The sequence below is a fragment of the Streptomyces sp. NPDC014864 genome, from assembly GCF_043081525.1.
GTDB lineage: Bacteria > Actinomycetota > Actinomycetes > Streptomycetales > Streptomycetaceae > Streptomyces.
This window is the reverse complement of sequence record NZ_JBIBWT010000019.1, coordinates 1-56,229: the sequence shown is the minus strand read 5'-3', so window position 1 is coordinate 56,229 and position 56,229 is coordinate 1. Positions and strand designations below refer to the sequence as shown.

48 protein-coding genes and 2 pseudogenes (1 of these 50 only partly in view) are annotated in these 56,229 nt (G+C 74.4%); 21 read left to right on the top strand and 29 right to left on the bottom strand.

Annotated elements, in window-relative coordinates:
- Positions 1-891: the 3' portion of a cryptochrome/photolyase family protein gene (locus ACF1A5_RS28290; RefSeq protein ID WP_392195698.1), read on the top strand. 615 nt of this gene lie to the left of the window's left edge; 891 of the gene's 1,506 nt are visible here — the last part of the coding sequence; the start codon falls outside the window, past its left edge; the stop codon is at positions 889-891.
- Between the two features lie 141 nt (positions 892-1,032).
- On the opposite strand, the gene ACF1A5_RS28285 is transcribed toward ACF1A5_RS28290, so the two are convergent.
- Together ACF1A5_RS28285 and ACF1A5_RS28280 are read right to left on the bottom strand one after the other, a co-directional pair.
- Complete coding sequence (locus ACF1A5_RS28285; RefSeq protein WP_392195697.1) at positions 1,033-2,274, bottom strand: NAD(P)/FAD-dependent oxidoreductase; 1,242 nt, start codon at positions 2,272-2,274, stop codon at positions 1,033-1,035.
- 170 nt (positions 2,275-2,444) lie between these two features.
- Positions 2,445-3,518, bottom strand: coding sequence for a MerR family transcriptional regulator (locus ACF1A5_RS28280; protein ID WP_392195696.1), 1,074 nt, complete (start codon positions 3,516-3,518; stop codon positions 2,445-2,447).
- A gap of 211 nt (positions 3,519-3,729) precedes the next feature.
- On the opposite strand from ACF1A5_RS28280, the gene ACF1A5_RS28275 reads away from it, so the two are divergent.
- The 4 genes from ACF1A5_RS28275 to ACF1A5_RS28260 all read left to right on the top strand — a co-directional run bounded on the left by ACF1A5_RS28275 (position 3,730) and on the right by ACF1A5_RS28260 (position 6,780).
- Complete coding sequence (locus tag ACF1A5_RS28275) at positions 3,730-4,425, top strand: sigma-70 family RNA polymerase sigma factor (protein ID WP_392195790.1); 696 nt, start codon at positions 3,730-3,732, stop codon at positions 4,423-4,425.
- A gap of 128 nt (positions 4,426-4,553) precedes the next feature.
- Positions 4,554-5,183, top strand: a complete 630-nt coding sequence (locus tag ACF1A5_RS28270; protein WP_392195695.1) for a hypothetical protein — start codon at positions 4,554-4,556, stop codon at positions 5,181-5,183.
- A gap of 263 nt (positions 5,184-5,446) precedes the next feature.
- Positions 5,447-6,031 (top strand): ECF RNA polymerase sigma factor SigK, encoded by a 585-nt coding sequence (gene sigK, locus ACF1A5_RS28265; RefSeq protein WP_392195694.1) that lies wholly within the window; start codon positions 5,447-5,449, stop codon positions 6,029-6,031.
- Positions 6,028-6,780 (top strand): anti-sigma factor domain-containing protein, encoded by a 753-nt coding sequence (locus ACF1A5_RS28260; RefSeq protein WP_392195693.1) that lies wholly within the window; start codon positions 6,028-6,030, stop codon positions 6,778-6,780. Before sigK ends, ACF1A5_RS28260 begins: the two co-directional genes overlap by 4 nt.
- Positions 6,781-6,840: 60 nt before the next feature.
- Here the strand turns inward: ACF1A5_RS28260 and ACF1A5_RS28255 are convergent.
- Positions 6,841-7,193 (bottom strand): annotated as a pseudogene (locus ACF1A5_RS28255) (DUF1295 domain-containing protein); the annotation flags it as partial.
- A gap of 64 nt (positions 7,194-7,257) precedes the next feature.
- Positions 7,258-8,001: pseudogene (locus ACF1A5_RS28250) on the bottom strand (NAD(P)-binding protein); the annotation flags it as partial.
- 238 nt (positions 8,002-8,239) lie between these two features.
- On the opposite strand from ACF1A5_RS28250, the gene ACF1A5_RS28245 reads away from it, so the two are divergent.
- The gene (locus ACF1A5_RS28245) at positions 8,240-8,680 is read left to right on the top strand and encodes an SPW repeat protein (RefSeq protein ID WP_392195692.1); all 441 of its coding nucleotides are present in this window, start codon (positions 8,240-8,242) and stop codon (positions 8,678-8,680) included.
- A gap of 189 nt (positions 8,681-8,869) precedes the next feature.
- Here the strand turns inward: ACF1A5_RS28245 and ACF1A5_RS28240 are convergent, their stop codons facing one another.
- From ACF1A5_RS28240 to ACF1A5_RS28190, 11 genes are all read right to left on the bottom strand, one after another.
- Positions 8,870-9,163 (bottom strand): gas vesicle protein K, encoded by a 294-nt coding sequence (locus ACF1A5_RS28240; protein WP_392195691.1) that lies wholly within the window; start codon positions 9,161-9,163, stop codon positions 8,870-8,872.
- Positions 9,160-9,408: a gas vesicle protein gene (locus tag ACF1A5_RS28235; RefSeq protein ID WP_392195690.1), complete on the bottom strand. Its 249-nt coding sequence runs from the start codon at positions 9,406-9,408 to the stop codon at positions 9,160-9,162. Before ACF1A5_RS28235 ends, ACF1A5_RS28240 begins: the two co-directional genes overlap by 4 nt.
- On the bottom strand, positions 9,405-10,235 hold the full coding sequence (locus tag ACF1A5_RS28230) for a GvpL/GvpF family gas vesicle protein (protein WP_392195689.1): 831 nt from the start codon (positions 10,233-10,235) through the stop codon (positions 9,405-9,407). The genes ACF1A5_RS28235 and ACF1A5_RS28230 overlap by 4 nt, the downstream gene beginning before the upstream one ends.
- Positions 10,232-10,585, bottom strand: a complete 354-nt coding sequence (locus ACF1A5_RS28225) for a gas vesicle protein (protein WP_392195688.1) — start codon at positions 10,583-10,585, stop codon at positions 10,232-10,234. Before ACF1A5_RS28225 ends, ACF1A5_RS28230 begins: the two co-directional genes overlap by 4 nt.
- 17 nt (positions 10,586-10,602) lie before the next feature.
- Positions 10,603-11,589: an SRPBCC family protein gene (locus ACF1A5_RS28220; RefSeq protein WP_392195687.1), complete on the bottom strand. Its 987-nt coding sequence runs from the start codon at positions 11,587-11,589 to the stop codon at positions 10,603-10,605.
- A gap of 6 nt (positions 11,590-11,595) precedes the next feature.
- Positions 11,596-12,015: a hypothetical protein gene (locus ACF1A5_RS28215; protein WP_392195686.1), complete on the bottom strand. Its 420-nt coding sequence runs from the start codon at positions 12,013-12,015 to the stop codon at positions 11,596-11,598.
- Entirely contained in the window at positions 12,012-12,329 is a 318-nt protein-coding gene (locus tag ACF1A5_RS28210) for a gas vesicle protein GvpG (RefSeq protein ID WP_392195685.1), read from the bottom strand. Before ACF1A5_RS28210 ends, ACF1A5_RS28215 begins: the two co-directional genes overlap by 4 nt.
- A 4-nt stretch (positions 12,330-12,333) precedes the next feature.
- Positions 12,334-13,080: a GvpL/GvpF family gas vesicle protein gene (locus ACF1A5_RS28205; protein WP_392195684.1), complete on the bottom strand. Its 747-nt coding sequence runs from the start codon at positions 13,078-13,080 to the stop codon at positions 12,334-12,336.
- Positions 13,081-13,082: 2 nt separating this feature from the next.
- A complete protein-coding gene (gvpJ, locus tag ACF1A5_RS28200; protein WP_392195683.1) occupies positions 13,083-13,619 on the bottom strand; it encodes a gas vesicle protein GvpJ in 537 nt (178 codons plus the stop codon).
- A 39-nt stretch (positions 13,620-13,658) separates the two neighbouring features.
- Positions 13,659-13,973, bottom strand: a complete 315-nt coding sequence (locus ACF1A5_RS28195) for a gas vesicle protein (protein WP_392195682.1) — start codon at positions 13,971-13,973, stop codon at positions 13,659-13,661.
- Between the two features lie 116 nt (positions 13,974-14,089).
- Positions 14,090-15,538 (bottom strand): hydrolase, encoded by a 1,449-nt coding sequence (locus ACF1A5_RS28190; RefSeq protein ID WP_392195681.1) that lies wholly within the window; start codon positions 15,536-15,538, stop codon positions 14,090-14,092.
- Between the two features lie 211 nt (positions 15,539-15,749).
- Here ACF1A5_RS28190 and ACF1A5_RS28185 point away from each other — a divergent pair, with 211 nt between their 5' ends.
- Positions 15,750-16,016, top strand: coding sequence for a GlsB/YeaQ/YmgE family stress response membrane protein (locus tag ACF1A5_RS28185; protein WP_392195680.1), 267 nt, complete (start codon positions 15,750-15,752; stop codon positions 16,014-16,016).
- 114 nt (positions 16,017-16,130) lie between these two features.
- Here the strand turns inward: ACF1A5_RS28185 and ACF1A5_RS28180 are convergent, their stop codons facing one another.
- The 3 genes from ACF1A5_RS28180 to ACF1A5_RS28170 all read right to left on the bottom strand — a co-directional run bounded on the left by ACF1A5_RS28180 (position 16,131) and on the right by ACF1A5_RS28170 (position 18,819).
- Positions 16,131-16,937, bottom strand: a complete 807-nt coding sequence (locus ACF1A5_RS28180) for a GNAT family N-acetyltransferase (RefSeq protein ID WP_392195679.1) — start codon at positions 16,935-16,937, stop codon at positions 16,131-16,133.
- Between the two features lie 72 nt (positions 16,938-17,009).
- Positions 17,010-17,864: a GNAT family N-acetyltransferase gene (locus ACF1A5_RS28175; protein ID WP_392195678.1), complete on the bottom strand. Its 855-nt coding sequence runs from the start codon at positions 17,862-17,864 to the stop codon at positions 17,010-17,012.
- Between the two features lie 205 nt (positions 17,865-18,069).
- Positions 18,070-18,819: a chaplin gene (locus tag ACF1A5_RS28170; protein WP_392195677.1), complete on the bottom strand. Its 750-nt coding sequence runs from the start codon at positions 18,817-18,819 to the stop codon at positions 18,070-18,072.
- A 389-nt stretch (positions 18,820-19,208) separates the two neighbouring features.
- Here ACF1A5_RS28170 and ACF1A5_RS28165 point away from each other — a divergent pair, with 389 nt between their 5' ends.
- Positions 19,209-20,801, top strand: coding sequence for an alpha/beta hydrolase (locus tag ACF1A5_RS28165; RefSeq protein WP_392195676.1), 1,593 nt, complete (start codon positions 19,209-19,211; stop codon positions 20,799-20,801).
- Between the two features lie 15 nt (positions 20,802-20,816).
- Here the strand turns inward: ACF1A5_RS28165 and asnB are convergent, their stop codons facing one another.
- Complete coding sequence (gene asnB / locus ACF1A5_RS28160; RefSeq protein WP_392195675.1) at positions 20,817-22,658, bottom strand: asparagine synthase (glutamine-hydrolyzing); 1,842 nt, start codon at positions 22,656-22,658, stop codon at positions 20,817-20,819.
- Positions 22,659-23,103: 445 nt separating this feature from the next.
- Between asnB and ACF1A5_RS28155 the strand changes: the two genes are divergently transcribed.
- Both ACF1A5_RS28155 and ACF1A5_RS28150 read left to right on the top strand, forming a co-directional pair.
- Positions 23,104-24,204: a chemotaxis protein gene (locus tag ACF1A5_RS28155; RefSeq protein WP_392195674.1), complete on the top strand. Its 1,101-nt coding sequence runs from the start codon at positions 23,104-23,106 to the stop codon at positions 24,202-24,204.
- A 73-nt stretch (positions 24,205-24,277) separates the two neighbouring features.
- On the top strand, positions 24,278-25,303 hold the full coding sequence (locus ACF1A5_RS28150) for a Gfo/Idh/MocA family protein (RefSeq protein ID WP_392195673.1): 1,026 nt from the start codon (positions 24,278-24,280) through the stop codon (positions 25,301-25,303).
- 102 nt (positions 25,304-25,405) lie between these two features.
- Here ACF1A5_RS28150 and ACF1A5_RS28145 read toward each other — a convergent pair whose 3' ends face one another.
- Positions 25,406-25,819, bottom strand: a complete 414-nt coding sequence (locus ACF1A5_RS28145; RefSeq protein ID WP_392195672.1) for an SsgA family sporulation/cell division regulator — start codon at positions 25,817-25,819, stop codon at positions 25,406-25,408.
- A 414-nt stretch (positions 25,820-26,233) separates the two neighbouring features.
- Between ACF1A5_RS28145 and ACF1A5_RS28140 the strand changes: the two genes are divergently transcribed.
- Positions 26,234-27,661 carry a PP2C family protein-serine/threonine phosphatase gene (locus ACF1A5_RS28140; RefSeq protein WP_392195671.1) on the top strand — a complete coding sequence of 476 codons (1,428 nt, stop codon included), beginning with the start codon at positions 26,234-26,236 and terminating at the stop codon, positions 27,659-27,661.
- Between the two features lie 77 nt (positions 27,662-27,738).
- Here ACF1A5_RS28140 and ACF1A5_RS28135 read toward each other — a convergent pair whose 3' ends face one another.
- Positions 27,739-29,229 (bottom strand): hypothetical protein, encoded by a 1,491-nt coding sequence (locus ACF1A5_RS28135; RefSeq protein WP_392195670.1) that lies wholly within the window; start codon positions 29,227-29,229, stop codon positions 27,739-27,741.
- Positions 29,230-29,463: 234 nt separating this feature from the next.
- Here ACF1A5_RS28135 and ACF1A5_RS28130 point away from each other — a divergent pair, with 234 nt between their 5' ends.
- Complete coding sequence (locus tag ACF1A5_RS28130; protein WP_392195669.1) at positions 29,464-30,606, top strand: aminoglycoside phosphotransferase family protein; 1,143 nt, start codon at positions 29,464-29,466, stop codon at positions 30,604-30,606.
- A 273-nt stretch (positions 30,607-30,879) separates the two neighbouring features.
- Entirely contained in the window at positions 30,880-32,868 is a 1,989-nt protein-coding gene (locus tag ACF1A5_RS28125; RefSeq protein ID WP_392195668.1) for an N-acetylmuramoyl-L-alanine amidase, read from the top strand.
- A gap of 74 nt (positions 32,869-32,942) precedes the next feature.
- On the opposite strand, the gene ACF1A5_RS28120 is transcribed toward ACF1A5_RS28125, so the two are convergent.
- The 3 genes from ACF1A5_RS28120 to ACF1A5_RS28110 form a co-directional block, all read right to left on the bottom strand.
- Complete coding sequence (locus ACF1A5_RS28120; RefSeq protein ID WP_392195667.1) at positions 32,943-33,440, bottom strand: hypothetical protein; 498 nt, start codon at positions 33,438-33,440, stop codon at positions 32,943-32,945.
- 122 nt (positions 33,441-33,562) lie between these two features.
- Complete coding sequence (locus tag ACF1A5_RS28115) at positions 33,563-33,805, bottom strand: DUF397 domain-containing protein (RefSeq protein WP_392195666.1); 243 nt, start codon at positions 33,803-33,805, stop codon at positions 33,563-33,565.
- A gap of 179 nt (positions 33,806-33,984) precedes the next feature.
- Positions 33,985-34,710, bottom strand: coding sequence for an alpha/beta fold hydrolase (locus tag ACF1A5_RS28110; protein ID WP_392195665.1), 726 nt, complete (start codon positions 34,708-34,710; stop codon positions 33,985-33,987).
- Positions 34,711-34,906: 196 nt separating this feature from the next.
- On the opposite strand from ACF1A5_RS28110, the gene paaK reads away from it, so the two are divergent.
- The gene (paaK, locus tag ACF1A5_RS28105; protein ID WP_392195664.1) at positions 34,907-36,202 is read left to right on the top strand and encodes a phenylacetate--CoA ligase PaaK; all 1,296 of its coding nucleotides are present in this window, start codon (positions 34,907-34,909) and stop codon (positions 36,200-36,202) included.
- A 19-nt stretch (positions 36,203-36,221) separates the two neighbouring features.
- On the opposite strand, the gene ACF1A5_RS28100 is transcribed toward paaK, so the two are convergent.
- Entirely contained in the window at positions 36,222-37,721 is a 1,500-nt protein-coding gene (locus tag ACF1A5_RS28100) for an acyl-CoA synthetase (RefSeq protein ID WP_392195663.1), read from the bottom strand.
- A 331-nt stretch (positions 37,722-38,052) separates the two neighbouring features.
- Here ACF1A5_RS28100 and ACF1A5_RS28095 point away from each other — a divergent pair, with 331 nt between their 5' ends.
- The 6 genes from ACF1A5_RS28095 to ACF1A5_RS28070 all read left to right on the top strand — a co-directional run bounded on the left by ACF1A5_RS28095 (position 38,053) and on the right by ACF1A5_RS28070 (position 50,091).
- Positions 38,053-39,861: a serine hydrolase gene (locus tag ACF1A5_RS28095; RefSeq protein WP_392195662.1), complete on the top strand. Its 1,809-nt coding sequence runs from the start codon at positions 38,053-38,055 to the stop codon at positions 39,859-39,861.
- 370 nt (positions 39,862-40,231) lie between these two features.
- Positions 40,232-42,112, top strand: a complete 1,881-nt coding sequence (locus tag ACF1A5_RS28090; RefSeq protein WP_392195661.1) for a hypothetical protein — start codon at positions 40,232-40,234, stop codon at positions 42,110-42,112.
- A gap of 100 nt (positions 42,113-42,212) precedes the next feature.
- Positions 42,213-43,697 carry a hypothetical protein gene (locus ACF1A5_RS28085; protein WP_392195660.1) on the top strand — a complete coding sequence of 495 codons (1,485 nt, stop codon included), beginning with the start codon at positions 42,213-42,215 and terminating at the stop codon, positions 43,695-43,697.
- Positions 43,698-43,734: 37 nt separating this feature from the next.
- Positions 43,735-46,338, top strand: a complete 2,604-nt coding sequence (locus tag ACF1A5_RS28080; protein ID WP_392195659.1) for a hypothetical protein — start codon at positions 43,735-43,737, stop codon at positions 46,336-46,338.
- Between the two features lie 155 nt (positions 46,339-46,493).
- The gene (locus tag ACF1A5_RS28075) at positions 46,494-48,077 is read left to right on the top strand and encodes a vWA domain-containing protein (protein WP_392195658.1); all 1,584 of its coding nucleotides are present in this window, start codon (positions 46,494-46,496) and stop codon (positions 48,075-48,077) included.
- A 49-nt stretch (positions 48,078-48,126) separates the two neighbouring features.
- The gene (locus tag ACF1A5_RS28070; RefSeq protein WP_392195657.1) at positions 48,127-50,091 is read left to right on the top strand and encodes a protein kinase; all 1,965 of its coding nucleotides are present in this window, start codon (positions 48,127-48,129) and stop codon (positions 50,089-50,091) included.
- A gap of 99 nt (positions 50,092-50,190) precedes the next feature.
- Here ACF1A5_RS28070 and ACF1A5_RS28065 read toward each other — a convergent pair whose 3' ends face one another.
- The 4 genes from ACF1A5_RS28065 to ACF1A5_RS28050 form a co-directional block, all read right to left on the bottom strand.
- Positions 50,191-51,798, bottom strand: a complete 1,608-nt coding sequence (locus tag ACF1A5_RS28065; protein ID WP_392195789.1) for a phytoene desaturase family protein — start codon at positions 51,796-51,798, stop codon at positions 50,191-50,193.
- A 24-nt stretch (positions 51,799-51,822) separates the two neighbouring features.
- Positions 51,823-54,090, bottom strand: a complete 2,268-nt coding sequence (locus ACF1A5_RS28060; RefSeq protein WP_392195656.1) for a tetratricopeptide repeat protein — start codon at positions 54,088-54,090, stop codon at positions 51,823-51,825.
- Between the two features lie 128 nt (positions 54,091-54,218).
- The gene (locus ACF1A5_RS28055; protein ID WP_392195788.1) at positions 54,219-55,016 is read right to left on the bottom strand and encodes an oxygenase MpaB family protein; all 798 of its coding nucleotides are present in this window, start codon (positions 55,014-55,016) and stop codon (positions 54,219-54,221) included.
- Between the two features lie 247 nt (positions 55,017-55,263).
- Positions 55,264-55,647, bottom strand: coding sequence for a ferredoxin (locus ACF1A5_RS28050; protein ID WP_392195655.1), 384 nt, complete (start codon positions 55,645-55,647; stop codon positions 55,264-55,266).
- A gap of 122 nt (positions 55,648-55,769) precedes the next feature.
- On the opposite strand from ACF1A5_RS28050, the gene ACF1A5_RS28045 reads away from it, so the two are divergent.
- Positions 55,770-56,138 (top strand): DUF6479 family protein, encoded by a 369-nt coding sequence (locus tag ACF1A5_RS28045; protein WP_392195654.1) that lies wholly within the window; start codon positions 55,770-55,772, stop codon positions 56,136-56,138.
- The last annotated feature ends 91 nt before the right edge of the window (positions 56,139-56,229 follow it).

Below are 56,229 nucleotides of genomic sequence, written 5' to 3'. Positions count from 1 at the left end.
GAGGACGGCATCCGGTTCGTGGGCCGCGACGGCCCGCGCCGCTTCCCCGCCTCCCGCCGCGAGGCGCTGAGCGCGCTGCGCCGGTTCGTCGAGCACCGGCTGGCCGGGTTCGGGCCGCACGAGGACGCGATGCTGGCCGCCGACCCGGTGATGAGCCACAGCCTGCTGTCCTCCTCGCTGAACCTGGGTCTGCTCGACCCCGCCGAGTGCGTGGAACGGGCCGAGGACGCCTGGCGGACGGGGCGGGCCCCGGTGCACAGCGTCGAGGGATTCGTCCGGCAGGTCGCCGGATGGCGCGAGTACGTGTGGCAGCTGTACTGGTACTTCGGCGAGGACTACCGCCGGCGCAACGCCCTCGGGCACCGGGCGCCGCTGCCGGAGTGGTTCCTGGAGCTGGACGCCGACGCGGTGACCGCGCGGTGCCTGGCCACCGTCCTGGCGCAGGTGCACGACACCGGCTGGACGCACCACATCCCCCGGCTGATGCTGCTGGGCAGCCACGCCCTGCAGCGGGGCTGGGATCCGCGGGCGGTGACCGACTGGTTCCACCGCTGCTTCGTCGACGGCTACGACTGGGTGATGGTCCCGAACGTCGTCGGCATGTCCCAGTACGCCGACGGCGGGCGGATGACCACCAAGCCGTACACCTCGGGCGGCACGTACGTGCACCGGATGAGCGACCTGTGCGGCGGGTGCGCGTACCGGCCGACCGAACGCGTCGGCGAGCGCGCCTGCCCGCTCACCGCCGAATACTGGGCCTTCCTGCACCGGCACCGGGAGCGGCTGGCGGGCAATCCCCGGATGACGCGGGCGGTGGGGGGCCTGGACCGGCTGGCCGACCTCGACGAGCTGCTGCGAGCGGAGGAGGAGCGCGGCGACGGACCTCCGTGATCCGGTCCCCGAACTCGGCCCCCGACCGCGGCCCTTGGCCTCGGCCCCGACTTCGGACTCCGACCCCGGCCCCCGACCCGCCGCTGGGCGCCCGGCGCGGTATGACCCGCCGCCGCGCACCGCGGCCCGCTGCGGAACGTCTCAGCGGCCGAGGTCGCGCAGCACCTCGCGCGCCGCACGGGCCCCGGAGGCCAGCGCTCCCTGCACCGATCCGGTGGCCCGGTGGTCGCCGCAGACGTAGCGCCCCGGGGCCGTGCGGGAGGTGCGGAGCAGGGGCTGGGGCGGCGGCATGGCGGGCAGCGCGTCGGTGATCGTGCGGACCGTCAGCAGCTGCCAGTCCCCCGCGCCGGTGCCGTACAGGTCGGACAGGGCCGCGCGCACCGACCGTTCGCGGCCCTCGGCGTCCGGGCCGAGCACGGAGGTCGCGACGAGCGCGGAGCCGGCCGGAGCGTACTCGGGTACGACGTCGCTGAGCACGCAGGTGTTGAGCACGCGCCGCCGCTCGTCGACGAGCAGGGTCGGCTCGCCCAGCGGCGACCGCGGTGCCACGTGGTAGTACGTCGTCACGACCCGGTAGGGCGGCAGGTCGAGCCCGGGCAGCAGCGCGGCGGCAGGGCCGGGGCCGGTGGCCACCACCACGGCGCGGGCGGGGAACAGCGCTCCGGCGGCCGTCTCGGCACCGTCGGCGGTGAGGCGTTCGACCGCCGTCTCCGGCTGCACCAGACCGGCGGGCAGCGCCCCGGCGAGCGCCCGCGGCACCGCCCCGATCCCCTCGGCGGGCAGGCACTGGGTGCCGCGCAGCATGCTGCGCCAGACGAGGTGGAAGAACCGGCTGGAGGTCTCCAGTTCGTCCTCCAGGAACACACCCGACAGGAACGGGCGGAAGAACCGCTCGACGAACACGTCGGAGAAGCCGGCCGCCGCCAGCGCGGTCCTGGTGGTGCGGTCCTCGGAGCGCTTCACCCACTCCACCGGACCCAGCAGGTCGCGGCCGGACAGCACCCCGAGGGCCAGCAGGTCGCGCGGGCCGGCGAGACGGCCGGGCAGGAGGCCGGAAAGCGTCCCGGGACGGCGGGTCGGGTCGGTGAAGCGCAGCCTGCCCCGGTCGGTGTGGATCAGCACGCCCGGGGTGAACGGCCGCAGCCGCAGGTCACGCAGCGTCAGGCGCCTTCTGACCTGTGGGTAGGAGGTGTTGAACACCTGGAAGCCCCGGTCGACCACGAAGCCGTCGACGCGGTCGGAGCGCACCGGGCCGCCGACCCCGTCGGACGCCTCCAGGACCCGTACGTCGAGGCCCCCGGCGAGCAGGTCGCGGGCGCAGGCGAGCCCGGCGGCCCCCGCTCCGATCACCAGGACGTCCACGGGGGATGCGGTCGCGGGCATGGGTTCCACCCTTCGTGTCTGGGGCCGCCCGGCGAACGCGCGGGCCGGCGGCGTCTGCTGCGGGCGCCGTTCGGATGGGTTCCCGTCCCGCCGGTCCGCCGGATGCGCCGACGGAGTGGACACGGGGTGGCGATGCTTCGGCGTGGCGGCGGCCGGTCCGGCGGGCCGTCTCAGCGCGGCTCGCCGGGGGTCGCCGCGGCGTGGACGGCGGACAGGGTGTCGAGTGCCTCGTGCAGGCTGTTCGGCCGGGGCAGTCCCGGTGCGCGGCGCCCGGCCCAGCCGGGTCCGCCGAGGAGGACCAGGGGCTGCCGGCGCGCGCCCTTCACCCCCCACTGCGCCGCGGCGACGTACCGGGCCAGCGGCAGGCTCGCCGTGGAGCGGGCCTGGGCCCACAGGACCACGGCCGCCGGGCCCAGGCGCTGCACGGCCGCCGCCAGCGCCTCGGCGGGCACGGCCGCGCCGAACATGCGGGTGGGCAGCCCGCGTTCACCGAGCGCGGCGTTGAGCGCCTCCAGGGGCAGCGTGTGCTGCTCGCCGGGCACGCAGGCCAGAATCACGGGGCCGGTGACCGGGGCGTCGCCCGCGGGCGCGGCGGGCCGGGTGCACCGGCGCAGCACGGTGGACACGTGCCAGGACAGCAGGTGCTCGACCTCGACGTAACGGTCGCCCGACGAGGCCCACTTGCGTCCGACGGCGTGCAGGGTGGGCACCATCACCTCCTGCCAGGCGACGGCGACCCCGTGCTCCTCGACCGCCGCGCTCAGCTGTTCCTCGACGGCGGGCGCGTCGAGCCGTACGGCGGCCCGGGCCAGCCCCCGGCACTCCTGGCGCACATCACCGAGGGGCAGCGTGCCGCCCGCCCGGGAGCGCGGTGCCACCACGGGCTGCCGCGGCGGCGCGGCGACGCCGGCCGTGCCCGGGGCCGCCGGCGCCGCGGTCGCCGCCGTCTCCTGCGCGGTGCGCGCCGCCTCGGCGGGCGGCACCCCGGCCGAGGTGAGCCGGCACATCGTCTCCAGCATCTCCACGTCCTGGGGCGTCCAGCGCCGGTGCCTGCCGTCGGCGCGCACGGCGGGTCCGATGCCGTAGCGGCGGTCCCAGGAGCGCAGCGTGGTCGGTGAGACCCCGAGCCTGCGCGCCAGCGCGCCGGTGGTCAGACCCGCTTCGCCGGACCGGGACGCCGGGTCCACCCGCTCCTCCGGCTCCCGCCGCTCGTCCGTCTCGTCCGTCTCGTCCGTCTCGTCCATGCACCGACTATACGACGCAGAATCGATGCAAGTTGAGTCACCGAGGTCGCCGCTCACACGATTGCGGCACGGAGCGAGCCCCGGGAACGGTCCAGGGCCTCCGCGGTGACGGGCGCCCGCCACGACCGCGGTCGGCCGGCACGCGTTCCGCCCGACCTCAGGAGGCGTCGCCATGACCCCGCATCCGACCGCCGTCCGGTTCGACACCCCGATGTCCCCCTGCCCGACTTCCACGACTGCCCCGACGACGACCGCCACGGCTTCCCCGGCTTCCTCGTCCTCGGCGGCCCACCCGGCCGACGCGCCGCTGTGGGCGCCCGTCGAGGAGTCGCTCGCCGACGAGGAGCTGGCGCGCGGTCTGGTGGCCGGCGACGAGGCCTGCCTCGCCGCCGCCTACCACCGCTGGTCGGCCCTGGTGCACACGCTGGCCCGGCGTTCGCTGGGGGATCCGAGGGAGGCCGAGGACGTCACCCAGCAGGTCTTCCTCGGCGTGTGGCGCGGCCGGAGCGGCTACCGGCCCGAGCGCGGACCGCTGGCCGGCTGGATCGTCGGCATCACCCGGCGCAAGATCGCCGACGCGCTGGCCGCGCGGACCCGGCGCGGCGAACTGGTCGCGGCCGCCGGCTCGGCCCTCGGCCCGGTCGACCCCGCCGCGGGCAGGCCCGAGGCCGCCCTCGACCGCGTCCTCGTGCGGCACGAACTGGACCGGCTGCCGTCGGCCCAGCGGCGGGTGCTGTGCCTGGCCTTCTTCGAGGACCTGACCCAGACCCAGATCGCCGAGCGCACCGGCTGGCCGCTCGGCACGGTCAAGAGCCACGCCCGCCGCGGCCTGCACCAGTTGCGCCGCCGGCTCGAGCAGCAGACGCCTGAGGCGGACCCGGGCACGGGCGTGCTCGCGAGCGCCTGAGCGAGACTCGCCAGCCGTATTCGATGCACAAGCGGTGCGAGTCGACCACGTCCCGGACGGGCCCGCACCGCATCCGTCGCGGTCGCCGGACCGGAAATCAAGGGGACGGTGCGACTGCGGAGGTGGGCATGGGCGACCGAAACCATGGCGGTCATGTCCCGCCCGACGATCTGGCCGCCCTCGCCCTCGACGAGCGGCGGAACCGGCCCGACCCGCGGGAGGCCGAACTGGTCACGGCCCTCGCCCATGTCGCGCAATGCCGCCGGTGCGGCGAGGCGCTGGACGAACTGAGGCGGGTCGTCGCCGCGGGCCGCACCGTCTCCCCGGCCGACGAGGTGGTCCGGCCGCCCGCCCGGGTGTGGCACGCGATCGCCGCGGAGGTCCATGGCCCGTCAGGTGTCCTCCGTCCCCGGCCCGCCTGCGAGCCCCCCGTACCGGCCGGCGAAACCCCCAGGCCGACCCGGCCCCGCGACGCGCCCCCTTGCAGCGGCCCCCCTGGCCCTCCCGGCTCTCCCGGCTCTCCGGGCAATCCCGCTACTCTCGACTCCCCCGGCGCCCCCGCCTCCCGCGGCCGCGGCGCCCTCCGGCTCCGCCGGACGCCCGCGATCCGGAGCGCCGCCCGGCTCCTGGCGCCCTTCGCGGCGGCCGTGACCGCCGTCCTGCTCGTACGCCGCCGGCTCCGGCCGCGCGGGCGCCGGGCACGCTCGCGCATCCGTACGGGCTCCCGCTCCGGAAGGGGAGGGGTCGGCGCCGGCTGACCGTCCGCCGCCGGACGGGGAGCCGCGTCCGTACCCACCCCCCAGGGACAGAGCCACCCCGTGATTCCGCCTTGCCCCCTCGGCCCCCTCACTCCCCCGCAGCCCCGACACGGAAGCCACCTCCCGTCCAGCGGGTCTTCCCGGCACGGCCGATCTCCCCCGCACGGTGAATCTCCCGCCCTTCATTCCGTCCCGGACCAATCCGCCGCACCCGCGGCACCGGATTACGCCCGGCCATGTCTCACTCCCTAAGGACCCACCACGTGAAAGAAGCCGTGTACATCGGCAGGAACCCGGCGTCCGAGCCGGATCTGCAGGAACTGATGAGCAGCGTGGCCCTGGGTGATCAGGAGGCCTTCGCAGCCGCCTACGACGTGGTGGCGAGCCCCGTTCTCGGAGTGGTGCGCAGCGTGCTGCGCGACCAGGCGCAGTCGGAGGAGGTCACTCAGGAGGTGCTGGTGGAGGTGTGGCGCATGGCGGCCCGGTACCGCGCCGACCGCGGGTCCGCGATCAACTGGATCCTCACCCTCGCTCACCGCCGCGCGGTGGACCGGGTCCGCTCGGCAGAGGCGGCGGCCGCCCGCGAGCACAAGGCGGCCCTGCTGGACCGGACGCCCGACTACGACCAGGTGACCGAGCAGGTGGAGGCGCGCCTGGAGCGGGAGCAGGTGCGGCGCTGTCTGCGCACGCTGACGGAGATCCAGCGGCAGGCCGTCGATCTCGCCTACTACCGGGGACTGACCTACCGCGAGGTCGCAGAGGCTCTCGCGCTGCCGCTCGGCACGGCCAAGACCCGGCTGCGGGACGGCCTCATCCGACTCCGTGACTGCCTGGGAGTGAGCGCGTGACCACCGCCGACCTGCACACACTGACGGGCGCCTACGCCCTGCACGCCCTGCCCGACGACGAGCGCGAGGCCTTCGAGCGGCACCTCGCGGACTGCGAGGCCTGCGCGCAGGAGGTCGCCGAGTTCGCCGCCACCACGGCCCGGCTCGGGCTCGCCGTGTCCGTCCCGGCCCGGCCGGCGCTCAGGGAGCGGGTGCTGCACCGCGTCTCCACCGTCCGGCAGGAGGCGCCCGCCACCTCCCCCACCGCCCGGTCGGCCCGCGCCGTGCTGGGGTCCCGGCGGCTGTCCCGGTGGGCGCTGGCCGCGTGCGTGGCCGCGGCGGCCGCACTCGGGGGCACCACGGTGTGGCAGCACGACCGCGCAGAGGACGCCCGGGCCGAGGCCAGGGCGTCCGCGCAGCGGGCGGACGAGCTGGCCGCGGTGCTCGCGGCTCCCGACGCCCGTACCCGCAGCGCCACGCTCGCGGACGGCGCCCGGGGAAGCGTCGTCGTCTCCAGGAGCCGGGACCGGGCCGTGTTCGTGGCCTCGGGCATGGCCGCGCCGCCGCGGGGCAAGGTCTACCAGCTGTGGTTCGACGACGGCGGCACCATGCGGCCCGCCGGTCTGATGGACCCGCACCTGGCCAGTCAGACGGTGACGATGAAGGGCCCCGTCGACGGCGCCTCGGCCATGGGCATCACGGTGGAGCCGCGGGGCGGATCGGAGAAGCCCACGTCGGCGCCGCTCGCACTGATGAACCTGCCGGTCTGATCCGCGCCCCGGCCCCACTTGCGAAGGGGACCCGTCGCGTCGGACGGGCCCCCTTCGCGTTCAGCCTCGGCCGCACGGCGGCCACGGGAAGAAGCGGCTGGTCCGGGCCATGTACTCGGCGTATCCGGGGCGTTCGGCCGCGTGCCGTTCCAGCAGTTCCCACCACTTCCCCTGATCAGCAGGAAGCTCATCACCACGGGGGACACGAGCGGCACCGCCGCCGAGGCGCCCTCGTCGCAGGCGATCAGGAACATGCCCCACCAGACGCAGAAGTCCCCGAAGCAGTCGGGGTGCCGGGTCAGGCGCCGCAAGCCGCGGTCCATGATCCGGCCCCGGTGGGCGGGATCCGCCTTGCACCGGGCCGGCCGGGCGTCCCCCACGGCCTCGAAGAACAGCCCGGCCGCCCACAGCGCGGTGGCGGACGGGCGTGGCCGTGTGCACGGCGTCCAGGCGTTCGGCGACGCGGTCCACGTACGCGCGCGAGCCGCCGGTCACGGTGCGCCAGACCGGCGAGCCGCCGATCGAGAGCATCCCGTGGTGCTCCAGGAAGCGGAACACGTAGGCGGCCGGATGGCGGGCGGCCGTGACGGAGTCGCAGGACCAGACCGCCGACACCAGCGGGGTCATGAAGTGCGCGCGGAAGTACGGCGAGAAGCCCTCGCGGTCGAGGAACTCCCCCAGCGTGTACGTGTGCTCGGCGCCCCGGGCGAGCAGGGCGCGGGCCGCCCGGTGGAAGGCCGGGACCTCGGTGAGCATCCGCAGATGGGCCGGGCGCAGCGCGCTGCGGGGCCGGGCCCGGCAGTCCGGCCGGGCCGCGGGCGCCCGCGTACTCCAGGCCGCAGCCCTCGCACCGCACCGCACCGCACCGCACCGCACCGCACCGCACCGCACCGCACCGCACCGCACCGACATGCTCGTCTCCGACTCCTGTGTGGCGACGCCGAGTTCGGCGAAGAGCCGCAACAGGGGCGGATAGGTGCGGCGGTTGTGCACGACGAACCCGGAGTCGACGCGGTGCACCCGGCCGTCCCGCGAGGCCAGTTCGTGCGTGTGGGCGTGTCCGCCGAGCCGGTCGTCGGCCTCGTACAGGATGACGTGGTGGGTGCGCGCCAGCAGGTACGCGGCGGTCAGCCCCGCCGCTCCGCTGCCGACCACGGCGGTGCGCCGCCGTGCGCCCGGCCGTTCCCCGGATCCGTCCGGGGCCCTCCCCGACTGCGCCATTCGTCTCCTCCGCCTCGCCGCGGTCACGGCCGTCCGGCGTGATCCGTGGCTGCGGCGCGGGCGGATTGGCGGCTGGGCGATCTTCCTCCGGTCTGGGGCGAGCTGGTGGAGCAAAGCGGGCGCGGAGCGCTCCCACCTCTACACATAAAGGCGAAATAAGCGCAAAATGAGGGTGCGCGGCGCCCACCGCACACCGCACCAGACGCGGTCAGGCCTGCAAGTCAGAAGGAGACGAGACATGGCCAACGTCTCGCACGGCAGAGGTGACATCACCACCCACCCCGACGTCTCGGAGATGCGGGACCGCTACGCCCGCATGCTGGGTGGCCGCGATGTGGCGCTCGTGGACGGTCCGGTGTTCCTGCTGGGCCTCTACTGCGCCGCGTCCCCGTGGATCCTCCACTACACGACGAGCCAGCCGGCCCTCACGACCCACAACCTGATCGTGGGCATCGCCATCGGGCTGCTGGCCCTCGGGTTCACCACCGCCCCGGAGCGGATGTACGGACTGAGCTGGGCCATGTGCGCCATGGGGATCTGGATGATCGTGGCGCCCTGGATCGTCGGCACCGGCCCGGACGCCGGCGTGGTGGTGAACAACATCGTCATCGGCGCCCTGGCCCTCGTCCTGGGACTGATGTGCGCCGTGACGGCGGCGAAGAGCACCACCAGGCAGTAGGGCCGGCGAGCCGTGGTGCGCGGTACCGACGGGCCGTGACACCACCGGGCCGTGGTGCCCGGAGCCGGCGGGAAGGAGTCACGAGAGCCGGTCCGCGGAGGCGGACCGGCTCCGCCGTGCCGGCGGCCGGGCCCCCGGCCCGCCCGCTCGCCGCGCGCGCCGGCGTTGTCGCGGGGCCGGGGCGGCGCGTCACGGGTCCGGGTCGGCCAGGAGCGGGCCCAGCGGACCGAGGTCCAGGTTGAGATCGCTGCGGCGCAGCCCGTGCTGCGCGCACAGCTCGTCCATCCGCCGGTCCAGCAGCATGAGCGCGGTGCCTAGCCGGTCCTCCTGGTCGGGGCTCAGCGACCCCTCGTCGAAACGGCGCACCGCCTGGCGCTCCATCAGCTGCCGCAGCAGTTCCACCACGGCCAGGACCAGTGCGGCCAGGTCGTTCGCGACCGTCTCCGGGTCGAGGTCCAGGGCATGGGTGCGCGGCTCGGTCACAGCGGCCCGCTGTCCGACCAGGGCGCCGGGATCCGGTCGCTGACCGAGGCCAGGAGGGCGTGCAGCGAGATCCGCACCAGCGGTACGTCGGCGATGGCCAGGACCAGGTCGCCGCTGATCACCACCCCGGTCGCCAGGACCCGGTCCAGCAGGTCGACCAGGGGCACCCCGATCGGCGCGTAGGGCTCCGGGCCGTCCCAGGGGACGCTCGTCCGGCCGGGTTCGAGCGCTGTCGGCACGGTCATGCGCGGACCTCGTGTTCCCCGGTGTTCCACTCCTGGTCCAGCCTGGCGAAGGAGTACGGGATCCAGGGCCCCGACGCGGTCGTCTCCACCAGGGTGCCGACGCGTCCGGTGCCGAACCCGGCCACCGCCCGGGTGAACGCGGCCCGTTCCGCGTCGTCGACCAGATAGGCGGCGTTCAGCAGTTGCGGGGCGCTGCGGCCGGTCAGGTGCTCGCTCTGCGGCCGGTGCCGTGTCGCGGCCACGGCGTACCGCCGCAGCTCCCGGTCGACCGCGTGGGCCGCGGCGAGCGCCCGCTCCCGCGCGTCCCGCTGGGTACGCCGCCGGGCGCTGACCCGGCCGAGATAGGCCCGCCCGCCGGGGTCCCGCTCGGCGGAGGCATCGTCCTCTCCCGTGCCGTCGGTCCCGGGCGAGGAGCCGGCCGCCTCGACGGCGTGCACCTTCACCGCCCACTCCGTGCGGCCCCGCAGCCGGTCGAGCAGTTCGCAAAGCTCCGCCTCGCGGGCGGACACGGACTCCACCGCGTTGCCGTCCCCGAGGTACAGGGTGGCCATGGGGAGGGGGACGACCGGGCCGGACAGGGCGGCCGTCTCGACGCCCCGGTGATGGCTGCGGGCGCAGCGCTCCAGCTCCTCGGGCCGGTTGAGCCGCTCGCCGAGCGACGCCTCGCCGAATTCCTCCGCCGGCACGTCCTGGACGACGAGCCACAGGGCCCCGGCGCGCAGCACGCGCAGGGGGCCGCCTCCGCCGTGGCCCGCCGCGGCGGTCAGCGCGTCGCCGGGCGGCGGGGTGCGGGTCACGGCGAACGCGTAGGTGAGGGTGTCCTTCACGCTTCCTCCTCCGCCTCTTCCTCCGCGTCGTCCTCGGCGCTCTCCAGGGCGTCGAGGCGCTCGCGCAGCCGTGCGTTCTCCTCGGCCAGCGCGTCGTGCGCGGCCCGTGAGGAGAGCGCGGGGTCCGTCTCCCACCAGTCGATGCCGGCCCTTCTGGCGGTGTCGACCGAGGCGATGAACAGGCGCAGGCGGATGGTGAGCAGTTCGATGTCGAGCAGGTCGATCTTGATGTCGCCCGCGATCACGATGCCCTTGTCGAGGACCCGTTCGAGGAGGTCCGCGAGGTTGGTGGTGGCGGGCGCGTAGTTCTGCGGCACCGGGTTCGTGTGCCAGGCGGCGACGTCGGTCACGGGGTGCTCCAGGGAAGTCAGCGGCGCCGGGGGACGCGGTCGCGGTGGGCATCGTCGTCGTACTCGTCAGCGGGCTCGTCCTCCGCGTACTCGTGCTCGTCCTCTTCCTCGGCGTCCTCGTCCTCTTCCTCGGTGTCCTCGTCCTCTTCCTCGGCGTCCTCGTCCTCCTCGCCGTAGGCGCCCTCCTCCGCGTCCTCGCCCTCCTCGTCCCCCCACGCCTCCTCGTGCGACCGGACGACCTCCCCGTCGCGGATCTCGCCGCGCCAGCCCTCCGGTTCCTCGTCGCCGTGCAGGGTGACGTGACGCACGAAGTGCTTCAGGTCCAGCCGCAGTCGGCGGCCCTGGGCGCGCCAGAGGTTGCCGGTCCTCTCGACGAACCCGGCCGGGTAGTACTCGACCACGACGACGATCCGGGTGAGGCTGGGGGCCAGTTCGTGGAAGGTCACCGCCCCGCGGGTGGTGCCCTTGGCCCCCTCGGAAGTCCATACGATCCGGTCGTCGGGCAGCTGCTCGCGGACGAGGGCCTTCCAACTGCGGCTCGACGGGCCGACCTTGACGTTCCAGTCGGAGGTGACCTCGTCGGACCGGCTGACGCTGCGGACGCCCTTGGTGAAACGGCTGAAGTCCTCGAACTGCGTCCAGTGGTCGTAGGCCCTGCGGAGCGGGACCCCGACGTCGACGGCCTCCAGGATGTGCGTCGCCTTGACGCTGCCTCCCGCCGCGCCACCGCGCGAGCCGCGACCACGGCCACGGGCGAGTGACCTCACCCTGCCGAGCACCGCGTCCTTCACCCCGCGGGGCTTGCGCTGGGCCCCCGGCCCGCCGGACCGCCCCCCGTCCGCGACGTCCGCGAGCCGGTCGGTGAGGTCACCGATCCGTTCCCCCGCCCTCACGACCAGGCTGCCGCCCAGTGCGGAGAGGTAGCCGCCCAGGGCGTCCGTCAGGTCGTCAAGGGGCGAGGGGCCGCCCGGCCGCTCATCGCGCCGCGCCCGGGTGCCCGTCATCCGCGCTCACCGCCCCCGCCGCGCGCCGGAGGCCGAGTGGCCGTACTCCTCGCCGAACTCCTCGTCGTACCGCTCCGCGTACCGCTCGTCGGACCGCTCTCCGCAGGGGCGGCCGGGGGCGTCCCCGCGGACGAGCGCGTCGGTGCGGTGCCGGAGCGTGTCGGCGGCGCGGGTCAGTCTGCGGTCGACGACGGCGGTGACGGCCGCGCGGCCGGCGGTCAGCAGCTCACCGCGCACCTGGTCGACGAGTTCCTGGAGCTGCGGCATCCCCCGGGGATGGTCCGCCGACGCCCGGCCCGGTGCCACGCCGAGGCCCCGTCCGGCGAGGTAGGTGCCGACGGCGAGGGCGAGTCTGGCCTTTCTCGTACGGCCCAGGGCGTATCCCGCCGCCACCGCTGCCCCCAGGGCCACCCGGTCGCCGCTCACCGGCGCCTCCCCGGTGCGCGGCCCGCTGCCCCTCGTACTCGCCGCGGGGCCACCGGCACGTAGCCCGCGGCAGGGGCGACCAGGGGACGGGTGGGGCTGCCGAGGAGGCCGAGCAGGCGCTCCTCCTCCTTCTCGAAGGTCTCCTCGTCGATGGCGCCGTCGTCCAGGGCCCGGTTGAGCGCGGCCAGCCGGGCCTGCACCGCCCGCGGGTCGCGCATCTGGCGCTCGGCCTCCTCGAGCAGACGGTCGGCGACCCACACCGTGCCGCGCACCGGCGCGAGGGGCAGCAGCAGGAGTTCGCTCACGATGCCCACCGCGTCACCGCCCGGCCGGGGCGGGACGCGCCTCGACGAAGCTGTAGCACGGCAGGGGCCCGGTCACGCTGAGCGCCAGCCGGTCCCCGAAGCCGCGCGCCTGGGCGGCCACCGCCTCCCGGAACCGCTCCTCGTCGGCAGCGCGCAGCAGGAAGGACGCGCTCAGCACCAGATCGTCGTCGAGCGGCCCCTGCACCGTGCGCACGGCCAGCGGACTCAGCCGGGCCAGGACCTCGTGGGCGGCGTGCCGCGCCTCGCGCCGGACCCCGCGGGCGAGAGCCTCGCCCAGCCGCACGTTGGCCTCGTAGTCGGGCCTGCGCCGGGTCCGGTGGGCCAGGGCACGCAGTTTCTCGTCCCGGCGCACCAGTTCGGCGAAGTAGCCCGACACGACCGAGCCCTTGACGTTCATCTCCACACAGCCCCGGACCGTTTCGAGCTGCGCCGACAGACGGTCCTGGTCGGCGCGCAGTTGGGCCCGCAGGGTGTCCGCGTCGGGGCTGACCACCGCGAACCGCATCGGCAGGACCGGGCCCTGCGCGGCGAGTTCGCCGAGCACGGCCTGGTGGGCCGTCAGGTCGCGGCGGCGCGCACGGACCTGCCCGGGCGGGTCGGAGACGGCGGCGCACAGGCCGGACTCGGTCACCAGGCGTACCGGGGCGCCGCCCACGCCGGGCGTGCCCGGGGCCCGAACCCCGGCGTGCGTGATGCCGTAGACGTACAGGGTGCTGAGGGCGGTGGCGGTGTCCGTCACGGTCAGTCCTCCCCGTCGCTGCGGCGGGATCGGGCACGGGGCCGCTCGTCGTCACCGCTGCGGCGGCCCGAGCCGCCGCGGCCCTCCTCGGGCGGGCGGCGAGTCGGCCGTTTCCGCTCCGGCTCGCGCTCGCCGCGGCGCCTCCTGGGTTCCTCCTCTTCCTCTTCCGTCTCCTCCTCTTCCTCCCGTTCCTCCGGGATGAGCATCTCCCGGACCTTCGAGGTCAGGGAGCGGGCGCCGCGCTTGGCGCCGGCCTTGGCGACGGCCTTCTTGGCCGATCCTCCGCCGAACAGCTCGGGCACGGTCTTGGTGCGGACGTCGTGCTCCAGGTCCAGGCGGTTGCAGGCCTCGGCGAACCGCAGATAGGTGTCGACACTGGCGATCACGATCCGGGCGTCCACCTTGAGGATCTCGATGCCCACCAGGGAGACGCGCACGAAGACGTCGATCACCATGCCGCGGTCGAGGATGAGCTCGAGTACGTCGTACAGGGTCCCGGCGCGGGGCGCGCAGACGACCTCGTCGTCATAGGTGATCATGCAGCGGTCCTTCCGGAGGCGGGCCGAGGGCCCGGGTCGTCAGTCCTGGGCACCGCGCCGGTAGCGCGCGATCCGGCGGTACTGCAGCAGCTCGCCCGCCGAGTCCAGCTCGACCTCGTAGGTGGCGAGCAGGCTGGTCGTGTCGGGGATGCGGGCCAGCTCCAGCACGTCGACGTTGACGAGCCAGCCGTCGTCCTCGCTGCGGCACACCGAGGACACGCCTTCCAGGCGGTGGCTGACGAGCTGAACCAGCCCCTCGGCGGCGCACCGGGCGGCGTCCTGGGCGCCGCGCACCATGCGCCCGCGCCTCGGTGCCGATGCCGTCCCGCGCCGTCGTTCGCCAGCTTCTGTCATGCTGCCCACTCTGACCGCGGTCCCCGGCGGGCGCGTGCCGGGTTGGGCCATCCGGTCGTGCCCCGGACGCACGAAAGGGCCCGGCACCGGGTGCCGGGCCCTGCCCGTACGGGGTGTCAGCCCACGTTCAGCGCCGTGTCGTCGAGGACGAAGGACGTCTGGAGTTGGGAGCCCTCGGTGCCGGTGAACTTGACCGTCACCGTCTGGCCCGCGTAGGCGGCCAGGTTGAAGCTGCGCTGCGTGTAGCCGCTCGCCGCGTTGAGGTTCGAGTAGGTCGCGAGGGTCGACAGCACGGTGCCGCTGCTGTTGAGCACCTGCGCCTTCAGGGTGTCGTACGCCGTCGTGGTGGTCGTCTCGGCCGTGTCCACGTGGAGGTAGAAGCTCAGCGTGGCCGTGGTGCAGCCGGAGGGGATCGTCACCGTCTGCGCGAGGGTGTCGGTGTTCGCCGTGCCGTAGCCGTCGAGCCAGGCCTTGTAGGAGCCGGTGCGGGCGGCCTCGCCGGTGTCGTTGGTGATGACCCCGGTGGTGGCGCTCCAGGTGGTGTTGCCGGACTCGAAGCCGGGGTTGCCGAGCAGCTGGGCGGCGGTGCAGGAGCCGGTGCCGCCTCCCCCGCCGCTGGTGCCCGCACCGGCCAGCCAGGCGGTGGCGTTGAGGGCGAGGGGCGCGTTGGTGGCGCTCGAGTCGTTCCAGCCGTCGTAGAGGGTGTTGCCGGACTGGCCGGTGCCGTCGTCGACGGGCGAGCTGTCGCCCCAGAAGGCCACCCGGCCGCTGCCGAAGGTGCTGGTGGCGAAGAAGGCGCCGGTGTTGCCGGAGTACCCGGTGCGGTACAGCAGGCCCTTGACGCCGGCGTTGTCGGCCGGCTTGAGGGTCGCGGTGGTGCCGCTGGCGATCAGGCTCTTGGTGACGTTGCCGAAGGAGCCGTGCAGCACCGGGTCGGTGCTGTCGTTGATCGCGGCGGGGTGGTCGGAGCTGATGCTCAGCGAGTCGATGGAGAAGCCGAAGGGGTCGGTGGAGTCGACGCTGTTGTTGCTCATCAGGTCGTTCAGGATCTCGACCGCGTCGTAGCCGTCGTTGTTGCGGTCGGCGCCGGTGTGGTCGGAGATCATGAACAGGCCGCCGCCGTTCTTCACGAAGTTCATGATCGCCGTCTTCTCGGCGCTGGTGAACATCGTGTTCGGCTCGGGCAGGACCAGGGTGTCGAAGTTGGCCAGGTCGGTCGACGACGAGCCGCCGTAGGACAGGCTGGAGCCCGACGGCAGGGTCTTGAGGCTGTAACCGCCCGCCTTCTGCAGGGCCACGCCCCAGGAGGACAGCGCGCCGGTCCAGTCGGTCTCGGCGGACGGGGAGGAGTTCTGGCCGAGCGGGTCGGGCTGGCTGGTGGAGATGATCCAGTCGGCGTTGCCCGCGGTCTCCGCGTGGGCGTTGTCGAACAGGATGCGGTGCGTGGTGGCCGCGTGGGCGGGTGCGGCGGTGGCGCCGACCTGCAGGGCGGCCGAGCCGACGAGGAGTCCGAGCCCGGTCAGGGCGGTGGTGACTCTGTGGCGGAAGCTTCTGGATCCGAGCATCCGGCGTACCTCCGAGTGGGGTGAAGGGAGCGGTGCGGGCGCGAAGTCTGCGCGCGTAGAGCGAAGTTGAGGGTTCTACACGCGTCACTTTGTTGAAAGGTACATGGCATGACCACCCGGTGAACAGAAGGTCCCGGCAACGACCCGGACGGAGTGCCTCCGGAACCAGCGGGCAAAGGAAGAGCGCGGATTACCTCACTGAGGGGTGAAGATGGAGATCACGGGCATCATCAGCGCCATCGTCATCGGCATCGTCATCGGTGTCCTGGGCCGGCTCGTCGTTCCCGGCCGTCAGCACATCGGCGTCCTGTGGACGATCGTCGTCGGCATCGTGGCCGCGCTGGTCGGCGCGGCGATCGCCGCCGGACTCGGCGTCGCCGACACCAACGGCGTCGACTGGATCGAGTGGCTCATCCAGATCGGCCTCGCCGCGGTGGGCGTCGCCGCCCTGGACCGGGCGATGGCGGGACGCCGCTGAACCGGACGCCGTCGAGGGGCCGTCGAGGACGCCGGGTGCGGCACCGGGGCTGTCGACGGCGCGCGGCCGGCCACGGGTCACCACTCGCGGCCGGCTCTCCCCTGTGCGCAGTCGTCAGCTCTCGCGCTCGTGCATGTCCTGGTCCGCGCACTCGTACGTGTACGGAGTCGTCGTGGTCAGCGGTGCGAAACCCAGGCGTTCCAGGATGGGGCGGCTCTGGTGGGAGGCGTCGACCTGGAGGTAGCGGCAGCCGCGGTCCGCGGCGATGCGGGCGCGGTGGGCGACGAGGGCGCGATAGAGACCGCGGCCCCGCCAGCCCTCGACGGTGCCGCCGCCCCACAGGCCCGCGAACCGTGTGCCGGGCACCAGTTCCATTCGGGCCGCGCTCACCGGAACGTCACCGGCGAGGGCGACGACCGCGGCCGTCGTGTCCGGGGCGGCCGCGAGCCGGGCGAGGACGCGGTGGCGCAGTCGCGAGCCGTCCGCGCCGAACACCCGCTCGTGCACCTCGACCAGGAGGCCGACGCCCGTCGCGTCGGTGACGGGGTGCAGCCGCACCCCCTCGGGCGGCTCGGCGTCCAGGGCGAGGCCGGAGACCTCGCCGACCATCAGCGTCTCCTCGGGCCCGGCGGTGAATCCGGCGGCCAGGAGCCGCCGTCCGAGGTCGGCGGGCCGGTCGTGCCCGTGGAGCTTCCACTCGAAGCCGAGGCCGAGCCCGGTGAAGCGGGCGATCTCCCCCGCGATCGCCGCGTCCGCGTCGGCGGCGTCCAGCGCCGACCACAGGACTCCGTTCCAGTCCTGGCCGGTGCCGATCTGGCGCACCACGCCTCCGGCCCGCTCGACGCGCGCGCCGGGGCCGTCGGGCCGTGCGCCCCGGCGCAGGTCCCGGTCGTACAGGGCGAGGACGGCGGCGCGATCCATGCGCCCACTTGAGCACAGGCGCACCGCGGCGGCAACGGAATTCCGCGGCCGGCCCGATCCGGAGGAAAGGCCCTATCCGAGTTCGAGGGTGGTGACCCCGAAGATCCGTTCCCGGGCGTGCGGGCGGACCGGGCCCGTGTACATGCGGGCCGTCTCGAAGGACGGCGTGAGTCCCGCGTCCTCGGCCAGCGCGATACCGGCCCGGTTGGTCTCCGGCACGTCCACGGACACCTGGCGGCCCTCGACGCCGGCGGTCAGCGCGGCGAACAGGGCCCGTGCGTCCTCGGCGGTGTCGGCGAACAGGGGGCCGATCCGCAGGCCGTCGCGGGCGGGGCGCAGGACGCCGTAACCGGTGATCCCCGTGCCGGAGCCGCGGACGACGGCGCGGTGCCCGGGGGTGGTCAGCCAGTGGGCGAGGAACCGCGGGCGGGCGGCCGGGTGGCAGAGGGCGTCGTACGCGGTGACGGCCTCGAGGTCGGCGGGCCCGGCCGGCCGGACGTCCGAAGGCGCCGCGGTCCGGGATGCAGGGCCGCTGAACCGGACGGTCCGGTGGGCGAGTTCGAAGCCGGACCGGCGGTAGTTGTCCTGCTGGGCCACCACGCCGTCGAGGCCGATCGTGCGGGTCCCGGCGTGGGCCAGGGCGGTCTTCCAAGTGGCCAGTCCATGACCGCGGCCGCGCAGTTCGGGGCGGACGAGGTAGCAGCCGAGGAAGGCGTAGTCGGTGCCGTGGTGGACGACCGAGATCGCCGAGACGGGGTCGCCGTCGACGCGCCCGAGGAAGAAGCCGTCCGGATCCTGCGCGAAGAAGGCGGGGCCGTCCGAGAGCCCCGGGTTCCACCCCTCCTCGGCGGCCCACCCGCTGATCACCGGCCAGTCCTGGAGGGTGGCCCGGGTGACGACGAGGTCCTCGGGAGCCGGAGAGGCCATCGGTGCTCCATTCCGTGGGGCGGCTGCGACGCATGCATCCTCGCGGATCATGTGCGGCCGCGTCACGGCGACTTCGCGCCGGTTGCCGTCGGCCGGCCCGCCCCGGCCGGAGCCGCGGCCCGTCGGACCGCGGCAGCCGTGACGGCGCCGGCCCCACCGGTCACGGATCCGGTGGGGCCGGCTCGCCGCCGTGCTCACACGTCGGTCAGCGGCTCGCGCCGGGCCGGAAGCGCCGGTACAGGGCCGCCCCGCCGAGCACGAGCGCCGCGCCGGCGGCGACGGCGGGGAGCGTCTGGTCGGCGCCGGTGTGGGCCAGCGACCCCTCGGCCCGCGGAGCGGGCTGCGGCGCCTGGTGCACCGGGCGCGGCGCCGGCTCCGGCTTGGTGCGCGTCGGCGGCGTGGTGGTGGTCGGCGTGTTCGGGGTGGCCGGCGTGTTCGGGGTGTTCGGCGTGTTCGGGGTGTTCGGCGTGTTCGGGGTGGCCGGCGTGTTCGGCGTGTTCGGCGTGGCCGGCGTGATCGGCTGCGTCGGGTTGCCGGAGCCGTTCGTCGAACTGTTGCCGAAGACCGGGTTGGCGACTGCCACCGCGTTCGCCGAGTTGCCGGAGACGTTCACCGGCAGGTCCACGGGGAGTTGGACCCCGTTGCCGGAGACCACTCCGGGCGAGTCCTGGGTGGTGCTCTGCGCCTGCGCGCCCCCGGTCGAGGACGCCCCGGCGGACGCGTTGGCGCAGGTGTTACCGGCCGCGGGGTTCAACAGCCCCACCACGTTCACCGTGTTGCCGCAGACGTTCACCGGGACGTGCACGGGAAGCTGGATGGTGTTGCCGGAGATCAGGCCGGGCGAGCCGGCCGCGGTGCCGTCCGCCGCCGCGTCGGCATACACCGGACCCGCCACGGCCATCGCGCCGGAGGCGGCGGCGACGGCGATCACACCGTTTCGGGTAAGCCGTTTCATAGGTGTTCTGCCTTCCAGACATGGTCGCGGGCGCTCACCCGCACCGGGTAAAACGCTGGTGAACGATTCCGGTTATGGCTTGACCGCCTTTCACCCTTTTGGGGGGCATGGCGATCGAACGACGTACGAAAACCGCCCGGAGGGTGAAGACCCGCCCCGCCGGCGAGGGCCGGGACGGGCACACCGCCCCGCGCAGCCGCCCCGCTCCCCGGCCATCGGCACCGCCCGCCCGGACCGGTCGCCCGGACCGCCCGCCCGTGCCGCTCGCCGGAACCGGCCCCGGCGACGGTCGTCGACGTCGATCTCCGGGAGGCGCGGCCCAGGGGGCCCGCTTAAGGTGAGCAGGAGCGTGGATCCCGGTCCGCAGCGGAGCGTCCCTGGAGGCATCGATGCAGGCCAAGCTGTCGAGGCGAGCCACGGGCCGGCGCGGCGCGGGCGTGGGGCTCGTGGCACTGGCCCTGCTCGGGGCGGGACTTCCGGCGGCGGCCGCGGGCGACGGGCGGCCCGATCCGGCCCGGTTCTACCGGCAGCACGTGACATGGGGGGCGTGCGAGGCGGGTCTGCCGGAGGACCTGCAGTGCGGCAGGGTCACCGTCCCTCTCGACTACGCCCGGCCGCAGGGCGGCACCCTCGAGCTGGCCCTCGCCCGCTACCGCGCGACCGGGCCCTCGCGGGGCTCGGTGGTGTTGAACTTCGGCGGGCCCGGCGGCTCGGGCGTCACGGCCCTCGCGACGGACGGCAAGGAGTTCATGGACCTGACCAACGGCTACGACGTGGTCTCCTTCGACCCGCGGGGCGTGGGCCGGTCCTCCCCGGTCAGCTGCGGAGCGGGCGCCGATCCGGCCACGTCCGACGCGGAGGGCGCCCTGGACCTGCGCGATCCCCGGGCGACCCTGGAGCGTTGGCGGAAGGTCGCGGCCGCGTGCGCGCAGCACTCCGGCCCGGTCCTGCCCCACATAGGCACCGTGGACGCCGCGCGGGACCTGGACGTCATACGGCAGGCGCTCGGCGACAGGAAGCTGAACTACCTGGGTTTCTCCTACGGCAGCAGGCTCGGCGCGGTGTACGCGGCCGAGTACCCGGGCAAGGTGGGACGGCTGGCGCTGGACGGGGTGGACACCCTGACCGAGCCACTCGCCGAGCAGGGCAGGGTGGCCGCCGAGGGGCAGCAGACGGCGCTGGACGACTTCCTCGGCTGGTGCGTGCAGGACGTCGCCTGTCCCTTCGGGCAGGACCGGCGGCGGGCGGGCGGCCTGGTACTGCAGCTCGTCCGCTCGCTCGACGAGAACCCCGTGCTGACGGGTTCCGGCGGCCGGCTGTCCGGCCAGGAACTCGTCGCCGCGATCGGACAGGCGCTCTACAGCAGGCAGATGTGGCCGTCGCTGGAGCGGGCCGTGGCCTCGCTGATCGAGGACGGTGACACCCGCGCGATCGAGGCGTTCTCCCCCGGCGGTGTCGCCCTGCCGAGGGGGCGGCGGACGCAGCGGCACGACGGCGGACTGGCCGATCCGGCCGAGGTCCCGCTGGACAACCTCGCGGCCGCGATGATGGCGATCAACTGCGCCGACGACCCCGACCGGCCGAGTGCCGGGCAGATCACCGCGGACCTCGGCAGGCTGCGCGCCGAGTACCAGGAGGCCTCGCCGGTCTTCGGCACGTACCGGCTCACGGAACTGCTCATGTGCTTCGGCCGTCCCCGGGGCACCGACTACATCCGCGAGAAGGTGAAGGACGTCGACACCGCGAAGATGCTCCTGGTCGGCACGCGGGGCGACCCGGCCACGCCGTACCGCTGGACCGTGGAGACCGCGAAGCGGCTCGGCCCGTCGGCCGTGGTCCTCGACAACAAGGGCGACGGGCACACCGGATACGGGTCCTCCAAGTGCGTGCACCGCAAGGTGAACGACTTCCTGCTGTACGGCTCCCTGCCGCCCAGCGGCAGCTCCTGCCCGGCAAATCGGGCGACGGGGACGGGCGGGTGAGGCAGGGGGCGGGGGTCAGCCGGCGACGATCTCCGGCCGGTACAGGTCCAGCCAGAGGGCCAGGTCGAGGGTCTTCTCCAGGCCGCGTCGCGCCGCCTGGGTGCTCACCGGGGCGTCGTGGTGCGCGGCCCGGCGCACCCGCTCCCGGTCGACGAGGTCGAAGACCGGATGGCCGGGCCGGGCGAGCAGGTCCTTGACGTGGTCCTGGAGGGCGACCGCGTACTTGGGGTCCTGGGTGGACGGATAGGGGCTCTTGACCCTGTCGTACACGGACTTCGGCAGCAGGTCCGCCGTCGCCTCCCTTAGCAGGCTCTTCTCCCGGCCGTCGAACGACTTCAGGGACCAGGGGGCGTTGTAGACGTACTCGACCAGCCGGTGGTCGCAGAAGGGCACCCTGACCTCCAGGCCGACCGCCATGCTCATGCGGTCCTTGCGGTCCAGCAGGGCGCGTACGAAGCGGGTGAGGTGGAGGTGGCAGATCCGCCGCATCCGGTACTCGAAGTCGCTCTCGCCGTCCAGGCGGTCGATGCCGGACACGGCGGTGCGGTAGCCGTCGGCAATGTATCCGCCGAGGTCCAGGGCCCGGGTGAGGTCGGGACGCAGGACCTCGGTGTCCTCGCCGAAGTCCCGGGCGTACCGCACCAGCCAGGGGAAGGTGTCGGAGCGGCGGGCGTTCTCGTCGAAGAACTGCAGATAGCCGCCGAAGACCTCGTCGGCGGACTCGCCGGACAGGGCGACGGTGGAGTGGTCACGGACGCTGCGGAACAGCAGGTAGAGCGAGGCGTCCATGTCGCCGAAGCCCATCGGCACGTCGCGGGCCCGGATCACCTTCTCCCGGATCGCCGGGTCGGCGAGGGTGTGCGCGTCGAGCACGATGTCCTGGTGGTCGGTGTCCGACGCGCGCGCCACGTCGTGCACGAACGGCGCGTCCGGGGTGCCGCGCAGGTCGTCGGCGACGAAGTGGTCGGTCCGGCCCGCGAAGTCGACGGCGAAACTGCGCACCCGCTCGCCGTCCTCGGCGAGTTGCCGGGCGGCGAGGGCCGTCAGGGCGGAGGAGTCCAGGCCGCCGGAGAGCAGGGTGCAGCGCGGTACGTCGGCGACCAACTGGCGGCGCACGATGTCGTCCAGGAGGGAGCGGACGGTGGCGATCGTCGTGGCCCGGTCGTCGGGGTGGGGCCGGGTCTCCAGCCGCCAGTAGGCGCGGGTGCGCACACCCGTGCGGTCCACGGTGACGACGGTGCCGGGCTCGACCTCGCGCATCCCGTCCCACACGGCGTGGCCCGGCGTCTTGACGAAGGTGAACAGCTCGCGCAGGCCGTCCAGACGCACCCGGGGGCGGGCCAGCGGGTTGGCGAGGATCGCCTTGGGCTCGGAGCCGAAGAGGACGCCGTCGGGGGTGGGGTGGTAGTAGAAGGGCTTGATGCCCATGCGGTCGCGGACCATGACGAGCCGGTCGTGGCGGCCGTCCCAGACGGCGAAGGCGTACATGCCGTTGAGGCGTTCGGCGACGGCGTCGCCCCATGCGAGGTAGCCGTGCAGGACGACCTCGGTGTCGGAGTCGGTGCCGAAGCGGTGGCCGTGCGCGGTGAGTTCGCGGCGCAGTTCGGTGAAGTTGTAGCTCTCGCCCGAGTAGACGAGGGCGACCGTGCCGTCGGGGGTGCCCGCGGTCATCGGCTGGCGGCCGCCGGGCAGGTCGATCACGGCGAGCCTGCGGTGGCCGAGCGCGGCGGGTCCGTGGGTCCAGACGCCGCGGTCGTCGGGGCCGCGGCAGGCCATCGTCTCCGTCATCGCGTGCAGGGCCGCGGCCTCGGTGCGCAGGTCGCGGTCGTAGGAGACCCAGCCGGTGATGCCGCACATGTCCGACCTCCCGCCGTCCCGCTCGCCGGTGGGGCCGCTCACCTGCGTGGACACGGCGGGGGCCGGGGCCCGGCGAACCGGTTGTATCGAGCATCTGGACCATGAGCGTGGATCACCGGCGCGGGAGCGGTCAACGCGGAGGTAACCCGGCCGGGAGAGGCGACCCCGGCAGTTTCGGCCGCGTTTTGCCTCCGGGACAGACGGCGCGGGGCCGCGCACCGGGGCGGCCCGCGGGGATTTCGGCCATGGGTAAAGACTTCCTCAACCTCCCTGTGCCCGTGTGAGGTTGACGGCCTCCCGTCGGTACGGGAACCCGCCCGTCACGGGCACCGGGCCACCCCGCGCACCGGCCCCGCACGGCACCGCCCATAACACCGCACCACCCCGCGCGGCGAATCGAATTGCCCCGAATGCCTGATCCGCGAATCGGTCCTATGGTGCTGTCATGGAGCACGATCTGAGTCCCGCCACCCTCGCCCAGCTGCGGCGTCCGCGTCCCTACCCCGCGGTGTCGGTGCTCACGCCGACCCACCGCCGCGAGCCGGACAACACCCAGGATCCGGTCCGGCTGCGCAACGTCGTGGCCGAGGCCAAGAAGCAGCTGGAGGCCGACCCGGCGATCAGCCGGGAGCGGCGCACCGATGTCGTCCGGCAGCTCGACCAGGCCCTCTCCGAGGTGGACCTCGCCTTCGCCGAGGACGGGCTGGCGATCTTCGCCGCCCCGGGCGAGCACCAGGTGTGGTCGCTGGCCCGCACCGTGCCGGAGCGCGTGGTGCTCTCGGACACCTTCCTGACCCGCAACCTGGTCTCCGCGCAGAGCGCCGAGCGCCCGTTCTGGGTGCTGTCGGTCTCGGCCGACCGCGTGACGCTGTGGAGCGGCGGTTCCGGCCGGGTCACGGAGGAGCGCATCGGCGGCTTCCCGCTCACCAGGGATCTCGCCGAGAACTTCGACGCCGAGCGACAGGAGCAGATCGGCGACGCGCCGAGCACCTTCCGCGACCAGGACACCCGCCAGTTCCTGCGCGAGGCGGACGGCGCACTGGGCGCGCTCCTGCGCGAGCATCCGCGCCCGGTGTACGTGACCGGCGAGAAGGAGGCACTGACCGTCCTCGACGACGTCGGCAGCGTCGCGCGGGACGCGGTGCACGTTCCGCACGGGGGGCTGGCGCACGGCAACCGCGAGGCCGTGTGGCGGGTGATCCGGCCGGTCCAGGAGGCGGAGGCCCGGGAGAGCGCCGCGGCCGTGGCCCGGGAGCTGGAGAGCGCCCGCGGGCGCAAGGAGTACGCCGCGGGCGTCGACGAGATCTGGCAGAACGCCCGGGAGGGCCGCGTGGGGCTGCTGGCCGTCGAGGAGAACTTCCGCGTGCGGGTGCGCGACGACTTGGGCGACCATCTGGTGCCCGCCGACAGCGGCGACCCGAAGGCCCGCGAGGACATCGTGGACGAGATCGTCGAGCGGTGCCTGGAGACCGGGGCCGAGGTCCGCTTCATGCCGGACGGCACCCTGGGCGACGCGCAGGGGATCGCCGGAGTGCTGCGCTACTGAGGGCACCCGGGCGGCCGCCCGCGCCGAGGTCCTACGCTACGGCGGGACAGTCGGCGGACAGGGGAGTGCGCACGTGGGTGACCTGCTGGGCGTGGCGGTGCTGGGTGCCGGGCGGATGGGGGCCGATCACGTACGACGGCTGCACCGGGTGGTCAGCGGGGCCAGGGTGGCCGCCGTCGCCGACCCCGACACGGCCCGGGCCGAGGAGGCTCTGGGCGGCATCGAGGGGGCCTCGGCGCACACGGACGCTGTGGCCGCCCTGGACGCGCCCGGCGTCGAGGCCGTACTGATCGCGTCGCCGGGCCCCGCGCACGAGGAGGCGCTGCTCGCGGCCTTCGCGCGTGGGCTGCCGGTGCTGTGCGAGAAGCCGATGGTGCCGGACTCGGCGGGGGCCCTGCGCGTGGTGGAGGCGGAGGCGCGGCTCGGGCGGCGGCTGGCGCAGATCGGCTTCATGCGCCGCTACGACGCCGAGTACGGCCGCCTGAAGTCCCTGCTGGACGGCGGACGGCTGGGCCGGCCGCTGATGCTGCACTGCACGCACCGCAACGTGTCGTCGCCGGACCACTTCACCAGCGCCATGCTGATCAACAGCTCCGTCTCGCACGAGATCGACGCGGCCCGCTGGCTGCTCGGCCAGGAGCTGACCGCCGTGACCGTGCTGCGTCCCGCGCCGTCGGCGGGCGCGCCCGAGGGCCTGGCGGACCCGCAGTTCGTGTTGTTCGAGACCGAGCGCGGCGCGCTGGTGGACGTAGAGGTCTTCGTCAACTGCGGCTTCGGCTACCAGGTGCGCTGCGAGGCGGTCTGCGAGGCGGGGAGCGCCCGGATCGGCGAGGACCACGCCATGGTCGTCACCGCCCGGGGCGGCGCCGGCAAGGACGTACCGCAGGACTACCTGGTGCGGTTCGCCGACGCCTACGACCGCGAGGTGCGGGCCTGGGTCGACGCCACGCGGCGGGGGCGCGTCACCGGCCCGAGCGCGTGGGACGGCTACGCCGCGTCGGTCGTGGCCGAGGCGGGTGTCCGGGCGCTGGACGACGGACGGCGCGCGACGGTCGAACTCGCCCCGCGCCCCGGCCTGTACGCCGTGCCCGGCCACTGACCGCCGCCGGCGCGCCCGGCCCGGCACGACCGGCGCACCCTGGGGGGCCGCCGAGTCGTGCGCCGGAGCCCGCTCAGGGGCCGCGCTCGCGCCCCGAACCGCTCACACGGCACCGAACAGGGCGTTCAGCCCGCGGTCGACCTCGGCGGTCACGTCCTCCTCGCCGTCCGCGACCACGGCGTAGCTGCGCAGCAGGAAGCGGCGCAGCGCCGCCGTCTCGAACTGGAGCAGGGCCAGGCCGGACGTCGAGTGCAGCTCCAGTACCGTACGGCCGCCTCCGCAGGGCCACAGGTGCACGTCCCCGGCTCCGGCGGGCTGCCCGAGCCCCTCCGCCAGCAGGGCCCGGGAGAAGGTCCAGGAGACCGGGCCGCCGTCGAGACAGACCTCCGGCGGGAAGTCCAGGTGCACGGCCAGCGGGTCCGCGCAGGCGTAGCGCAGTGTGACGGGCACGGGGAGCGCCTGCTCGTCCGCGGTGATCAGGCGGGCGCGGGCGGGCTGTTCGAGCGTGACGTCCATGGTCGGTCTCCCCTGCGGGTCGGAGGTCGGCCGGCTGTGCCGTGTGCTGTTAGGAGTCCGCAGGAGCCGTTTGCATTACGCCTCCGCCCGACCCAATTGCTGTGACCTGCGTCACCCTCCCGGGCTCGGATGCCGCACTGCGAACCAGAAGGGAACACAGTGCCGTCGAACACCCGCCTGAACGCGCACCGGAAACCCCACACGACCCCTCAAATCACGTAGGCCGCCTACGACTTGACCGACGGGGCGGGTAGCGAAAAGGGGGCGGTCGATGAGGCCGGGGAGACTGTGGCATATGCCAGAAGCACCACCGTATCGGGTGTTGCCAAATCCCTTACGGGGCGTCGCGGGCTGTGCAACAGTCGTAACGGTCCCTCCCGCCGCCTTGGCCGACCCGTCCCTTCGGAGTGCGTCATGCCGTCCCACCTCTCCGCGGACCACCCACCCGCGCAGCCGCCCGGACGCGGCTCGGTCGACGCCCTCATATCGCAGGCGCGCCGCCTCAAGGGGGACGTGGACGCCGTGCGGCGGGACGCGCAGGACGACGGATCGGACCCGCGGGGCCGCTGGGAGCGCGCGCTGTGCGATCTGGCCCTGCATCAGCTCAACGATCTCGACGAGCACTTGGCCCAACTGCGGGACGGGCCGCTCCCGGTGGCCGCCTCCGCCGGGGCGGAGGCTCCGACCCCCGCCGCGCCGGGCAAACCGCCGCACGGTGAACCGCTCGGCCGGGTCGGCAGCGCCGAGTGGAACCTGCTGACGGACGAGGCCATCTGGTCCGGCGAGCTCTACCAGATCCTCGGCCGGGACCCCGCGACCCCGCCCCTCACCCTCGACGAACTGCCCTCCCTGGTGCTCGACGCGGACCGGCCCCGGCTCACCGTCATGGTCACGGACTGCCTGGTGGACGCCAAGCCCATCGACGGGGAGTTCCGAGTCGTGCGGCCCGACGGCGCGCTGCGCACCGTGCACATGATGGGCGAGCCGGTGCTCGGCGCCGACGGCGGCACCGACGCGATGTGGGCCGTGCTGCGCGACGTCAGCGAACTGCGCCGCAGCCAGCGGACGGAACGCGAGACCCGCGACTCGCTCCAGCACCACCGGCACCGCGCGCAGACCGAGCACCGGCTCGCGGTCGAGTTCCAGGAGGCCGTGCTGCCGCCGTGGCGCGGCTCCGCGCGGCCACCGCACCGGGGGCACCCCGGTGTGGATCTCGCGGCCCACTACCTCCCGGCGTCGACCAGCACACTGATCGGCGGCGACTGGTACGACGCGCTGGAGCTGTCCGACGGCGACACCCTGCTCAGCGTGGGCGACCTGACCGGGCACGGGCCGACCGTGACCTCGGGGATGGCGATGCTCCTCGGCGCCCTGCGGGGCATGGCCATGGCGGGCACCGGACCCGGCCGGCTCATGGCCCTGCTCAACCAGTTGCTGGACGCCACCGCGCAGCCCGCCCTGGGCAGTGCCGTCTGCTGCCGCTACCGGCCCGCCACCCGGACCCTGGTGTGGGCCCAGGCGGGCCACCCCGCCCCGCTGCTGTTCCGCGACGGGACGGGACGCGTGCTGGACGCACCGGACGGCGTGCTGCTCGGCGCCACCTCGTCGGCCGTGTACGGGCAGGCCGAGGAGACCCTGAAGGCGGGCGACCTGCTCCTGCTGCACACCGACGGCCTGGGGCCGCGGCGCGCCGGACCCGCCACCGTGCGGCGACTGCTCGGACTCGCCCCGAGACTCGGCGAGGCGCGCACCGCGCAGGACTGTGTACGGACCGTCGTGGAGGAGTTCGGCGAGAACGAGCGCGAGGACGACGCCTGCGTGCTCGCCGCCCGGATCGCCTGAGCCACGAACGGGCAGCAGGTGCTCCCGCTCGCGCGCCGCACGTCCGTACCCGTGCGCTGCCCTCCCGTACCCGGGCGCTACACCTGAGCGCCGCTGCCCTTGCCCTTCGCCCTGGGCAGCGCCTGCCGGATCTCCTCCCGCAGCTCGTGGATCTTCGGGTAGCCGGAGTACTGGGCGGTGAGCCGGTACATCTCGCGCAGCCGGTCCCAGGTGCGGTGGGAGGAGTTGGACCCCATCGACACCAGGGCCAGTCGCGCGTACCGGTCCGCCTGTTCCGGGTCGTCGGCGATGAAGCAGGCGGAGGCCATGGACAGGAAGTCGAAGATCTTCGACCGCTGCCGGCCGTCGTTGCGCAGGGCCAGGGCCTTGTCCGCGTAGTACTGGGCGTGCGCGGCCGCGGCGGGCTCGTGCTCGGCCAGCGTGCGGTAGGCGAGGGCCTGCATCCCCAGCAGGTCCTCCTCCTTGAAGGTCTGCATCCAGCTCGGCGGCGGCACGTCGCTCTTGTCGGAGACGAAGAGGTCCTCCGCCTGGCCGAGGGTGCGGCGCATGGCCTGGCCCTTGCCCATGGAGGCCTGTGCCCAGGCCTCGATGGTGTAGAGCATCGCCCGCGTGCGCGGAAGCACCTCGTCGCCCGAGCCGGACCGGGCGAGCTTCATCAGGTCCAGCGCGTCGTCCGGCCGGCCCAGGTGCACCATCTGGCGCGCGGCGCGGGAGAGCGCCTCGCCGGCCCGCGGCCGGTCGCCGCCCTCGCGCGCGGCATGGGCGGCGATGACGAAGTACTTCTGGGCCGTGGGCTCCAGGCCGACGTCGTGGGACATCCAGCCCGCGAGGACGGCCAGGTTGGCGGCGACGCCCCACAGGCGCCGCTGGAGGTGCGGTGGGTGACGGTAGGCGAGCATTCCGCCCACCTCGTTGAGCTGGCCCACCACGGCCTTGCGTTGCAGCCCGCCCCCGCGGGCCGCGTCCCAGGCCCGGAACACCTCGACCGAGCGTTCCAGTTCCTCGATCTCCTGCGACCCGATGGGGGCGGCCTCGTAGCGGTCGAACCCAGCGGGGTCGGCGTGCAGGGGATGGTCGAGTTTCGGGGCGTCTGCCGTGAGTGCCGGATCGGTGTGCAGCCAGTCGTGCATGGCGCTGCTGAGTGCGGATCCCGCGGCGAGCGCGGCGCCCGCGCCCACCAAGCCGCGTCGGTTGAGCATGAGGTCCATTCCCGTGAATTCGGTGAGGACCGCGGCGGTCCGCTCGGGCGCCCACGGCACTCCGTCGGGATGTTCCGCATTCCCGTCGCCCTGCCGTTTCCCCGCACGCCCGTGCCGTACCAGACCAAGGTCCTCGATGGTCACGACACGGCCGAGACGCTCGGTGAACAGAGCCGCCAGCACCCGCGGCACCGGATCGCGCGGGATCTCTCCCATGTCGATCCAACGCCGCACCCGGGAGGTGTCGGTCGCCAGCTGGGGGTGCCCCATGGCCGCCGCCTGCCGGTTGACCAGCCTCGCGAGTTCGCCCTTGGACCAGCCGGCCAGGCCGAACAGGTCCGCCAGGCGGGTGTTGGGTTGTCCGCTCACGTCAAGCCCCCAGGTACTCGGCTGAGTTGACAGTAGACCCGCCGAGAGTTGCCGGGCGACTATTCGCCACGGTTCGCCAGGGTGCGCCAGATGGTGTGCCACGGGGCGTCAGGTGTCAGGTAGGAACGCGCCACCCCGACCCGGTCGCCGAGGGACATTCCCCAGGGTGCACCCGGGCGTCCGGGCCGGGCCGCGCACCGAAGCAGCAGGCACACGAAGGGATCTGTCTCTCCCATGTACGCAGCATCGTCCTCCGTGTCCGCCCCGCCCCGGCCGCTGCGCGCCCGCCCGGGCGCCGGCGGCCCCTACATCGACCCCGCCCGGCCGGGGCCGGCCCCCGTACTCGGTGCGGGACGGCCGCGGCGCCCCGCGGGGCTCGGCACGCCACCGCTCAGCGGGAGACTCGACTTGTCCGGCCCCCAGGGCGCCCAGCTGCGCACCGCGATCGCCTCGGTGCACCGCATCTGCCCGGAGTTCTCTCCGGTGCAGGTGCTGCGCCGCAGCGGGCGGTCCGTGCTCCTGGTCGGCACGACCGGGCGCAGCACGGCCGTCGCCAAGTGCTTACTCGACCACTCCCCCGCCTGGGCCGAGCGCTACCGCCACGAGATAGCGGCATACCGCTCGTTCGTCCGGCAGCGCCCGCCGGTGCGGGTGCCCCGGTTGATCGCGGCGGACCCGGACAACTGCACGCTGGTGATCGAGCGGATGCCCGGCCGGGTGGCGGCGCTCCAGCGGCACCCGGCGGAGACCCCGCCGCGGGCGGACATCAGGGCGGCGCTCGGCGCGATCTGCCGGCTGAACGCGTGGCGCCCGCCGGCGGGCACGTTCGACGCCCCGCTGGACTACGCGGCGCGCATCTCCCGGTACCACGAGCTGGGGCTGCTCACCGACCGCGACATGGGCGACCTGCAGAAGCTGCTGCACGGCATCGCGCACGCGGCCGGCCGGCAGGGCATGGGCCAGTTCTGCCACGGCGACGCACTGCTCGCGAACATCCTGCTCTCACCGGCCGGTCCAGTGCTGGTGGACTGGGAGCACGCGGGCTGGTACCTGCCGGGCTACGACCTGGCGACGCTGTGGTCGGTCCTCGGCGACGCGCCGGTGGCGCGGCGGCAGATCAGCCAGCTCGCGCAGTCGGCGGGGCCCGCCGCGCGGGACGCCTTCCTGGTGAACCTGATGCTCGTGCTGACCCGTGAGATCCGCACGTACGAGACGGCCGTGCAGCGCTCGATGCACGACGCGGCCCCGGCGGCGCCGGGCCCGGCCCACCCGGGTGCCGCGCCGTCCGGCGAGGAACAGCGGCTGCTGCTGCGGCGGCTGCACGACGACTGCCAGCTGGCCCGGCGGGCCGTGCGCGCGGCGGTCGGCACTCGCTGACGGGGACGACGGTCCGCGGGGCGCCCGCCACGGGCGGCGCACCGCGGACCTTTGCCGTGTCCCGCTTTCGGCGGGGTCCCGGAGGGGGCCATTGGTGTACTCCACTGACGCCCCGCAGGCCCGCGGGGCGTCGCGGCGAAACTCGCCGGGACCCCGCTTGACATGGGAAATCGCCTTGCTGTGGGCATGATTGACGGATCGTCGGACAGCCGGTACCACTGACCCACGCCGGCCCCGCACGCCCCGCCACCCCCCGTGCCCCAGGAGGCTGCATTGCCAGGATCCGCCACCGACCCCAGACCCGTGCCGGGCCGCGGACGCGCGCGCAGAACCGCGGGCGCGGTAGCCTCCGCGGCCCTGCTGCTGCCGCTGCTGGGCGCCGCGCCCTCCGCCGGCGCCACCGGCCCCGGCGCGTCCGACGGCAGCAGGCTGCAACGGGCGTTCGACACCGCGGCCGCCGAGTACCACGTACCGCTCAGCGTGCTGCTGGGCGTCTCCTACCTCCAGTCCCGCTGGGACGCGCACGGCGGCGCCGCGAGCGTCACCGGCGGCTACGGCCCGATGCACCTGACGGACGCGCGCACCGCGCTCGGCCGGGTTCCGCACCACAGCGAGGGCTCCGAGGACGCGCGCGGCGACGCCGCCCGCACCGCCCTGCGCCCCGTCACGAAGGTGCCCGACGACTCCGTGCTGCCCGACCGCCTCAAGACTCTGACCAGGGCCGCGCGACTGACCGGGATCCCCGCCGAGCGGCTGCGCGGCGACGGGGCCGCGAACGTGGCGGGCGGCGCGGCACTGCTGGCCGCCACCCAGAAGGAGCTCGGCGAGCCGCTGAGTGAGGACCCCGCCGAGTGGTACGGGGCGGTGGCCCTGTTCTCCGGCGCGGACGACACCGCCACGGCGGCGGCGTACGCGAACGACGTGTACGCCGTCATCCGGTCCGGGGAGCGGCGCACCACGGACGCCGGACAGCTGATGGTCCTGGCCGCCCGGCCGGGGCTGGCCCCGGACGCGGCCCAGTTGGGGCTGACCGGCCTGCGACACGTCTCCGCGGCCGGCACGGAGTGCCCGTCCTCGGTGTCCTGCGAATGGGTGCCGGCCCCGTACGAGCAGTTCGGCAGCGACGACTACGGCAACCACGACCTGGGCGACCGGCCCGCGTCGCAGCGCATCCGGTACATCGTGGTGCACGACACGGAGGGGCGCTGGGACGGCGTCCTCAACCTGGTCCAGGACCCCACTTACGTGTCGTGGAACTACACGCTGCGCTCCACCGACGGGCACATCGCCCAGCATGTGAAGGCCAAGGACGTGGCATGGCACGCGGGCAACTGGTACGTCAACGCCGAGTCGATCGGCCTGGAGCACGAGGGTTTCCTCGCCTCCCCGGACGCCTGGTACACGGAGGCGATGTACCGTTCCTCGGCGCGGCTGGTGAAGTATCTCGCCGGGACGTACCGCATCCCGCTGGACCGGCAGCACATCCTCGGCCACGACACGGTGCCGGGCCCGACCACCTCGACCATCCCCGGCATGCACACCGACCCGGGCCCCTTCTGGGACTGGCGGCACTACTTCGAGCTGCTGGACCACCCCTTCGAGCCCACCGCGGGCAAGAACGGCGGGCTGGTGACGATCCGGCCGGACTACGCCGCCAACCAGCCGCAGTACACGGGCTGCTCCGGCTCCGGCACCCCGTGCCCGGCGCACGGCTCCAGCGAGGTGCGGCTGTACTCGCAGCCCGACACGGCCTCCCCGCTGATCAAGGACATCGGTCTGAGGCCGGACGGCAGCGCCTCGACGATCGACGTCAACGACACGGGCTCGCGGGCCGAGACGGGTCAGCAGTTCGCGGTCGCCGACCGTCAGGGCGACTGGACGGCGATCTGGTACCTGGGCCAGAAGGCCTGGTTCCAGAACCCGGGGAAGCGGCCGACGGCGGTCGACGCGGCCGGTGTCGTGGTGACGCCCAGGGCCGGGGTGGACAGCGTGCCGGTGTACGGACGGGCCTACCCGGAGGCGGCGGCCTACCCGGCGGGGGTGCCCGCGCAGTCCGTGTCACCGCTGCCGTACCAGCTGCTCGCCGGCCAGAAGTACGTGGTCGGCGACGAGGTGCCCGGCGAGTACTACTACTCGGTCACCTTCACCACGGACTCGCACCGGGTCGTCGTCGGCAAGGACCTGTACTACGAGATCCAGTTCGGTCACCGGGTGGCGTTCGTGCGGGCCGCGGACGTGCGGGTGACGCTGTCGGGGTCGTAGGAGGCGCGTGAACCGGGCGAGGGCCGGCCCCGCGGGGCCGGCCCTCGTCGTACCCGGTACCGCGGGGCCGGGTGTCAGCCCTGCTGGAAGAGCTCCGCGGGCAACGGCTTGAGCAAGGCGTACAGGTCGTCGGTGATCGGGCGGTCCCAGGCGGCAATGGTCACCAGGACGCCGTCGCTGCGGTCGAACTGCACGCAGGAGATCCGGCTTTCGGAGAGCTTCAGCCGGCGCACGATCATGAGGTTGTCGCCCTGCAGCACCGGCATGTCCTCGACGCCGGAGACGGTGACCTCCTCGTCGTTCTCCAGGGCGAGCAGCAGCTGGGCCACCTCGAAGGGGACCTCGCCGTCGGGAACCTCACGCGCCGGGGAGCCCTCGGGAAGGTTGCCGATGATCATCGCGGTCCCGCGGCCGCCGAACAGGTCGTAGCGCAGGAACACGCCCTGGCAGGTGCCGTCGGGCGCGGGCAGCAGCCCGGCTCCGAGGTTGCCGGGCCAGTCGCCCGGGTCCATGGCCAGGACGTCGAAGTCGGGCCCGGCGGGCGTGGCGCTGCGGCGACGGAGGAACGACATGCGGCCATGGTACGTGGCTCCGCCCGCGGCGCGACGTGCGGTGGGCCACCATCCGGAGGGGAATCCGCCCCGGGGCGGACCGGTCCGGCGGGCCCGCTGCCGTTCCTCCCGGCCGGCCCCTGTCAGGTGAGGTCGAACTCGCCCTCCCGGGCTCCCGACACGAACGCGCCCCACTCCGCGGGCGTGAAGATCAGGGAGGGACTCTCCGGCCGACCGCTGTTGCGCATCGCGATGAATCCCTCGACAAAGGCGATCTGGACATCCCCCCGCCCACGGCTGCTGGACTGCCACTCGGCGTTGCTGAGGTCCAGCTCCGGCTTGTCCCATCCCGCGAGGGGGTGCTGCTGGGTGATGGTCTCGGCCACGTCCGTGCTCCTCCCGACTCGTCGTCCGCGGCCAGCCTAGCGATCGTGTCCGACCGCCGACAGGCCACGTGAGGGCTGCCTTTCAGGAGTCGCGGCGGTCCGGCGCCCGCCGAGCGGAAAGACGGACCACCACCGGGCGCGGGAGGTGGCGGCGGAGGTCCGAGCGGCCGGGCCGGTGCTCAGCCGGCCAGGAAGGGCCCGACCGCCGCCAGGAACTCCCCGGGCCGCGTCGCGTGCACCAGGTGCCCCGCGTCGACGGTCACCGTCCGGGCGTCGGGGAGCAGGCCGGCCAGGGTGACGATCTGGTCCTGCGGGATCAGGCTGTCCGGGCCGCCCGCGACGAGCAGCACCGGCGCGGTGATCCGGGCCATGCCGTCCCACCAGGCGGGGTCGGGGGCGTTGCGCTGCTCGTCGGTGGCCCGCACCATCACCCAGTCGAACGGCAGGTCGCCGTCGGGGCGTTCGGCGAGCGGCCGGGGCGGATCGAGTGGCACGGGCGCGGGCACGTCCTCCAGGACGAGACGCCGTACGGCACCGGGCGTGTGCTGCGCGAGCAGGTAGGCGACCGCGCCGCCGAGCGAGTGGCCCACGACGTCGGCGCGCTCGATGCCGAGCACGGCGAGGAAGGCCCGGACGTCGTCGCGCAGGGTGGCGTACGCGTACACCTCGGGGCCCGCGCCTGGCGCGCTGCCCGGCCAGTCGCTGCGGCCGTGGCCGCGCAGGTCCGGGGCGTACACCCGGCGCGGCTCCGGCCCGGCGGCCAGCCGTTCGGCGACCGGCGCCCAGTCCGCGCCGTCGGCGCCGCGGCAGTGCAGCAGCAGGACGGGCGGGGCGTCCTCGGGCCCCCAGACGCGGTAGGCGATCGTGATGCCGTTGGCGACGACGGTGCGCGGCTCCATGTCCATGCCGGCACGCTAGCCGCGGGCACCGCGCGCACCGCGCCCGCTCTGCCGAGGGCAGAACGGCCGTGCCGCCGGTCGCGTGGCGAGAAAGTGGGGCTTCGGGGCTTGCCTGGGGCCGGGGCGGCTGGATAACTGATCCTCAGCACCTGACCGAATGATCGGTCGCCTGGATTGTCACATTCGGCGAGGGAGACTTCCGATGGCGGATGCCGCGAAGGAGCTGCTGGACGCGGGGGAACGGCTCGACGCGGAGGGACTGCGGGCACTTCAGCTGGAGCGGCTGCGGGCCTCGCTGCGGCACGCCTACGAGAACGTGCCGTTCTACCGGGAGTCCTTCGACAGGGCCGGGGTGCGCCCGGACGACTGCCGCTCGCTCGCCGACCTCGCCCGCTTCCCGTTCACCACCAAGGCGGACCTGCGCGACAACTACCCGTACGGCATGTTCGCCGTGCCCCGTGAGCGTGTCCGCCGCATCCACGCCTCCAGCGGCACCACCGGGCGCCCCACGGTCGTCGGCTACACCGACAACGACCTGTCCCTGTGGGCGGACATGGTGGCCCGCTCGATCCGCGCGGCGGGCGGCCGGCCCGGGGACATCGTGCACGTGGCGTACGGGTACGGCCTGTTCACCGGCGGGCTCGGCGCCCACTACGGCGCGGAGCGGCTGGGCTGCACGGTCGTCCCGGCCTCCGGGGGCATGACCGCCCGCCAGGTCCGGCTGATCCAGGACCTGCGGCCCGGGATCATCATGGTGACGCCGTCGTACATGCTCACGCTCCTCGACGAGTTCGAGCGGCAGGGCGTCGACCCGCGCGGCACCTCCCTGCGCGTCGGCGTCTTCGGCGCCGAACCCTGGACGGAGGAGATGCGGCGGGAGATCGAGGGGCGCTTCGCGATAGACGCGGTCGACATCTACGGCCTGTCGGAGGTGATCGGGCCGGGCGTCGCGCAGGAGTGCGTGGAGACCAAGGACGGCCTGCACATCTGGGAGGACCACTTCTTCCCGGAGGTGGTCGACCCGATCACCGGCGAGGTGCTTCCGGAGGGCGAGGAGGGGGAGCTGGTGTTCAGCTCGCTCACCAAGGAGGCCATGCCGGTCATCCGCTACCGCACGCGGGACCTCACGCGGCTGCTGCCCGGCACCGCCCGGGTCTTCCGCCGGATGGAGAAGATCACCGGCCGCAGCGACGACATGGTGATCCTGCGGGGGGTGAACCTCTTCCCCACCCAGATCGAGGAGATCGTGCTGCGCACGCCGGGCGTCGCGCCCCACTTCCAGCTGCGGCTGACCCGGGAGGACCGTCTGGACGCCCTGACGGTGCGCGCCGAGGCCCGCCCCGACGCCGGGCCCGAGGTGCGCGAGGCCGCGGCACGGACGATCGCGGCCGCCGTGAAGGACGGCGTCGGGGTGTCGGTCGCGGTGGAGGTCGTCGAACCGGAGTCCCTGGAGCGTTCGGTGGGCAAGATCCGGCGCATCGTGGATCTGCGGCCCTGACGCGGCCCGGCGGCGGGCCCTACCGCCCGCCGAACCGGTCCCTCAGCTCCCGCTTGAGGATCTTCCCGCTGGCGTTGCGCGGAAGTTCGTCGACGAACACCACCCGCTTGGGCGCCTTGAAGTGGGGCAGCCGGTCGCGGACGTGGGCGACGAGCCCGGCCTCGGTGACCTCGCCGCGCGGGACCACGAACGCGGTGACGGCCTCGATCCACCGGTCGTCGGGGAGGCCGACCACGGCCGCCTCGGCGACCTGGTCGTGCGTGTAAAGGGCGTCCTCGACCTGGCGGGAGGCCACCAGCACGCCACCGGAGTTGATGACGTCCTTCACCCGGTCCACGACCGTGTAGTACCCGTGCGGGTCGCGCACCGCGAGGTCCCCGGAGTGGAACCAGCCGTCGCGGAACGCCTCGGCGGTCTCCTCGGGCTTGTCCCAGTAGCCCTCGCACAACTGCGGGGAGCGGTACACGATCTCGCCGGGTGTGCCGTCGGGCACGTCCTTGCCGTCCTCGCCGACCACCCGGGCGTCCACGAACAGCACCGGCCGGCCGCAGGAGTCCAGCCGGCCCTGGTGCTCGTCGGGCCCCAGCACCATGGCCAGGGGGCCGATCTCGCTCTGCCCGAAGCAGTTGTAGAAGGCCAGGCCGGGCAGGCGGGCGCGGAGCCGCTCCAGGACCGGGACCGGCATGATCGACGCCCCGTAGTAGGCCTTGCGCAGGCCGCCGAGGTCGCGGGCGGGGAAGTCGGGGCGATTCGCCAGGCCGATCCACACCGTGGGCGGGGCGAACAGGCTGTCCGCGCGCCCCTCCTCGATCAGGTCGAACAGGCGGTCGCCGTCGGGGCCGTCGAGGACGACGTTCGTCGCGCCCACGGCCAGGTACGGCAGCAGGAACACGTGCATCTGCGCCGAGTGGTACAGCGGCAGTGCGTGCGCGGGCCGGTCCCCCGCGCTCAGGTCGAGGGCGGTGATGGCGCTCAGGTACTCGTGGACCAGCGCCCGGTGCGTCATCATCGCGCCCTTGGGCAGCGCCGTGGTGCCCGAGGTGTACAGCAGCTGCACCACGTCCTCGGCGCGCGGTTCGGGGCCGTCGTACGGCGGTGCGGTGCGCAGCCGGTTCAGCAGCGCGTCGCCGGCGTCGCGCAGCGGCAGCGTCGGCACGCCGCCGGGCAGCCGGCCGGCGAGATCCGGGTCGGCCAGGACGAGCGCGGCGCCGGACTGGCCGACGATGTAGGCGAGGTCGTCGCCGGTGAGGTTCTGGTTGACCGGCACGTGGACCAGGCCCGCCCGGGCGCAGGCGAGGAAGGCGATGAGGTAGGCGTCCGAGTTGTGCCCGAAGGCGCCGACCCGGTCGCCGGGTGCGAGTCCCTGGTCCCGCAGGACGCGCGCGGCGCGCGAGACGGCGTCGTCGAGCTCCTCGTACGTCCAGGCGCGCTCGCCGTACTCGACGGCCACGCGAGCCGGTGTGCGCCGGGCGCTGCGGCGCAGCACCCCGTCGACGGTGCTGCCGTGTCCTGGCGTCATGCCACGCGATCCTCGACGGCCCACGCGACGAGGTCAAGGGGGGCACGGCCCCGGACGCGCGGGACGAGGGCGGCCCCGGACGCGCGGGGCGAGGACGGCCCCGGACGCGCGGGTGAGGGCGGTCCCGGACGCGCCGGGCGGGTGCGGTCCTTCCGGTACGGGTGGACGAAGTCGACGGTTCGTGGGGTCGGCGGCCGGCCGGACGGGTGGGCGCGGTGGTCGGGAAACGCGCGCACGCCCCGTTGACACGGACCACGTCTGACACGAAAGTTTCATCCCGCAGGGCACGTCACGAAAGATACTTTCAGGCGGTGCGACGGGAGGCCTCCGGATGACCGACGGCACGGCGGGCAGCGGTGACAGGGGCGGACTCACCCGCCGTCACGTGGGGCGTCTTTCCATCGCGTTGGGTGGCGCGCTGGCCCTGGCGCCGCTGCCGGCGGGTCCGGCCGACGCGGCGCCCGGCACGGCGTCGAAGGCCGCGACGGGCGGACGTCCCACGCTGCGGCACGGCTCGCCCGAGCGCGCCGGGCTGCTCGCCGCCTCCCTGCGTCAACTGGTCACCGACGCCGAGGCGTTCCTCGGCCCCTACCCCAAGCACCCGTGGTACGCGGGCGCCGTGCTGCTCGCGGGGCGCGGCGGCACGGTGGCGCTGCACGAGCCGATCGGCATGGCGGTGCGCTACTCGGCGTACGACGAGACGACCGACACCGGGGTCGAGTTCCCCGCCGACCGGCAGCTCCCCATGACCCGGGACACCGTGTTCGACCTGGCCTCCCTCTCCAAGCTGTTCACCTCGATCCTGGCGGTGCAGCAGATCGAGCGGGGCGCACTGGAGCTGGAGGGCAGGGTCGCCTCGTACCTGCCCGACTTCGGCCACGCGGGCAAGCAGGACGTGACAGTCCGCCAACTTCTCACCCACACCTCGGGATTCCGCGCCTGGCTGCCGCTGTACAAGGCGCCGACGTACGAGGAGAGGGTGCGGCTCGTCCTCGACGAGGCTCCGCTCAACCCACCCGGCACCGCGTACCTCTACTCGGACCTGAACCTGATCTCCCTGCAACTGGTGCTGGAGAGGATCACCGGCCGGGCGCTGGACACACTGCTGCACGAGGAGGTCACCGGGCCGCTCGGGCTCGACAGCACGCGGTACAACCCGCCCGCGTCCTGGAGACCGGTGATCGCGGCCACGGAGGACGCCCGTACGCCGTGGTCGGGACTGGACCGGGGCCTCGTGTGGGGCGAGGTCCACGACGAGAACGCGTTCTCCCTGGGCGGTGTCGCCGGGCACGCGGGGGTGTTCTCCTGCGCGTGGGACCTCGCGGTGCTGGGCCGCACGCTGCTCAACGGCGGCTCCTACGGACGGGCGCGCGTCCTGCGGCCGGAGTCGGTGGAGCTGATGTTCACCGACTTCAACACCGCCTTCCCCGGCGACGAGCACGGCCTCGGCTTCGAGCTCTACCAGCACTGGTACATGGGCGCGATGGCCACGCCGCACACTGCGGGGCACACCGGGTTCACCGGCACCTCGCTGGTGCTCGACCCGACGACCGACTCGTTCCTGATCGTGCTCGGCAACTCGGTTCATCCGGTGCGTGCTTGGCGCTCGGGGTCCGCTCCCCGGGTCGCCGCCGGCAACAACCTGGCGCGCGCCGTCCCGGTCCATCCGGTGCGGGGCCGTACCGCCTGGTTCTCCGGGATGGCGAACGCCACGAACGCGACGCTCGCGTTACCCTCGCTCGACACCTCCGCCGGCGACGCGCGGCTGCGCTGCGCCCTGTGGTGGGACACCGAGCCCGTCTCGGACGTCCTGGCACTGGAGTGCACGACGGACGGCGGCACCACCTGGCAGCCGGTCCCCTTCACGACCGTGCGCCCCGGCGAGGAGCCCGAGGAGCATCCCGCGGGCACCGCCACAGGCTGGTCCGGCCGCGCCTGGCACCGCCTGACGGCCGCCCTCCCCGCCGACCGCCGCCTGGTCCTGCGCTGGCGCTGCACGACCGACCGCCTGTACGTGGGCCGCGGCGCCTATGTCGACGCCCTGCGCGTCGAAGCGGGCGGCGGCGTCCTCTTCGACGACTCCCGCCCGAGGGATGCCGCCCTCGTCGAGGCGACGGGCTGGGCGGCCTCCGGGGACTAGGCGGCCCGGGACCACGTCCGGCGTCTCCCTCATGAAGGGTCACACCCGGTCAGCTTCTTGCAATTTCCACTGGCGCACGCCTTTTGGAGGGTCACTCAGGCACCAATATCGACGCTATTCCACTCTCTTTCTTTCGAATTCTTTCGAAAAGAGATCCGGTGGGCAGCAGCGGCAACAAAAGCTCACGATCAGGGTTCCATCCGCTCAGCGGGGCGATAATGTGAAGCCTCAACCGGAGTGGGGACTCCGGGATCTGGGATCGGACATGGCCGCCTTTCACCGGGGCTTTTCCATGCCCGATTCATGCTCAGCCGCGGTCGCCCGGCATCCGGTACAGGGACCGGTGACCGCATCGGGGGGTGGGGGAACAGTGCAGTCGAACATCGGGGTGAACACCCGGGCGGCCGACCTTCGTGCCGCGCTCCGCGTGGCGGATCTGCTGGCCGGGGGCCCCGCCGCGCGCGCCGCGGGAGCCGTGGGGGAAGACGGCACGGGCGACGGCGCCCCGCCCCCGCCGCCCGACCTGCGGGGGGTGCGGGAGATGGTCGCCGACGCCGACTCCTCACGCGCGGACAACGCCCTGCAGGGCGGCTGGCACGACGTGCTCGCCCAGGAGCGCGCCCGCCTCTCGCGCGCCGGGCTGGGCTGGCTGCTCACCCGCCTCGCCGCCGGGACGTTCCCGGCCCTGGACGTGCTGGAGATCGGCTGCGAACGCCTGCGGCTGAGCCGGCTGTCCTACGACGGGACCGGCACCGGTCCCGAGGTGCATCGGCTCGCCGAGTCCTCGTGGGCGGAGCTGGCGCCCGCCGCGTCGGGACTCCCCCACGACCGGCCGCGCCGGCTGTTCCTGCTCGCGGGCGGCGCGGAGACGGACCCCGTGGCGCCCGCCGTCACGGCACCGCTGCGCGCGGCCCTGGACACCTTCCTGCGCGTCAGCCCCCGCGACGGCAGACCACTGGCGGTGGTGGTGCGGGCCTCCGGCTGGGGACCCGTCGAACAGGCCGCCGAGGAGGCGCGCAGGGACACGGGTGCGCTGCTGTGCCTGCGCCTGTCCGCGCACTGGCCGCCGTCCCCGGACGACCTGGCCGCCGAGGTGCCGCTGCGCCGCACGGTGTGGCTGGCGGCCGCCCAGGTCGACGGCGGCTCGGGCACGGTCCGACTGGTGCGCCGGCCGCTCTTCCCGGCCGGCAGCCGCGCGGACGACCTCGGCGCCGCGGCGCCCGTCGTCCGCGTGCCGGTCACGGCGCCGCCGCACGGGGCGACCACCGGCGAGAGCGTCGCCGCCGTCGTCGCCGCAGGACTCGACGAGCCGGCCTCCCGCTGGCGTTCCCTGCGGCTCGACCGGCTCGAACTGCCGCCCGGCTCCCGCACGGTCCTGCGCTATGCCCTGCGCGGGCGCAACCGCGTCGAACTGCGCTACGACGGCCACCACGAGCCGGACGCGTTCCCGTGGAGCGCGCTGGCCTCGGGAACCCCCCGGCAGCTCTCCCGGCCGCGGCCCGTCGACCTGGTGGTCGCGGTGGAGCTCGCCGGACCGCGAGGCGACGGGGGCACCGCGGTGGACGAGCGCCTGCAGGAGGCGGCGGCCGTGGTCACCGCCGTCGAGGACGCGGTGGGCGGCGAGGACGTCCTGCGGGTCGGCCTGATCGGCTACCGGGACCACGCCCCGCTCGACCGGCCCGGCGACCACGACCCGGTCGTGCACCGGACGGAGATGTCGGCGGCGCCGGACGCCGGACGCACCCTCGGCACCTGGCGCCCCCACCCCCTGCGGCACGACTTCGCCACCGGTCTCGAACACGTCCCCCGGGAGCTGTCCGCCTGGCGCCACCTGTGGCGGCCGGGCAGCCACCGGGTGCTCCTGGTGGTCGGATCCCGCCCCCCGTATCCGCGCACCCGCCCGCCCCGCGTACTGCGGCGCGGCGCGGCCGTACGGATCTGCCCCGACCGTCTGGAATGGCGGGAGGAACTGCACGCGGCCCGCCATTACGAGGGCGTCGTGTGCGTGGCGGTGGTGGACGAACCGGCCTGGATGGACGACCTGCAGCGCGAGCCCCATCTGGCGCACTGGGCGGAGGGCGCGTGGGACGCGTTCGGCGCCGAGGGCCGCTTCAGCGCCGGCCACGATCCCCGCCTGATCGCCTCGGCCGTCGCCGCGCCTGCGCTGTGCCTGCCCGCGGACGGCGCGCCCATCCGGCTGGTCGTGGCCGACGGCCCGGCCGGGGAGTGGCGGCACGCCGCGGCCGGCTGACGAACGACACGAGAAACCCGAGGTCCGCGCGGCACGCGCGGACCCGTACCACCACCGCGCGGCGGACGACTTCCGCCGCCCGTCCAGCGGGAGCCCCACCATGGTCGACGACGACGCGCGGTCCGAGCGCGAGAGCCGGTCCGAGCTCGAGAACCACGACGGGAAGAACGACGGGCCGGACCGGAAGAAGAGGGAGGACCGGGGAGCCGACGGACCGTTCGCGGTCTGGGATCCGTCCACCCTCGTCGGCGGTCTGGCCGCCCTGCCACCGCCGCAGGCCACCGCCCCGCCGGCCGCCAACGGGTCCGCGCCCCCGCTGCCCCGGACGGCGCCCGCGGCCCCCGCCGAGGAGAAGCCTCGCAGGCCCGTCGCCCTTCCGGCTCCGGCCCCTCCGCGGGACGACGCGGTGCCCAGCGTCTTCCTGGAGAAGCTCGACGAGCCCGGCGTCTCCCCGCCTTCCGGCCGGACCGACCGGGCCGAGCGAGCGGACCGGGAGGACCGGGCCGAGCGGGCCGACAGGACCGACCGGACCGCCAAGCCCGCGAAAGCCGGCCGGAAGGCCGCCGGAGAACGAGCCGACAGCCAGGAGCCGGAGGGCCGGCCCTCCGCACCCGAGTCGACGGTCACGCTCTGGGGTGGCATGGGCAGCGGGAAGTCCACGCTGCTGGCCGCGCTGTCGCGCGCGGTCCAGGACCCGCTGTACGGGAAGTGGAGCATGTGGCCGGAGGACCACGCCTCGCAGAAGTTCCTCGGCGACCTGGCGCGCATCCTCTACCGCGACCGTACGTTCCCCAACGCCACCCTCACCGAGCAGCGCCCGGTCCGCTTCACCCTGGCCGGTGACCTGACCGGCACCCGGTTCTCCAAGGCCGGCCGCAGGCGGTGGCGCCGCGGCGCCGACCGCGAACGCGACCTGACCGAGTTCAAGGTCACCGTCCGCGACCTGCCGGGAGAGGCGTTCGACCTGCACTCGCAGACCGGGGCCGCTCTCGGCGGCAAGCTCATCAAGGACCTGGGGGCGTCGCGGGCGATGGTCTACGTCGTCGACCCCGTCCGGGAGTGGCACGTCAACAGCGAGGACGGTCCGGTCAACGACGACGCCCGGCAGAACGCGGACTTCTTCACCGACGTCCTCGCCGGAGTGGCCACCGAGATCAACATGCGCGGCGAGCGCGAGGGCAATCTGCTGCCGCACAGCATCGCCGTCTGTCTGGCGAAGTTCGACGACGACCGGGTCTTCCGCTTCGCCTGCGAACAGGGAAACGTCCGGGTCAATCCGCGCACCGGACAGCCCGAGGTGGCGGACGCCAAACGCCTTTTCGACGGGTTGTGCCAGGCCTTCCCGCACGGCAGTCTGCGGGAGATCCAGCAGCAGATCGAGTTGTTCTTCGCGCCCGAACGCGTGGGTTATTTCGTCTGCTCCGCGGTCGGATTCTGGGTCGATCCCGAACGGGGTTTCGACTTCGAGAATCCGTCGCTGGTGAACCCCGTCGAGGACGACGTCCGCTTCGTCGCGCCGCCCCAGCCCGTCAACATCCTCGAGCCGTTCCTCTTCCTGCGGGGCTTCGGCCCGGCGCAGTCCTGATCCGCCCACCGACACCCGCACGAGAGAGGACACCACCATGGCACCGGGGCTGATCGCCGACTGGGCCCTGTGGGGCAAGGAGCCCCACACCAACAGCGGCTACCGGGTTCTCGCCGCCCACCCGCCCGGCCGGAGCGCCGACTTCAACACCGCCGTCCACCACTGGTCACCCGGCACACCGGCGCCTGGCGACCAACTGCCGTGGATCACCATCGGGTGCACCACCGGGCCGGACGGGACACGCACGGTCGGCGTCTTCCTCCTCGACGGCACGGCCGCCGTGGACCGCACCAACCGCCCGATCTACCGGATCAGTCACTTCGCCGTCCCCGTGACGGACGTCGGTGAGGCGGGCCTCGGCTGGTGCGGCCTGGCCCGTGCCGCCCTCGACGCCGCCCCACGGCTGTCCGAGGGCGGCACGGGGCCCGCCGAACTGCCCGTCCCCGAGGACGGCGGGCTGCTCACCGACATCGGCCCCCGGGTCACGCCCCGGGTGTCGGAGATCACCGGATGGCTGGCGGCCGCAGCGGCCCACCTGCTGGACGGCACCGTGGTGGTGACCGGCGACCGGCACTACGAGCCCCTCGAACTGCTGCTGGTCCTGGACTGCGTGGCCGCCCTGCTGCCGTACGGCATGCGCGGCAGCCTGTCCGCGGCCACCTGGACCTCCTCCGGCTCCGAGGTGCCCATGCGCCTCTACTGGGGGGCCGCCGACGACTCCCCCGGGCTGACCTGCCTGGCCTGGGGCGGCGGGCTGCCGGACCTCGGCGCGCTCTCCCCGCAGGCGCGCACCTACCACGACCTCATCATCAAGAACTGGACGGTGCACGGCGGCGAGGCCGTGCTGCGCCACCTGGCCGCCGCCCGCACGCCCCTGGACGTCACGGGCCCCACGGCGCACGCGGACGCGCTGCGGGTGCTGAACGCCCTGGACCCCGCGGTCGCCGTGGCCCACGAGGTCAGCGAGGGCCGCGACGTGGACAACGACCGGATCGACCTGGCGCTGAGCCGGCCCCGGATCGACCCCGGGTCCCTCCAGGTCCTCGCGGGGCGCAAGCTGGCGGGGCAGTCCACCGACATGGGGCCGCTGGCGGCGCACATGGCGGAGCCCGGCGTCTCCCAGGCGTTCCGCGACCGGCTCATCGCCGATCTGCTCGAGGGCAGGCAGGAGGTCGCCCTGCGGAACTTCGAGAGCGCGCGGGCCGCCACCTCCCTCACCAAGGAGGACCTCAAGCCCCTCGACGAGATCCTCGCCTTCGCCATCGGGCGGATCCAGGCCACCCGCGCGGACACCGAGCCGGATCCGGTGACCGAGCTGCTCCTGCCCGCCGTGGCCCCGTTCGCCGAGGGGACCATGGAGTTCACGCAGTGCCTGCTGTACGACGTGCCCGGCCTCGCCGGCCGTCTCGTCCGGGCCCTGTGCGACGGCCCGGACCCGGCCGGTCCCGTACTCGCCTGGCTGCGGTGGCTCGGCGACGGAGCGGCGCCCGAGGTCGAGTACAACCCCGAACTGCGGCTGCTGCACGACCTGCTGAGCACCGGCACCTGCCCGCCCGGGGCCACCAGGAAGTGGGCGGCGGGCCACCCGGAGGCGGCGGCCCGGCTACTGGAGGCCGCCGCCCGCTGCGGGCGCACCGACGGCCTGCTGCACGCGGACTTCTTCCACGGGCTGACCGGCTGTGCGGCCCGTACGGCGTCCTCCGCGGCCGAGGATCCGTCGCGGGCGCGGCTGCGGCACGCGCTGGAGCGGCCGCCCGCCGGGATGCGGCCGGAGACCGCAGCCCGCTGGGACGTGCTGTGCGCCCTGGCCGGGATTGCGCCCTCCGGTTTCGGCACCCTGGCGTCGGCGGCCGAACTGCCGGGCTCCGGCGGCCCGATCGGCCGTGTCGGCACCTACACCGCGACCCTGCGGGCCGAGTTGGAGCTGCGCTCCCTGCGCCCGCACGCCCCGGCGGTGGTCGAGCTCCTGCTGGAGCACGCCCTCGCGGTCGACCCGCACACCGGCGAGGGACCCGGCCCGACCGGCCACGACCTGACCCTGCGGATCCTGGACTGGCAGGGTCCGTGTGCGGAGCTCGTCCTCGACGCCGTGCACCGGCTGGCCACCGGGGCCCCGCACTGGAAGGAGGGCCCGGAGGACCGGCGGTGGCTCGAGCGGCTCACCGCCCGTCTGCCACAGCTGCGTTCCGACCTGGCCGTGCGCGAGGTGCATCGCGCGGCGGCCCGGGCGGGGGAGACCCGGGAGGACTGCGAGACGCTGGCCGCCCGGGCCTGCGAGGCCCGTCGCGCCGGCGCGGAGAACGACCAGCTCTGCGCGGCCCTGCAGGCCTGGGCCGCGCAGGGGCGCGTGGGCGAGCGCGTGCTCACCGTCCTGGACGCCTACCACCGGGAGTGGGTGGCCTTCGGCGGAGCGAGCCGCGCCGACGAGGAACGCGACGACCTGGAGAGCGCGTTCGCCCGCGGCGGGACGGACCGCCGGGTCTGGCAGCACTACCGCGACCACGCCATCCGGCGGCTGACACAGCTGAAGACCGACCGCGCCCAGCAGATCCGGAAGCTGGAGGACGACCAGTCGAGGTGCGAGCAGGAGATCCGCCGCCTGCGCCGGCTCGACGCCACGGCCGCCCACGGCCGCGGCTGATCCCGACCGCCCACGGCTGACCGCGACCGCGGACCACCCATGGCGGCAGCCGCCCACGGCCGCCGGCAGACCCCGACCACCCCACGACCCGCTTCGGCCCGGCGGCACGCCGCGGCCGGCAGCCCGCTCCCGCACAACCCAGGGGGACCCACCTCATGTTCACCATCCGGGCGACGGCGCGCCGCGCCGCGCTGTTCACCCTCGCCGCCGTGCTCGCCGTCTCCGGCGCCGCTCCGGCCGTGGCCGCGGACACTCCGGTGCCGCGCGACGAGATCTACCGTTCGCTGAAGGTCGACGACGTACCGGCGGCCTACGTCGTCCTGGTCGACGTCTCCAGCTCGATGCAGGACCGCGGCCCCGACGGCGTACCGCTGTACACCACGGTCAAGCGGCGTCTCGCCGACTTCCTGAAGTCGCTCACTCCCGCAGACCAGGTGGCCGTCGTCACCTTCGGGCGGGCGACCAGCGTGGTCCACCCGATGTCCCCGGCGGACCGGACCGACCACCTCCTCGACAGGGAACTCCCGGACTCCGCCAAGGAGTCGGCCAGCGATCACGGTGCCGCCCTCGACGCCGCGGCCGACCAGCTCGACCGCAGCAAGGCCCCGGTCGGGGCGGTGCTGATGCTGACCGACGGTGCCGTCAACGCGCCCGGCAGCCCCTACGCCCGCCTGGGCAGCCCGGCCTGGCAGCGCCTCAAGGACCGCTACGACGCGCTGGGGACCGACCACAAGCTCATGGGCTACGGCCTCCCGCTCGCCGAGGGCACCGGGGTCTCCGAGGTCCTCGGCAGCGCCTTCGGCGCCCCGCGCATCCTGCCGGTCGACCCGGCGGCCCTCGGCTCCCAGCTCAGCGGCGCCAAGGACCAGGTGCGCACCCAGAAGGCGGTGAGCCTGCTGCGCGCCGACCGGGGCGGCACCGTCGCGGTCTCGGTGGCGGGCGAGGGAGTGCGCGACGCCGGCGGCGGCCGGGTGACCGTGCGGACCGGGAGGGGCACCGGGGCCCGTACCCGGACGCTGGAGGTCACCGTGGTCTCCAGGGCGCGGCACGTGCCGTTGCGCGTCCGGCTGAGCGCGGCCGGCGGCCCCGGCGGCCCCCGGCTGGCCCCGACCGGGCCCGTCACCCTGGCGCCGGGCCAGAAGCGCACCGTGCGGATGACGCTGACCTGGCATCAGGACCCCCGGTTCAGCCTGGTCCCCGTCACCCGGGACTTCCAGGCGGGGGTGGGCCTGCGCGCCGAGGTCTCCTCGCCGTGGACGACGACGGTCCGCGGCTCCCTCGGGGACCCGAAGTTCTCCACCGGCGAGCCGGTGGTCACCGAGCTGGACCTGCGGGGTTCGGTGCCCGGGCGTACCCCCGGCTGGCTCTACCCGCTCGTCCTGCTGGTGCTGCTGCTGGGCTCCGCGGCGGCCTGGCGGCTCTACAAGCGGCGCAACCCGGAGCTCAGCGGGGCGCTGGTCGTCACCGATCTGCGGTCCGGCAGCCGGCAGACCGTCCTCCTGCGCGGCCGGGAGGTCACCGAGGAGACGGACGCCGGCGACGTGCGGGCCCGGATCACGGTACGCGGGCGGCAGGAGGGAGGGCGTCTGGTGCTCGCTCTGCGGTGCGAGCGGGAGGCCTCGCGCCCGGGAGGGGAGCGGCTGCGCGACACCGGCACCTGCGACCTGGGCAAGTCGACGGTGCTGTGCGGCATCGGCTTCTCCCACGAGACGGAGAGCCAGTCCGCCGTCCTGCGGTGACGCGGTCGCGCCCCACACCCCCGAGCCGCAGCGCAGAGAGGACGTCGACATGGTGATGCCGCTGGACCCGGCCACCGATCCGCCCGAGGCCGCGGGCTTCCGGCTGCTGAGCCGGCTGGGCACGGGCGGCTTCGGCACTGTCTACCTCGGCCGGCGGCCGGGTGACCGGCACGGCCCGGACACCCTGGCCGCCGTGAAGCTCCTCAAGCGGGAGTTCACCGAGGACGCGCAGCACATGCAGCGCTTCCACCAGGAGAGCAAGGCGCTGGAGCGCTGCAAGGGGGCGCGCATCCCCGAGTTGCTCGCCCTGGACTTCGGCGCCGGGCGCCGGCCCACGCTGGCCACCCGTTTCATCCCCGGGCTGTCGCTGTACCGCGTGGTGGAGTCGCACGGCGGGGCGCTGCCGCGCGACACGGTGCACACGATCGCCGCCGAACTCGTGGACACCCTCAACACCGCGCACGGCAAGGGTCTGCTGCACCGGGACCTGCACCCGGGCAACATCCTGCTGACACCGGACGGGCCGTGGATCATCGACTTCGGGCTGACCCGCATCCGCGGCCAGCGGGTCACCCTGACCCTCGACACGGTCATCGGCCACCCGCACTTCTGCGCGCCCGAACAGATCAGGGGACTGGCCAGGACGGGGGCTGCGACCGACGTCTTCGGCATCGCGGGCATCGTCCTGTACGCCCTCACCGGCCATCCCCCGTACACCGGGGAGAGCGACGCGCGGGCGATGCTGATGCGCCGCGTCGGCGGTGGCCCGCCGGACCTGTCCAGGCTGCCGGACGACACCACCGGCCGGCTGCTCCGCGCCTGCCTGGCGGAGGATCCGGCCGACCGCCCGCGGCTGGACGAGGTCGCCGAGGGCTTCGGCCGGCCGGGCGCGCTGCGGCTGCCCGAGGACACCGGCCGCCTGCTGGCCGACCACCGTGCCCGGCTGCGTGACCTCCTCGCGTCGGCGGGCAACGCCGCCGACCTCACCGTGCCGTTCCGGCCCGGGCGGCGCAGCTGGAGCGTCGACGTCGGGGAGTGGCCGCACAGCGTGGTGGCCACCGACGAGGGCGGCGTGGTCACCGCCGACGGCACCGGCGCGGTGCGCTGGCTGGACGCCGCCACCGGCCGGGAGACGGCCCGCCGCGCGGACTTCACCGCTCCGGTGCAGCTGTGCGCGGACGGCGGGGTGCTGCTGGTGTGCGACTCCGGTGGCCGGCTGGAGTCGTGGAACGCCCGGGAGCACCGGCTGTGGTGGTCCGTGCCGGCGGGCAGTCTGACCGAGGCCCGGGTGCTGCTGCGCGGGCAGAGCGTGTTCCTCGGCGACGCCATCGGCCGGCTGCACCACTTCGACGCGGTCACCCGACGGGTGTGGTGGCGGACCGATCCGCTCACCGGCGGCTCGGGCGACCCGGCGGTGCCGGTCGCGGCCGGTGCCCGGCACGTGTATCTGTCGGCCGCGAGGGGCCGGGAGATCCTCGCCGTCGACGACGAGGACGGCGGCGTCTGCTGGGCGGCTCCGGCGCGGCTGCCCGCGCCGGTCCTGGCGCCGCCGCTGCCGCTGGACGAGGGGCTGCTGGCAGCGGACAGCGACGGTGGGGTGCGGTGCCTGGCCGCGGCGGACGGCTCGACCGTGTGGGAGGTGCGGCTCGGCGGGCCGGTGGTGGCCGCGCCGGTCCGCGGGGTCGGCACGGTGATCGTCGGGGACGCCGCGGGCACCGTCCACTGTCTGGGCGCGGCGACCGGCGAGACCGTCTGGAGCGCGCCGTACGGGGAGCACGAGGAGTTCTTCGCGCTGTGCACCGACGGCGCCGCCGTCTACGCGGGCGGGTGGAGCGGGCGGCTGCACCTGCTGGGCGCGGCGGACGGGGCGTCGCTGCAGAGCTTCGACCTCGGTGGCCAGATCCTGGCGGTGGCCTGCGCCCCCGGCGGGCGGAGCGTCCATGCCGCCTCGTCCAGCGGCACGCTGCACGCGCTGCCCGCGGCGGGGGCACCGGACACCGTCACGGGCCTCTAGCCGCCGGGGCTCCGAAGCCGAGGGGCCCCGGAAGATCCGGGGCCCCTGAGCGCACGTCCGGGCCCCGGGCGTCGGACGGGACGCATCGTCGACGGGCCGTCAGCCGCCCTGGGCCGCCTCCAGGACGGCCATGGCGGCGTTGTGCCCCGGCACGCCGCTGACGCCGCCGCCACGGACCGCCCCCGCGCCGCACAGCAGCACGTTGGCGTGCGGGGTCTCCACGCCCCAGCGGCCGGTGCCCTCGACGGCGTACGGCCAGCTCAGGGCTCGGTGGAAGATGTTGCCGCCGGGCAGCCCCAGGTCCCGTTCGAGGTCAAGCGGGGTCTTCGCCTCGATGCAGGGGCGCCCGTCCGCGTCGGTGGCGAGGCAGTCGGCGAGCGGCTCGGCCAGGTGGGCGTCGAGCTGCGCCAGCGTCGCCTTCAGCAGGTCCTCCCGCGCACCGTCGTTGTCCCGGGCGAAGAGCCGGGCGGGCGTGTGCAGGCCGAAGAGGGTGAGCGTCTGGTAGCCCCGTTCGACCAGGTCGGGGCCGAGGATGGTGGGGTCGGTCAGGGAGTGGCAGTAGATCTCGGACGGCGGCGCCTCGGGCAGCGCGCCGGCGGCGGCCTGGGCGTGCGCGGCGGCCAGCTGCCGGTAGCCCTCGGCGATGTGGAAGGTGCCGGCGAACGCCTCGCGCGGATCGACGGAGGCGTCCCGCAGCCGCGGCAGCCGGGTGAGCAGCATGTTCACCTTCAGCTGGGCGCCCTCGGCGGGCTCCGGCGGGGCGTCCGCGGTGAGTGCGGCCAGTGCCTCGGGCGAGGCGTTCACCAGGACGTGCCGGGCGCCGACGGTGCCCTGCGTGTCCCGGTGCCGGTAGGTCACCTCGGCGGCCCGGCCGTCGGTCGCCACCCGTACCGCCTCGTGACCGGTGGCGATGACGGCGCCCGCGCGGCGGGCGGCGTCCGCGAGCGCATCGGTCAGGGCGCCCATGCCGCCGACGGGCACGTCCCAGTCGCCGGTGCCGCCGCCGATCACGTGGTAGAGGAAGCAGCGGTTCTGCTGGAGGGAGGGGTCGTGGGCATCGGCGAAGGTGCCGATGAGCGCGTCGGTGAGGACCACTCCGCGCACCAGGTCGTCGGTGAAGCGGTCCTCGACGGCGACGCCGATCGGCTCCTCGAACAGGGTCCTCCAGGCCTCCTCGTCGTCGACCCGGCGGCGCAGCTCGTCACGGGTGGGCAACGGCTCGGTGAGGGTGGGGAAGACCCGCTGGGCGAGGCGGCCGGTCATGTCGTAGAAGCGCTGCCAGGCCGCGTACTCGCGGTCGGAGCCGGTCAGCCGGGCGAAGGACTCCCGGGTCCGCTGCTCCCCGCCGCCGACCAGCAGGCCCGTGGCGCGGCCGTCCCGTTCGACTGGCGTGTACGAGGAAATGGTGCGGGTGCGCAGGCGGAAGTCCAGGCCCAGGTCCCGGACGATCTTCCGCGGCAGCAGGCTGACCAGGTAGGAGTAGCGGGACAGCCGGGCGTCCACGCCGGCGAACGGGCGGGTGGAGACGGCCGCCCCGCCCGTGTGGTCCAGCCGCTCCAGCACCAGCACCGACCGTCCGGCCCGCGCCAGGTAGGCGGCGGCGACCAGCCCGTTGTGGCCTGCGCCGACGATGACGACGTCGTACGTCCCGTGTCCTTCGAGTGCGGTCATGGTTCTTGTTAACACGTGATGATCTACGACGGCCAGGGGGCGGCGGACGAGGCGGCGGTGTCAGTGGCCGCCCGCCGCCCGCCGCTGGCGCAGCACCGCCACCCTGCGGTACACCTCGACGGCCTCCGCGCCGCGGCCGAGCTGTTCCAGGCAGTGCGCCTCGTCGTTGCGGCTGGCCAGGGTGTCGGGGTGGTCCGGGCCGAGGACGTGCTCGCGGGCGGCGGCCACCCGGCGGTACTCGGTGAGCGCGTCCGCCCAGCGGCCGAGCCAGCCGAGGCCGACCGCGACCTCGCGGCGGCTGACCAGGGTGTCCGGGTGGTCGGCGCCGAGCACCCGCTCGCGGATGGCGCACACGTCACGGGACTCGTCGAGGGCCTCCTCCCAGCGGCCGAGCCGGCCGAGGTTGACCCCGAGGCCGTGCCGGGCACGCAAGGTCTCGGGGTGGGTGGGGCCGTGCACCCGGGTGCGGTCCTCGACGAGGCCGCGGTAGAGGCGGAGCGCCTCCCCGCTGCGGCCGAGCCGGCCCAGGCTGATGCCGACCTCGTAGCGGGCGGCCAGGGTGTCGGGGTGGTCGGGCCCGAGGACCCCGGCGCGCGCCTCGGCGACCTCGCCGTAGGTCTGCAGGGCCTCGGTCCAGCGGCCCAACTGGCCGAGGGCGTAGGCGACTTCGTAGCGGGTGACCAGGGTGTCGGGGTGCAGGGGGCCGAGCACGCGGGCGCGCGCGGCGGCCACCTCGCAGGCCATGCGGTAGGAGTCCTCCAGGCGGCCGAGGCGGCTGAGGTTGAAGGCGAGGTTGTGACGGCAGCGCAGGGTGTCGGGGTGGTCCGCGCCCATGGTGCGCTCCCGCGCGGCGAGCACCGACCGGTACACCTGGTGGGCGTCGAAGTGGCGGCCGAGCTGCCCGAGGACGTAGGCCATCTCCTGGCGGGCGGCGAGGGTGTCCGGGTGGTCGGCGCCGAGCACCCGGATCCTGGCCCCGGTCACGTGCTTGTACGCGCGCAGCGCCTCGCCGGCCCGGCCCGTGCGGCTGAGTGTGAAGGCCACCTCGAAGCGGCTGGCGAGGGTGTCGGGGTGGTCCGCGCCGAGGAGGGCCGCCCGCTCGGCGGCGACCGCGCGGTGCACCTCCCGCGCCTCCGCCCAGCGGCCGAGGCGTCCGAGGCCGAGGCCCGCGTTGTGCCGTCCGGCGAGGGCGGTGAGCGTCTCCGGGGGCGGTGCGGGCGGGCCCTCCGGCCGCGGCGCGGGCCGCTCGCGGGGGCCCGGGACCGGGGTGCAGGTGCCGTCCGTGCCGGGGGGAACCGTCCATGCGCCGGTGAGTCCCGCGTCCGGGTCCGCGGGTGTGGCGCGCAGGACGGCGCCGGTGGCCCTGGGGCCGTCGGTCATGCCGTGCGTCCACGACGGCAGGCGGCCTCCGCGCGCGCCCGGCTCGGACGTGCCCGGCCGCGGCCGGGCCGTGACCACCGTGGGCACGTACCCCGGAGCCGTCCGGCCCGCGATGATGCGACGGCACAACTCGTGGGCGTCGCCGGGCCGTTGCTCGGGCCGCTTGGCGAGCAGGTCGAGGATGATCCGCTCCAGGTACGCGGGCAGCTCGCCGCGGTGGCGGCGCGGCGGCGTCGGCGGGGTGTCGCGGTGGCCGACGAGGATCGCCCAGGCGTCGTCGAGGTCGAACGGCGGTGCCCCGGTGGCGATCTCGTACAGGACGCAGCCGAGCGAGTACAGGTCGCTGCGCTGGTCGACCTCGGTTCCGCCGATCTGCTCCGGCGACATGTAGTGCGGGGTGCCCATGGCGACGCCGGTGCCGGTCAGCCGCGCGGTGAAGCCGATGTCGTGGCCGAGCCGGGCGATGCCGAAGTCGCAGATCTTCACCGTGCCGTCGGCGAGGCGCATGATGTTCGCCGGCTTCAGGTCCCGGTGCACGATGCCCTGCCGGTGGGTGTAGGCGAGGGCGGCGGAGACCTGTTCGGCGATCTCGACGATGTCGGGGACCGGCAGCGGCCGGTGCTCGTTTCCCTCCAGGAGCTGGCTGAGGTTGAGGCCGTCGAGCAGCTCCATCACCAGGTAGAGGACGCCGTCGGACTCGCCGAAGTCGTGGACGACGGTCACCCCGCGGTGCTGGAGCGCGGCGGCCACCCGGGCCTCACGCCGGAACCGCTCGCGCAGCACCCGTGTGAACGACGGGTCGTGGTGCGGGCCGAGCGGCTTGAGGCACTTCAGGGCGACCTGACGGCCCAGCGACTCGTCGCGGGCGCGCCACACCTCGCCCATGCCGCCGCGCCCGATCCGGTCGAGCAGCCGGTAACGGCCGTGGATCAGTCCGGTGTCCGCCATCTCGCGCCGTCGCCCCCGTCGCCGTCCGCCCCGCCCTCCCCCGGCCGGGACCTCCCCTTGGACCGCCCCGCGACCGTACCCCGGCGTCCGCCTGATCCCGAAGGCGGGTCCTCGCCCAGTATGGCGGGCTATCGTCCGACTTTGTACGGTGCGGGACGTGACTCGGGTCCGAGCCGGGCCATCGCCCCCAGGATCTGCCGGGGCGGGAGCTGCCAGCGCAGCCGTGCGGGGACGCGGCGCAGCAGGGCGCCCGTGACCCGCAGCCGGCGGGTCACGACGGCGGGCGGCGGGGCCGGTCTGCCGTAGAGGTCGTGGGCGTACGGCGGCAGGGAGGCGTACGCCAGGTGGGCCACGCGCCGCCACAGCACCGCACGCGCCGGGACGAGCAGGGGGTGCGCCGGGGGGCGGAGCAGGAAGTCGTCCACCTCTCGCGCGCCGGCTCCGGCGGCCAGTTCCGGGCGCACCGCGGCGAAGTAGGCGGCCATCGCGGCGCGGTCGGCGGGCACGGCCGCGGGGTCCAGTCCCACGAGGCGGGCGCTCTCCCGGTGCTCGGCGAGGTAGCGGTCGGCCTGTGCGTCGGTGAGGGGGAATCCGGAGCGGCGCAGGACGTGCAGATAGGAGTCGATCTCGGCGCAGTGCACCCACAGCAGCAGTTCGGGCGCGTCGACCCGGTACGTCCGTCCCGTCCGCGGGTCGGTCGCCGACAGCATGCTGTGGATCTTGCGCACCCGGGCCCCGGCCCGCTCGGCGGCCTCGGTCGTCCCGTACGTCGTCGTGCCGACGAATCGGGCGGTGCGCAGCAGCCGGCCCCAGGCGTCCCGGCGGAAGTCGGAGTTCTGCAGGACGCCGCCGACGGCGGCCGGGTGGAGTGCCTGGAGGTACAGCGCGCGGATGCCGGCCACCCACATCATCGGGTCGCCGTGCATCTGCCAGGTCACCGAGGAGGGCCCGAAGAGTCCGGGGTCGGCCGGACGTGTCGTCTCCACCCCGGCAGGCTAACGCCGACCCGGTCGTCCCCGGGCCGAACAGGAGATGATCTCCCGCTGGACGCCGGCGCCTCCAGGGGCCCCGGAGCGGCCCTGACGGCGCATATCGCAGAACGCGTTTCAAAAAATGGGGAATGCCGTGCGGTGGCCCCGTCCGCGCACCTCCTCGGTCGGCTCGGTGGCCCGATCAGCTCAGCGTGGCCATGAACTCGGTGCAGGCGCGGGCGCACGCCCGGCAGGCCTCGGCGGTCTGCTCGGCGCCGGGGAAACCGTCGAAGACGTGTGCGCTCTCCAGGCAGACGGTGCGGCACCACTCGAGCTGAGCCCGGATGCCGGCCTCGTCGAGGCCGTTCTGCTCGGACAGCACCCGGCAGGTCGCGTCGCACACCTCCGCGCACATGATGCCCTTGCGCCGGACCAGTTCCTGCTGGTCGGTGCCCCCGGGATCGACCGCGCTGGCACGCAGCGCGCACGCGCGGGCGCATTCCGAACACGCCTGCGCACAGGCGAAGCGGTCTTCGAGAAAACGAATCAGTTCCTGTTGCGATGTCGTCGCTGGTGTAGTAGTCACATCGCGCGGGTTGCCGGTGCCGACCCCGTCAAACCCGGTACCCCAGGGGGTACGGTCCCCGTCCTGGCCCGCGCCGGCGTGGTGACCGGGTTCACCGCGCGGGCCGGGGGTACCCGCGGATCATGGATACCGCATCGCTGGAGATCGCCGCCCAGGGCTTCCTGGCCGGTGCCGGGCCGTTCATCGTGGGGCTCGTCGTGGTGGCCCTGCTGATCGGCGCCTTCGTGCTGGGCTTCCGTGTCCGCCGCCGCGAGCCCGCCCCGCCCCGGCCGGAGGAGCAGCCGCGTCTGCCGGACGGCGGTCCGGTCGGCGAGGTCATGGAGCACCGCGAGCCCGACGAGGTGCCCAGGAGCGGTGACCGGCTGACCCCGCACCAGATCCCCGCGCACGGCAACATCGGGTCGCGAACCGGCACGACCCCGGAGCGTCCTTCCGGGGACGGCAGCGACACGCCCGGCCGCCCGGGCGGCGCGGAGACCGGCCGGGACTAGTAGTGCTTCGTTACCTTGGGTGATCTCGTCTGGTGGTGGGCATCTTCCTGGCATGAGGCTGGGGGAGGTGGAACGGCTCCGGGGTGAGTTA

What these genes read in the sequence shown, in the direction of transcription:
- ACF1A5_RS28285 (WP_392195697.1), bottom strand. Translation starts at nt 2,274, where the DNA reads ATGCCCGCGACCGCATCCCCCGTGGACGTCCTGGTGATCGGAGCGGGG.
- ACF1A5_RS28280 (WP_392195696.1), bottom strand. Translation starts at nt 3,518, where the DNA reads ATGGACGAGACGGACGAGACGGACGAGACGGACGAGCGGCGGGAGCCG.
- ACF1A5_RS28275 (WP_392195790.1), top strand. Translation starts at nt 3,730, where the DNA reads ATGTCCCCCTGCCCGACTTCCACGACTGCCCCGACGACGACCGCCACG.
- ACF1A5_RS28270 (WP_392195695.1), top strand. Translation starts at nt 4,554, where the DNA reads ATGGGCGACCGAAACCATGGCGGTCATGTCCCGCCCGACGATCTGGCC.
- ACF1A5_RS28245 (WP_392195692.1), top strand. Translation starts at nt 8,240, where the DNA reads ATGGCCAACGTCTCGCACGGCAGAGGTGACATCACCACCCACCCCGAC.
- ACF1A5_RS28235 (WP_392195690.1), bottom strand. Translation starts at nt 9,408, where the DNA reads ATGACCGTGCCGACAGCGCTCGAACCCGGCCGGACGAGCGTCCCCTGG.
- ACF1A5_RS28220 (WP_392195687.1), bottom strand. Translation starts at nt 11,589, where the DNA reads ATGACGGGCACCCGGGCGCGGCGCGATGAGCGGCCGGGCGGCCCCTCG.
- gvpJ (WP_392195683.1), bottom strand. Translation starts at nt 13,619, where the DNA reads ATGATCACCTATGACGACGAGGTCGTCTGCGCGCCCCGCGCCGGGACC.
- ACF1A5_RS28195 (WP_392195682.1), bottom strand. Translation starts at nt 13,973, where the DNA reads ATGACAGAAGCTGGCGAACGACGGCGCGGGACGGCATCGGCACCGAGG.
- ACF1A5_RS28190 (WP_392195681.1), bottom strand. Translation starts at nt 15,538, where the DNA reads ATGCTCGGATCCAGAAGCTTCCGCCACAGAGTCACCACCGCCCTGACC.
- ACF1A5_RS28185 (WP_392195680.1), top strand. Translation starts at nt 15,750, where the DNA reads ATGGAGATCACGGGCATCATCAGCGCCATCGTCATCGGCATCGTCATC.
- ACF1A5_RS28180 (WP_392195679.1), bottom strand. Translation starts at nt 16,937, where the DNA reads ATGGATCGCGCCGCCGTCCTCGCCCTGTACGACCGGGACCTGCGCCGG.
- ACF1A5_RS28175 (WP_392195678.1), bottom strand. Translation starts at nt 17,864, where the DNA reads ATGGCCTCTCCGGCTCCCGAGGACCTCGTCGTCACCCGGGCCACCCTC.
- ACF1A5_RS28170 (WP_392195677.1), bottom strand. Translation starts at nt 18,819, where the DNA reads ATGAAACGGCTTACCCGAAACGGTGTGATCGCCGTCGCCGCCGCCTCC.
- ACF1A5_RS28165 (WP_392195676.1), top strand. Translation starts at nt 19,209, where the DNA reads ATGCAGGCCAAGCTGTCGAGGCGAGCCACGGGCCGGCGCGGCGCGGGC.
- asnB (WP_392195675.1), bottom strand. Translation starts at nt 22,658, where the DNA reads ATGTGCGGCATCACCGGCTGGGTCTCCTACGACCGCGACCTGCGCACC.
- ACF1A5_RS28155 (WP_392195674.1), top strand. Translation starts at nt 23,104, where the DNA reads ATGGAGCACGATCTGAGTCCCGCCACCCTCGCCCAGCTGCGGCGTCCG.
- ACF1A5_RS28145 (WP_392195672.1), bottom strand. Translation starts at nt 25,819, where the DNA reads ATGGACGTCACGCTCGAACAGCCCGCCCGCGCCCGCCTGATCACCGCG.
- ACF1A5_RS28140 (WP_392195671.1), top strand. Translation starts at nt 26,234, where the DNA reads ATGCCGTCCCACCTCTCCGCGGACCACCCACCCGCGCAGCCGCCCGGA.
- ACF1A5_RS28130 (WP_392195669.1), top strand. Translation starts at nt 29,464, where the DNA reads ATGTACGCAGCATCGTCCTCCGTGTCCGCCCCGCCCCGGCCGCTGCGC.
- ACF1A5_RS28120 (WP_392195667.1), bottom strand. Translation starts at nt 33,440, where the DNA reads ATGTCGTTCCTCCGTCGCCGCAGCGCCACGCCCGCCGGGCCCGACTTC.
- ACF1A5_RS28110 (WP_392195665.1), bottom strand. Translation starts at nt 34,710, where the DNA reads ATGGACATGGAGCCGCGCACCGTCGTCGCCAACGGCATCACGATCGCC.
- paaK (WP_392195664.1), top strand. Translation starts at nt 34,907, where the DNA reads ATGGCGGATGCCGCGAAGGAGCTGCTGGACGCGGGGGAACGGCTCGAC.
- ACF1A5_RS28100 (WP_392195663.1), bottom strand. Translation starts at nt 37,721, where the DNA reads ATGACGCCAGGACACGGCAGCACCGTCGACGGGGTGCTGCGCCGCAGC.
- ACF1A5_RS28095 (WP_392195662.1), top strand. Translation starts at nt 38,053, where the DNA reads ATGACCGACGGCACGGCGGGCAGCGGTGACAGGGGCGGACTCACCCGC.
- ACF1A5_RS28085 (WP_392195660.1), top strand. Translation starts at nt 42,213, where the DNA reads ATGGTCGACGACGACGCGCGGTCCGAGCGCGAGAGCCGGTCCGAGCTC.
- ACF1A5_RS28080 (WP_392195659.1), top strand. Translation starts at nt 43,735, where the DNA reads ATGGCACCGGGGCTGATCGCCGACTGGGCCCTGTGGGGCAAGGAGCCC.
- ACF1A5_RS28075 (WP_392195658.1), top strand. Translation starts at nt 46,494, where the DNA reads ATGTTCACCATCCGGGCGACGGCGCGCCGCGCCGCGCTGTTCACCCTC.
- ACF1A5_RS28070 (WP_392195657.1), top strand. Translation starts at nt 48,127, where the DNA reads ATGGTGATGCCGCTGGACCCGGCCACCGATCCGCCCGAGGCCGCGGGC.
- ACF1A5_RS28060 (WP_392195656.1), bottom strand. Translation starts at nt 54,090, where the DNA reads ATGGCGGACACCGGACTGATCCACGGCCGTTACCGGCTGCTCGACCGG.
- ACF1A5_RS28055 (WP_392195788.1), bottom strand. Translation starts at nt 55,016, where the DNA reads ATGCACGGCGACCCGATGATGTGGGTGGCCGGCATCCGCGCGCTGTAC.
- ACF1A5_RS28045 (WP_392195654.1), top strand. Translation starts at nt 55,770, where the DNA reads ATGGATACCGCATCGCTGGAGATCGCCGCCCAGGGCTTCCTGGCCGGT.